At 65.8% G+C, this 57,671-nt stretch carries 41 protein-coding genes and 1 pseudogene (1 of these 42 cut by a window edge); 28 read left to right on the top strand and 14 right to left on the bottom strand.

Annotation, left to right across the window (positions count from 1 at the left end; translation table 11 throughout):
• Positions 1-159: 159 nt before the first annotated feature.
• Positions 160-495: a hypothetical protein gene (locus F622_RS0110500; RefSeq protein ID WP_019571905.1), complete on the bottom strand. Its 336-nt coding sequence runs from the start codon at positions 493-495 to the stop codon at positions 160-162.
• Between the two features lie 851 nt (positions 496-1,346).
• Between F622_RS0110500 and F622_RS0110495 the strand changes: the two genes are divergently transcribed.
• The 7 genes from F622_RS0110495 to F622_RS0110460 all read left to right on the top strand — a co-directional run bounded on the left by F622_RS0110495 (position 1,347) and on the right by F622_RS0110460 (position 16,413).
• On the top strand, positions 1,347-4,850 hold the full coding sequence (locus tag F622_RS0110495; RefSeq protein ID WP_019571904.1) for a DNA methyltransferase: 3,504 nt from the start codon (positions 1,347-1,349) through the stop codon (positions 4,848-4,850).
• Positions 4,851-5,106: 256 nt separating this feature from the next.
• On the top strand, positions 5,107-6,543 hold the full coding sequence (locus F622_RS14065) for a P-loop ATPase, Sll1717 family (protein WP_155997132.1): 1,437 nt from the start codon (positions 5,107-5,109) through the stop codon (positions 6,541-6,543).
• Positions 6,544-7,064: 521 nt separating this feature from the next.
• Complete coding sequence (locus tag F622_RS0110475; protein WP_019571901.1) at positions 7,065-8,093, top strand: nuclease-related domain-containing protein; 1,029 nt, start codon at positions 7,065-7,067, stop codon at positions 8,091-8,093.
• A gap of 936 nt (positions 8,094-9,029) precedes the next feature.
• On the top strand, positions 9,030-9,671 hold the full coding sequence (locus F622_RS13900) for a hypothetical protein (RefSeq protein WP_231365749.1): 642 nt from the start codon (positions 9,030-9,032) through the stop codon (positions 9,669-9,671).
• Positions 9,672-10,124: 453 nt separating this feature from the next.
• Positions 10,125-11,318: a diguanylate cyclase domain-containing protein gene (locus F622_RS0110470; RefSeq protein ID WP_019571900.1), complete on the top strand. Its 1,194-nt coding sequence runs from the start codon at positions 10,125-10,127 to the stop codon at positions 11,316-11,318.
• A 238-nt stretch (positions 11,319-11,556) separates the two neighbouring features.
• The gene (locus F622_RS0110465) at positions 11,557-13,518 is read left to right on the top strand and encodes an HD domain-containing phosphohydrolase (RefSeq protein ID WP_019571899.1); all 1,962 of its coding nucleotides are present in this window, start codon (positions 11,557-11,559) and stop codon (positions 13,516-13,518) included.
• Between the two features lie 537 nt (positions 13,519-14,055).
• Complete coding sequence (locus F622_RS0110460; RefSeq protein ID WP_019571898.1) at positions 14,056-16,413, top strand: PAS domain S-box protein; 2,358 nt, start codon at positions 14,056-14,058, stop codon at positions 16,411-16,413.
• A gap of 411 nt (positions 16,414-16,824) precedes the next feature.
• Here F622_RS0110460 and F622_RS14135 read toward each other — a convergent pair.
• Positions 16,825-16,917: pseudogene (locus F622_RS14135) on the bottom strand (Txe/YoeB family addiction module toxin); the annotation flags it as partial.
• 359 nt (positions 16,918-17,276) lie between these two features.
• Positions 17,277-17,882, bottom strand: coding sequence for a PEP-CTERM sorting domain-containing protein (locus tag F622_RS0110455; protein ID WP_018168024.1), 606 nt, complete (start codon positions 17,880-17,882; stop codon positions 17,277-17,279).
• A gap of 898 nt (positions 17,883-18,780) precedes the next feature.
• Here F622_RS0110455 and F622_RS0110445 point away from each other — a divergent pair.
• The 3 genes from F622_RS0110445 (at position 18,781) to F622_RS0110435 (ending at position 22,106) form a co-directional block, all read left to right on the top strand.
• On the top strand, positions 18,781-20,148 hold the full coding sequence (locus tag F622_RS0110445; RefSeq protein ID WP_019571897.1) for a DUF2254 domain-containing protein: 1,368 nt from the start codon (positions 18,781-18,783) through the stop codon (positions 20,146-20,148).
• Positions 20,149-20,306: 158 nt separating this feature from the next.
• Positions 20,307-20,639, top strand: a complete 333-nt coding sequence (locus F622_RS0110440) for a DUF3634 family protein (protein WP_019571896.1) — start codon at positions 20,307-20,309, stop codon at positions 20,637-20,639.
• A gap of 267 nt (positions 20,640-20,906) precedes the next feature.
• Positions 20,907-22,106 (top strand): NnrS family protein, encoded by a 1,200-nt coding sequence (locus tag F622_RS0110435; protein WP_018176553.1) that lies wholly within the window; start codon positions 20,907-20,909, stop codon positions 22,104-22,106.
• A gap of 361 nt (positions 22,107-22,467) precedes the next feature.
• Here the strand turns inward: F622_RS0110435 and katG are convergent, their stop codons facing one another.
• Together katG and F622_RS0110425 are read right to left on the bottom strand one after the other, a co-directional pair.
• Positions 22,468-24,660 (bottom strand): catalase/peroxidase HPI, encoded by a 2,193-nt coding sequence (gene katG / locus F622_RS0110430; protein WP_018176554.1) that lies wholly within the window; start codon positions 24,658-24,660, stop codon positions 22,468-22,470.
• 235 nt (positions 24,661-24,895) lie between these two features.
• Positions 24,896-25,444, bottom strand: coding sequence for a glutathione peroxidase (locus F622_RS0110425; RefSeq protein ID WP_018168029.1), 549 nt, complete (start codon positions 25,442-25,444; stop codon positions 24,896-24,898).
• Positions 25,445-25,643: 199 nt separating this feature from the next.
• Between F622_RS0110425 and F622_RS0110420 the strand changes: the two genes are divergently transcribed.
• Complete coding sequence (locus tag F622_RS0110420; RefSeq protein ID WP_018168030.1) at positions 25,644-25,847, top strand: hypothetical protein; 204 nt, start codon at positions 25,644-25,646, stop codon at positions 25,845-25,847.
• Between the two features lie 199 nt (positions 25,848-26,046).
• Here F622_RS0110420 and F622_RS0110415 read toward each other — a convergent pair whose 3' ends face one another.
• Complete coding sequence (locus F622_RS0110415) at positions 26,047-26,415, bottom strand: rhodanese-like domain-containing protein (protein WP_018168031.1); 369 nt, start codon at positions 26,413-26,415, stop codon at positions 26,047-26,049.
• A 136-nt stretch (positions 26,416-26,551) separates the two neighbouring features.
• Between F622_RS0110415 and F622_RS0110410 the strand changes: the two genes are divergently transcribed.
• A complete protein-coding gene (locus F622_RS0110410) occupies positions 26,552-26,908 on the top strand; it encodes a rhodanese-like domain-containing protein (protein WP_019571895.1) in 357 nt (118 codons plus the stop codon).
• 486 nt (positions 26,909-27,394) lie between these two features.
• Here F622_RS0110410 and F622_RS0110405 read toward each other — a convergent pair whose 3' ends face one another.
• On the bottom strand, positions 27,395-27,877 hold the full coding sequence (locus F622_RS0110405) for a hypothetical protein (protein ID WP_196799398.1): 483 nt from the start codon (positions 27,875-27,877) through the stop codon (positions 27,395-27,397).
• Between the two features lie 462 nt (positions 27,878-28,339).
• On the opposite strand from F622_RS0110405, the gene F622_RS0110400 reads away from it, so the two are divergent.
• The 3 genes from F622_RS0110400 (at position 28,340) to F622_RS0110390 (ending at position 31,535) form a co-directional block, all read left to right on the top strand.
• Positions 28,340-29,125, top strand: coding sequence for a matrixin family metalloprotease (locus tag F622_RS0110400; RefSeq protein ID WP_019571894.1), 786 nt, complete (start codon positions 28,340-28,342; stop codon positions 29,123-29,125).
• A gap of 519 nt (positions 29,126-29,644) precedes the next feature.
• Positions 29,645-30,592, top strand: coding sequence for a hypothetical protein (locus F622_RS0110395; RefSeq protein WP_019571893.1), 948 nt, complete (start codon positions 29,645-29,647; stop codon positions 30,590-30,592).
• Positions 30,593-31,067: 475 nt separating this feature from the next.
• Entirely contained in the window at positions 31,068-31,535 is a 468-nt protein-coding gene (locus F622_RS0110390) for a HEAT repeat domain-containing protein (protein WP_019571892.1), read from the top strand.
• Positions 31,536-31,661: 126 nt separating this feature from the next.
• Here the strand turns inward: F622_RS0110390 and F622_RS0110385 are convergent, their stop codons facing one another.
• Positions 31,662-33,317: a tetratricopeptide repeat protein gene (locus F622_RS0110385; RefSeq protein ID WP_231365748.1), complete on the bottom strand. Its 1,656-nt coding sequence runs from the start codon at positions 33,315-33,317 to the stop codon at positions 31,662-31,664.
• A 370-nt stretch (positions 33,318-33,687) separates the two neighbouring features.
• On the opposite strand from F622_RS0110385, the gene F622_RS0110380 reads away from it, so the two are divergent.
• The 4 genes from F622_RS0110380 to F622_RS0110365 all read left to right on the top strand — a co-directional run bounded on the left by F622_RS0110380 (position 33,688) and on the right by F622_RS0110365 (position 39,157).
• Positions 33,688-34,071, top strand: coding sequence for a DUF6394 family protein (locus tag F622_RS0110380; RefSeq protein ID WP_018146378.1), 384 nt, complete (start codon positions 33,688-33,690; stop codon positions 34,069-34,071).
• A 33-nt stretch (positions 34,072-34,104) separates the two neighbouring features.
• A complete protein-coding gene (locus F622_RS0110375; protein ID WP_018650488.1) occupies positions 34,105-35,823 on the top strand; it encodes a TrkA family potassium uptake protein in 1,719 nt (572 codons plus the stop codon).
• Positions 35,824-36,206: 383 nt separating this feature from the next.
• Complete coding sequence (locus F622_RS0110370; RefSeq protein ID WP_019571890.1) at positions 36,207-38,318, top strand: molybdopterin-dependent oxidoreductase; 2,112 nt, start codon at positions 36,207-36,209, stop codon at positions 38,316-38,318.
• Complete coding sequence (locus F622_RS0110365) at positions 38,318-39,157, top strand: hypothetical protein (protein ID WP_019571889.1); 840 nt, start codon at positions 38,318-38,320, stop codon at positions 39,155-39,157. Before F622_RS0110370 ends, F622_RS0110365 begins: the two co-directional genes overlap by 1 nt.
• A gap of 229 nt (positions 39,158-39,386) precedes the next feature.
• On the opposite strand, the gene F622_RS0110360 is transcribed toward F622_RS0110365, so the two are convergent.
• The 3 genes from F622_RS0110360 to F622_RS0110350 form a co-directional block, all read right to left on the bottom strand.
• Positions 39,387-40,298: a D-hexose-6-phosphate mutarotase gene (locus tag F622_RS0110360; RefSeq protein WP_018168041.1), complete on the bottom strand. Its 912-nt coding sequence runs from the start codon at positions 40,296-40,298 to the stop codon at positions 39,387-39,389.
• 199 nt (positions 40,299-40,497) lie between these two features.
• Positions 40,498-41,244, bottom strand: a complete 747-nt coding sequence (locus F622_RS0110355) for an RES family NAD+ phosphorylase (RefSeq protein ID WP_019571888.1) — start codon at positions 41,242-41,244, stop codon at positions 40,498-40,500.
• Positions 41,245-41,256: 12 nt separating this feature from the next.
• On the bottom strand, positions 41,257-41,616 hold the full coding sequence (locus F622_RS0110350) for an MbcA/ParS/Xre antitoxin family protein (protein ID WP_018938814.1): 360 nt from the start codon (positions 41,614-41,616) through the stop codon (positions 41,257-41,259).
• Positions 41,617-41,836: 220 nt separating this feature from the next.
• Between F622_RS0110350 and F622_RS0110345 the strand changes: the two genes are divergently transcribed.
• Positions 41,837-42,163 (top strand): DUF3634 family protein, encoded by a 327-nt coding sequence (locus F622_RS0110345; protein ID WP_019571887.1) that lies wholly within the window; start codon positions 41,837-41,839, stop codon positions 42,161-42,163.
• A 43-nt stretch (positions 42,164-42,206) separates the two neighbouring features.
• On the opposite strand, the gene putA is transcribed toward F622_RS0110345, so the two are convergent.
• From putA to F622_RS0110330, 3 genes are all read right to left on the bottom strand, one after another.
• The gene (putA, locus tag F622_RS0110340; protein WP_019571886.1) at positions 42,207-45,884 is read right to left on the bottom strand and encodes a bifunctional proline dehydrogenase/L-glutamate gamma-semialdehyde dehydrogenase PutA; all 3,678 of its coding nucleotides are present in this window, start codon (positions 45,882-45,884) and stop codon (positions 42,207-42,209) included.
• 92 nt (positions 45,885-45,976) lie between these two features.
• A complete protein-coding gene (locus F622_RS0110335; protein ID WP_018176558.1) occupies positions 45,977-46,630 on the bottom strand; it encodes a cupin domain-containing protein in 654 nt (217 codons plus the stop codon).
• 73 nt (positions 46,631-46,703) lie between these two features.
• Entirely contained in the window at positions 46,704-47,273 is a 570-nt protein-coding gene (locus F622_RS0110330) for a Spy/CpxP family protein refolding chaperone (RefSeq protein WP_018176559.1), read from the bottom strand.
• Between the two features lie 124 nt (positions 47,274-47,397).
• On the opposite strand from F622_RS0110330, the gene F622_RS0110325 reads away from it, so the two are divergent.
• The 8 genes from F622_RS0110325 to F622_RS0110290 form a co-directional block, all read left to right on the top strand.
• On the top strand, positions 47,398-48,759 hold the full coding sequence (locus F622_RS0110325; protein ID WP_019571885.1) for a GntP family permease: 1,362 nt from the start codon (positions 47,398-47,400) through the stop codon (positions 48,757-48,759).
• A gap of 4 nt (positions 48,760-48,763) precedes the next feature.
• Positions 48,764-49,906 carry a glycerate kinase gene (locus F622_RS0110320; RefSeq protein WP_081620989.1) on the top strand — a complete coding sequence of 381 codons (1,143 nt, stop codon included), beginning with the start codon at positions 48,764-48,766 and terminating at the stop codon, positions 49,904-49,906.
• 92 nt (positions 49,907-49,998) lie between these two features.
• Positions 49,999-51,105 (top strand): alkene reductase, encoded by a 1,107-nt coding sequence (locus tag F622_RS0110315; RefSeq protein ID WP_019571883.1) that lies wholly within the window; start codon positions 49,999-50,001, stop codon positions 51,103-51,105.
• Positions 51,106-51,190: 85 nt separating this feature from the next.
• Complete coding sequence (locus F622_RS0110310) at positions 51,191-51,559, top strand: hypothetical protein (RefSeq protein WP_018650492.1); 369 nt, start codon at positions 51,191-51,193, stop codon at positions 51,557-51,559.
• Between the two features lie 77 nt (positions 51,560-51,636).
• The gene (locus tag F622_RS0110305; protein ID WP_038096341.1) at positions 51,637-52,896 is read left to right on the top strand and encodes a TolC family protein; all 1,260 of its coding nucleotides are present in this window, start codon (positions 51,637-51,639) and stop codon (positions 52,894-52,896) included.
• A gap of 8 nt (positions 52,897-52,904) precedes the next feature.
• Entirely contained in the window at positions 52,905-54,479 is a 1,575-nt protein-coding gene (locus F622_RS0110300; RefSeq protein ID WP_026313089.1) for an efflux RND transporter periplasmic adaptor subunit, read from the top strand.
• A 12-nt stretch (positions 54,480-54,491) separates the two neighbouring features.
• Entirely contained in the window at positions 54,492-57,572 is a 3,081-nt protein-coding gene (locus F622_RS0110295; protein WP_018650495.1) for an efflux RND transporter permease subunit, read from the top strand.
• Positions 57,573-57,653: 81 nt separating this feature from the next.
• Positions 57,654-57,671, top strand: the beginning of a protein-coding gene (locus tag F622_RS0110290; protein WP_018650496.1) for a hypothetical protein. Its footprint extends 216 nt past the window's final position; 18 of the gene's 234 nt are visible here — the first part of the coding sequence; it begins with the start codon at positions 57,654-57,656; its stop codon lies off the right edge, out of view.

Below are 57,671 nucleotides of genomic sequence, written 5' to 3'. Positions count from 1 at the left end.
ACAAAGCCAACGACCGACCGGGAACAACGGCAGGGTCGGACCGCGATAACGGGTTTGAGGCCTCGCCCGTCCGGGCTATAGGGAGGAAGCACCGGGGCGATGGGAGACAATCAAAAAAGCCGGGCGGGGAGCCCGGCTTGTTGAGGGGACTGGGGCTTGTTACCAGTCAGGGGCCCCTTCGTCATCGTCATCGTCGTCGTCTTCTTCGTCGTGGTCACCCATGGAGCCGCCGGCCGCACCACCTTCGGCACCACCGCCGCCCATGGTGCCGCCGCCACCGGCGCCACCAGCACCCCCTTCCGGAGCACCCGCGCCGCCACCGGCAGCGCCTTCGGGAGCGCCAGCGCCTCCTTCAGCACCGGCACCGGCCTCCGGGGCACCGGTATCTGCGCCGGCGTCGCCGCCCACCTGGGCGTGCGCCGCGCCAAGGCCGCCCAGCGCAAACATGGAACCCAGCACCATCGCGATCGCAGTTTTCTGGAAAGTCGACATCATGGTTCTCTCCTTCAAGTTGGAATCGAGTCACAGCCAACCGAATCGGGCCAGTCAGGCTTTCAATTGACTGCGCCAGAGAAGGAGCAAGGGGGATGCCAAACATGACCCCTGCTGACGAAGATCTCATCATCGAAACAAAGTGTGATCGATTCCGCTGGCTCACACCGCAACACTCCACTCCGGAATGATGCAAAACGACACATGGGTTATCGCGACCGGGTCAGAACGCCACACCGCCCACGCGGAAAACAAGATCATGCGCCCGCCAGGGCGAACCGCGCGCCCGAGCTTCGTGCCAGAACCAGAATGCATTCACAGGAAGACACGCAGACCGGAAGCTTCAGGATCGGCGAGTGCCCAGGGCACCGGACCGGACGCCGCGGCGCTTCGCGCCTCACGATGACGGGACAGATGCCCCACATTTGGCAGGCACCAACGCCAAACCCGAAACCCCGGCCGCGGCGCCCCACCCTGTCATCCCGGCCGCAGCGCAGCGAAGAGCCGGGATCTCCCACGCCAGCTACCCACCCGCATCATCCAAACCCCACAAACCCCGTCATCGCGAGGCCGCAACGCGGCCGCGCCCCGCTGCCACACGACTACCGCCCCACCGTCTTCCCCGGCCTCGCCAAACACCCCCGCCGCAGCCCCACACCCCGTCATCCCGGCCGCAGCGCAGCGAAGAGCCGGGATCTCCCACGCTAGCCACCCCACCCGCACCATCCAAACCCCACAAACCCCGTCATCGCGCGGCCGCAATGCGGCCGCGGCGATCTCCAACCGAAGCCACAGACGACAACACCGCCACGGATCGGTAAGGTAGCCCCCAAACGAAACCGGACCCGCATCACATGGAAGTCACCCCGGGCAACCCGGCCCACGCCGCGTTCTTCGATCACGACACCACAACGCCCCTGGCCGCCCCCGAGCAGGTCGAGGCGTTCATCGAGCGCTGGCGTGACACCGGCGGCTCCGAGCGCGCCAACTACCAGCTCTTCCTCACCGAGCTGTGCAAGCTGCTGGAGCTGCCCCACCCCGACCCGGCCAGCGACGACACCGCCGACAACGCCTACGTGTTCGAACGCCGCGTCACCATCCGCAACCCGGATGGCAGCGAGAACCGCGGCTACATCGACCTCTACCGCCGCGGCTGCTTCGTGCTCGAGGCCAAGCAGACCGGCAAGGGCCTGCACACCCAGGGCTGGGACAAGGCCATGCTCGCCGCGCAGAACCAGGCCGACCAGTACGTGCGCGCCCTCCCGCAAGACGAAGGCCGCCCGCCGTTCATCGTCGTCACCGATGTCGGCCGCAGCCTGGAGCTCTACTCCGAGTTCTCCCGCTCCGGCGGCACCTACGTCCCCTACCCGGACCCGAGCCGCCACCGCATCCGCCTGGAAGACCTGCGCGACCCCGAGATCCAGCAGCGCCTGCACCACCTGTGGCTCGCGCCGGACCAGCTCGACGCCAGCAAACACGCCGCCCGCGTCACCCGCGAGGTCAGCGCGCGCCTGGCCGAGCTCGCCAAATCCCTGGAACAGCACGGCTACGAGGTGGAGCGCGTCGCGCACTTCCTCAAGCGCTGCCTGTTCACCATGTTCAGCGAGGACGTCGAACTCCTGCCCAAGGGCAGCTTCACCGCCCTGCTGGAACGCCTGCAGCAGAACCCCGAGCACTTCCCCGACGCCATGCGCTCCCTGTGGGAGACGATGAACACCGGCGGCTATGAAGGCCAGCTGATGCACAAGGTGCAGCGCTTCAACGGCGGCCTGTTCCAGAACATCGACCCCATCCCGCTCAACGCCGACCAGATCGGCCTGCTCATCCAGGCCGGCAAGGCCGACTGGCGCTTCGTCGAACCCGCCATCTTCGGCACCCTGCTGGAACGCGCGCTGGACCCGCGCGAACGCCACAAGCTCGGCGCCCACTACACCCCGCGCGCCTACGTGGAACGCCTGGTGATGCCCACGCTCATCGAGCCCCTGCGCGCCGAATGGAACACCGTGCAGGTCGCCGCCGAAGCCTGGCTGCAACAGAACAAGCCCGACAAGGCCCTGGACGAGCTGCACCGCTTCCACCACCGGCTGTGCGAGACGCGCGTGCTCGACCCCGCCTGCGGCTCCGGCAACTTCCTCTACGTCGCGCTGGAACACCTCAAGCGCCTCGAAGGCGAAGTGCTCAACCTCATCCGCGACCTAAGCGCCGGCCAGGCCACCTTCGACACCGAAGGCCTCACCGTCGACCCGCACCAGTTCCTCGGGCTGGAGATCAACCCGCGCGCCGCCGCCATCGCCGAAATCGTGCTGTGGATCGGCTACCTGCAATGGCACTACCGCCTGCACGGCCGCCTCAGCCTGCCCGAACCCATCCTGCGCGACTTCCACAACATCGAATGCCGCGACGCGCTGATCGACTTTGATGCCCGCGAACCCATGACCGACGAGCACGGCGAACCCGTCACCATCTGGGACGGCATCAGCTACAAGAAAAGCCCCGTCACCGGCGAACTCATCCCCGACGAAAGCGGCCGCACCCCCGTCTACCACTACAGCAACCCGCGCCGTGCCGAATGGCCCGAAGCCGACTTCATCGTCGGCAACCCGCCGTTTATTGGCGCCGCCACCATGCGCCGCGCCCTGGGCGACGGCTACGTGGACGCCGTGCGCAAGGTCTTCAAGGGCATCGTCCCGGACTCCGCCGACTTCGTCATGTACTGGTGGCACATCGCCGCCGAGAAGGTGCGCAAGGGCGAGGCCCCGCGGTTCGGCTTCATCACCACCAACAGCCTTCGCCAGACCTTCAACCGCCGCGTACTCGAACCGCACCTGAACGACAGCAAGAAACCCCTGTCGCTCGCCTTCGCCATCCCCGACCACCCCTGGGTGGACAGCGCCGACGGTGCCGCCGTGCGCATTGCCATGACCGTCGGCGTACCCGGAGACCAGCCCGGCACCCTGCGCCATGTCGTCAACGAACGTGATACCGGAGACGACGCACGCAACGTGGAGCTGAGCCAAAGGCCGGGAAAGCTGTTTGCAGATATCACGGTTGGAGCCAACGTAGCCGGAAGCGCACTTCTGAAGGCCAACGCCAAGCTCGCATCACGCGGCGTACAGCTCATCGGCTCTGGTTTTATCGTGACGGTCGAGCAGGCCATTGAGCTCGGTTGGGCGTCGGATTCCCCGAGCTCTCGGATCATCCGGCAATACCGGAATGGACGGGACCTGACCCAGACGCCGCGCGACGTCATGGTCATTGATCTTTTTGGCCACTCCATCGACGAGGCAAAGGACCAGTTTCCAGCGATCTACCAGTGGATTCTAGAGCGTGTAAAACCCGAGAGGGACCAGAATAATCGGGCTGGTTATCGCGACAACTGGTGGATGTTTGGCGAACCCCGAAGAGACTGGCGGACCATGGCTGCCGGACTGCCACGCTACATCGCCACCGTCGAAACCACGAAGCATCGCGTCTTCCAGTTTCTCGACGCGGACATCCTTCCCGACAACATGCTGGTGAACATCGCCATCGACCGGCCCGCCGCCCTGGGTGTCCTATCCAGCCGCATCCATCTCACCTGGGCGCTTGCCATGGGCGGCACCCTGGAAGACCGCCCCCGCTACAACAAGACCCGCTGCTTCGAGACCTTCCCCTTCCCGGAACTCGACGACCAGCAGGCCGCCACCATCGGCGACCTCGCCGAACGCATCGACGCCCACCGCAAGGCACGCCAGGCCAAACACCCGGACCTCACCCTCACCGGCATGTACAACGTGCTGGAAAAACTGCGCGCCGAAGAACCGCTGAGCGCCAAGGAACGCACCATCCACGCACAGGGCCTCGTCTCCCTGTTGCGCGAACTGCACGACGACCTCGACCGCGCCGTCTTCGACGCCTACGGCTGGAACGACCTCGCCGACCGCCTCGTCGGCCGCCCCGGCGCCACCACCCCGCTGCCGAACAAGCCCGCCGACCAGGCCGAAGCCGAAGAAGAACTCCTCACCCGCCTCGTCGCGCTCAACACTGAACGCGCCGCCGACGAAGCCCAGGGCCACATCCACTGGCTACGCCCCGACTACCAGGCCCCCGAAGCCACCCAGACCACCGCCACGCTGGAAGCCAAACCCGAGGCCGCCGCCGAGACCACGACCGAACCGGCCAAAAAGCCCACCTGGCCCAAGTCCATGCCCGACCAGGTCGAAGCCGTCCGCCGCCTCCTCGCCATCGGCCCCCAAACCCCGGACGCCCTGGCCAGCCACTTCAAGCGCAAACCGACAAAGTCCATCACCCAGGTCCTCGCCGCCCTCCAAATCCTCGGCCAGGCCACCACCGACAACGACCACTGGCGCCTGACATGACCATCGACCAGCAGCATCAACGCTTCATTGCCCGTCCGACGCCCCTAACCGCGTCGACACCGGTACGACATAACCCGGCGCTCAAAACATGCTCGGCCACGCACCCCACTGACTCCCGGCCCCTTTCCAAAGCCCCTCGGCCGGTACAATATCGAATTAAACACGCGCGCACGTTGATCCAACATCCATGCATGCTACCCAATCACTGTTCGGCGTCTATGGTAGCGTTCGCAAAACTTCCCCGAGGTACGGCTTCATGCAACTGAATCGAATAGATTGGGGCGACGACAGTGCTGAGAAGGATGAGCACCTTCTCGAGTATTTCGTAAGTTCTGACGCGTTTCAAAGGCTCGCTGAGCGCCGGCGGTCAATTGTCATTGGCCGCAAGGGCTCGGGAAAAAGCGCTCTTCTAAAGAAGCTCGATGAGCATTTTTCGGGTGAGACCAATACCCATGTTGTAAGAATCACACCAAAATTCAATACCCTGCGCACTGTTCTCAATGATACCGATTTGCGCACAGGTTTTGGCGAAGAAATCTTCTTTCAGCATACTTGGCTCAGACAAATACTGACCGATTGCCTTTGCGAAATTGGTCACCGAAGCAAAGGCAACTACTGCTCTGGAAGCTTGGACTATGCCCGCTCCGTTGCTCAATCACTGAATCGAACGTCGAAAGATTTTGTCGAAAACATCACTGACATCCTCAATCAGCTAAAGTTAAAGGCTGGATGCCTTGGGGAATTCGGGTTATCCGTCGAGAAGGAGCTTCGAGATACGTCAGGGATTGAAGAACTTCAGCACCATGTCACCGAACTGCGCCAAGGTGGGGCACGTTTCGTTGCCCTGGTTGATGATCTTGACCTCGGGTGGGACAACTCTGAAACGGCAAACAATCTTCTTCTGGGGTTGCTGTCGGCGTCCAACTATTTGTCCGGTCTTAATGCTGCAATACATACAGTCATCTTTTTACGTGAGGACGTGTATACGATTCTTCTTGGCCAGACCCAACATGCAGACAAATATCGCGATGTCGAACGAATTCGCTGGACGCAAGAGCAGTTAGTCGCAATTCTCAGCGAGCGTATAAACTTCAATCGGCGTCGCGATGGCGAAGGCGAGTTAAATGACCCATTTTATTCGGTTTTTCCTCGCACGATTGGAACTTCGAACACTGATAATTGGCTAGTGGAAAGAACACTTTCCAGACCTCGCGAACTCATTCAGCTTGCCCGGTACTACACCGAGGATATCGAATCTGAAGATCCATCTGATGAGAGACTGAAGCGTTCTGAGCCGGAATATTCCAACTGGAAGCTTGACGATCTTTGCGCGGAGTATTCAAACCAATATCCTGGGCTGAATGCTGTCATGCACTATTGGAAGACAAAGTTCTTTCGGCGCAAGTACCACCTTAAGCATGAAGAAGCTGAAGAGATGGTGCTGGAAGTCATGCTCAATGTTGCTGTTAACGAGCAGTGGTTCAATCGACTCGTAGACGATACAGATATTACGGGATTCCTTTCGGTGCTGTACGAAATCGGTTTTATTGGAGATTTCGTCCTTGGCGGGGGAGGTGGAAGTCAAACCTTTTATTCCTATCAGGAGTATCACGAACCACTCTTTGAGGAAATTCAGGTTCACCCTTGCTTCCGGCGCGCTGTTAATACTGTTGAGCGCATCCGGAACCGTTAGAACGCCAAAGGCCGAATAAAAACGGGGACAGATTTATGTTCGCATGGCTGACGTGACGGCGGACGGCCAGGACGCCGCAGCGTCAACCACTGGAGCTCATGACGGGGTCGGACCACGGTAACCGACGGACTTTAAAACGATTATGGAATCTGAAGGGCTATTTCAGGGCCTTAAACGGCACATTCCGGCCCATAAATGGGCTCTTGAGAATATGAAGGGGTCGGGCCACGGTAACAAGCTGTATTAACACGGATTTCCGGATTTGAAGGGATGATTCAGGGCCTTAAACGGCGCATTTTGGGCCCTGAAACTGCCTTTGGCGCCAAGGTCGTATGATCCGAACGAGACGAGACGGCACCGGTTCAGCGGGGACCACGCAAAACAGAGGGGTCAACCCCCTGCCTTTTGCTTCATGGCAGCCGCTCGACGCCCAGGGGGGCTTCGGATGTCTGATCTTACGTGCGATTAATAGCCTGCGCCGCCCAGGCGGTGAGACCGAGTAATTCAGTTCAGGAGCTTCGATGATTCTTAAGGAGAAGGATGGGCCAAGCGGTCAGGATGAACGCTCAAAGGCCGGGCACCAGCAGGAACAGGACGTGGCGTTCTACCTGCGTCGCGAGTTTGGCGACGACGAGAGCGTCCGGATCATCAACGACCTGCGCGTCGAGCAAAACGGGGAACGCGCGCAGATCGACCACCTGGTTGTGCACCCGTACGGGCTCGTGGTGATCGAGTCGAAGAGCATCTACGGCGAGGTGAAAGTGAATAGCCACGGGGAGTGGTCGCGCAGCTACCGCGGCGACTGGTACGGGATCCCTTCGCCCGTGCGCCAGGCGGAGCTGCAAGAGGCGCTGGTGAAGGAGCTCCTGAAGGAAAACGTGGAGAAGTTCCTCGGCCGACTGCTGGGCGTCCAAACGCAGATTAGCTTGCGGGACTGGAGGACGCTTTGCGCAGTATCCAGCAGCGCGATCCTTCACCGCGACGACATGCCTCGTGCGATCGCGAATCAAGTGGTGAAGAGCGAGTTTGTCGCGGAGAAGGTGCGCGAACTGGTCGGCTCGCGGGCGAAGGGACTGGTGACCGGAAGGCCGCGCTTCAGCCAGAAGGAGATCGAAGGGATCGGAGACTTCCTGCTGCAAAGCCACCTCCGGCAGGGTGCAAAGGCGTCGGCCGTGGCCGAGCCGGCCCCGCAGGTACAGGCGCCACCGGCTTCGCCCGAGCCAGCACCCAAGGCACAGCGACCGCCCGCGCCAGAGCCCCAACCGGCCCAGGCCGCGCCCACGCCAGTGACGAAACCAAGCCAGGCATCCAAGCTGGCCTGCAAGAACTGCGGCGAGCAAAACAAGCTGACAGGCATGTATGGCAAGTACGGCTACTACGCGCACTGCGACTCTTGCGGCACCAACACCTCAATGAAAGTGCCCTGCCCGGCCTGCCAGTCACGCAAGGTCCGAGTGACCAAATCCGGCCCAACGTACACCAGCGCCTGCCAAGACTGCCCCCACGAGTGGGTGGTATTCGAACAGCCTGATAGTCCGGGCGGGGGTTAGACACCTGAATTCCGCTAATACCGCGAGTCTGAGAAAAGGGACCAGAATTACTTTGGGGCCGAAGCTCATATGCTCGAATGCACGAGCCACCGCGTCCGCTTCTCAAGCCGGGGATCGGTGACAACTTCATTGGAATCAGACATGTTTCCACTCCGTGAGCGCCCTGAATGTTACAGATAAAACCGATCAGGTGCTGTTGGATTGGACGTTGACACACAGGGGGGCACCGGCCCAGATCCTGCTGGAAGACACTCCGCGATGACGCCGACTCCTCCACTCCGCGTGCTCCACTTTCTCAATCCGTACCTCCGGGCAAAAGGCAAGGTTTGACCCCGTAGCCCCGCGCCCTCACGTTGGAACTTTTCTGTCTCACAACAAATTAACCAACCACCCGCAGGAGAAATACCAATGTCGCTATCAAGAGTAGTATGCGAAATGACGGAAAACCAGGACTACGACTCAGACCCACAATCAAAAATCGTGTTACAGGTCGTACTCACTTCGGAGAACCGAATAAACACCGAAATACAATCCTTTGGATACAACACTTGCTGGACAGGGCATGGAACAACATACAAGAAATATCCGTTCATCCTTCAAGTCGACACAGACGCGCTTGCCCCATTCCGCCTAGACTACGGCGGCCATGATGAGAAATCGGAAGACCGCTTGAACCTCCAGTCAAAGACCATTAAAGCAGGCGAAATGTTTACCTACTACGAATGTCGAGATGGTGAACGTTCGGAATACATATACCAGATCACAGGAGTAACCCCAATCGACACAGGTGAGAAAAGCGGGCGCGGATAAACCATTTTTTTGACTGGAAATCCGGCCCTATGTTTTGTGGCCCAGTGAAAACAGACACCCATCTTAGCGGTAGCCCCAAGGCCATTTCGAGCTTATAACGCACCCACCACCCACCGGGGAGATGAAATGGAACTGGAAGATTACGAGAGCCAAATCGTTGCGGACAATGAAACACAATGGACGCAATGGATCGGGATTCCGGGTTTCGATCCATTCCCCGCTATTCGGTGCCGTACCGGCAGTTTGAGAAGTGAGCATCCACCGGTCGAACCTGACGGATCTGTCGGTTTGGAGATGTGGCTTCACGATCGAGATGGCGTGGCTGGTGGAGCGATCGCGGAGGTGTACCTCGGCGGGGAGGAGAGCGGGGGCAGACAAATACGTTTCCCGGGCGCTCACTCGTCGGAAGTGGCCGGGTTGTTCCAGCGTGCTGTTGCGCCGGGAATGGTAGGGCTTGATGTCACCGATGTGTTGTGGGTGCTCCCTAAAGCCGGCGGGCTTGGCAGGGTGACCGAATACCCAATCCCCACGGTGCGAAGTCACACGAATGAAATGGAAGCGCGGCTCACTGCACAGCTGATGGAATACGGGGAGCCTTATTCGGCGCTTGTGGTATTGCCAGTCGATCAGTCCGTCACGCCGGACACATTAGATCTCGTTGCGTCTTCAATGAAACGATACCTGTCTAGCGAAGCAAGGTTTGTTCTGTCAGCACCTCTTTCGGAAACGGACGGGGAACGATTACGTGTTTGCCTGTTCTGGCCGTGACGGTTCCGGGAGGGTAAGGATGGAGCCGGAAGAAGGTAACTGCCTGACTTAAAATATCGCTTCGGATCCGAAGGAGCAAGACACCCCGACGGGGTCGGACCACGGTAACGGACTGACTTAACGAGAATTTCCGAACCTTAAGGGCTGATTCAAGGCCTTAAACGGCGCATTCCGGCCCATAAATGGGCTCTTGCTCTGGGATTAGATCCCACTCCGGCACCGCAAAGGGGATCGGTAGAGTCTCGGGCCGCTCCGACGGATTGCCGCGGCCTCTTCGAGGCCTCGCAATGACGGCGGGGAATGACGGGGCAGATGTTGCTTTGGCCCTCCGCCTCATATTCGAGTAAGAAATCACGGCTTGATCCGATACTATCCGGAATCCGCGCGACAGTGCGGGGCGCTTGGCCCATGGGAGGGTGGCTCCCCATGCTCGCCCCTTGGAAGGAGTAGTCGATGCAGTTCTCGCAAAAGGTGCAGCGGATCAGCGGGCGGTTGTTGAACGCCATCACGGTCGCTTTCGTGGTCCTGCTGGCGGGCATGATTGTGATTGTGGGCAACAGCCTGTGGCAGAACCAGCGCCTGCTGGACGAGCTGCGTCACATCACGGAGGAGCGAGGACAGCGCATCCAGCTGGCGTCCGATCTGCTGGAGGCCGCCTACAATCGCCACCAGACCATGGTGAATCAGGTCATCACCGACGACCCCTTCGAGCGTGATGACCTGATGATGGCGTACCACCGCTGGGGGAACCGGGTCGGCGAGGTGCGCGCGGCCCTCAATGAGCGCGTGACCGAGGATGCGGCGCGGGCAAGACTCGAGGAACAGGATGCCCTGATCCCGGAGATCGTGAGGCTGCAGGACCAGGTGGTGGACCTGGCGGCCCGCGAGGAGATCGCGCCGGCAATGGCGATCCTGAGCGAGCGTCTGTTTGATCTGGATCGGGAGTTCGACAGCTCCATCGAGGCGTTGCGAGCACATGAACGCGCACAGATGGAAGCGGCAGCCGAGCGCGCAGGCGAAGTCGGGGCGCACACGCAGCGCTTCATGCTGGTGTTCGGTGGGGGCGGCGTGGTGTTCGCGTTGGCTCTGATTCTGCTCACCCGGCGGACCCTGGTGACCATGCACCATGACTTGCGCGAGCAGGCGTCACAGCTCGACGAGGCCGGACGCCAGCTGCAGCACGAGGCTAGCCACGACCCGCTGACCGGTCTACCCAACCGGCGTGCTTTCTATAAGCGCCTGCAGGACGCAATCGCCTGGTCCCAACGGACCGGCGAAGCGTTCTCCGTAGGCTTCATCGATCTCGACCAGTTCAAGCCGGTGAACGATCGGTTCGGACACGCGGCGGGTGACGAGCTGCTGGGAGTCGTCGCACGCCGGCTGGAGGAGGCACTTAGCGAACCGGCGTGTGTGGCCCGGGTCGGGGGTGACGAGTTTGCGGTACTGCTGTTTGGCGAGCACTCAACCGAAGCCGAGGGGAAGCGGCTGCAGGCGGCGGTGTCCCGGCCGGTCCGGCTTGCTGCGGGCGAGGTCACGCTGGCGATGACTCTGGGCTGGGCCTCCGGCCCGGGAGACGGCGATCCGGACGAACTGCTGGGGCGAGCCGACCGCGCGATGTATGGTCTCAAGGCGGGGCGCGGGACGTAGCCGGAGAAAGAGGACACCACCTTTCCGATCCGATCCGGCACCGCAGAGGCTATCGACAAGCTCTCGGGCCGATCCGGCCGATTGCCACGGCCTCTGCGAGGCCTCGCAATGACGGGGCAGTGACAACACAAAGAGGACACGCACCTTTCCGGGCGCGATTTCGACAGGCTGCTAGCATGGCTTTTTCTATACCGTACCGGGTTCTTCCTGATCCGGTCTTGTTGCAAGGATCTCGAGCATGCGCAACTCGTATTTCGAAAGGACGGCGGATTTCACTCGGCTACTATTCGAATGCCCCCGGATCGAACAGGCCCATCAACAGTGGCTCCAGGCGCTGGACGCCATTCCGGACCCCATCCTGCTGCACGACAACGACGGGCGGATCCTGCGCGTCAACCAGGCCTACGCCGAAAAGGCGGGCGCGTCCTATAGCGAGCTGATCGGATCACCCTACTGGCACTTCTTCCCGCGTCAGGACGACCCCCTGCCCGAGTGCCGCGCAATCGCCGAAGGGGCGGATTACCGCAGCCGGGAACTGCATCTGGCCACGGGAGAGGCTTACCAGCTTTTCGCGTATGCCGTCCGGGATCCGGAAGCGGATCAGCGCTTCGCATTCAACGTCTTCCGTGATATCACCGACGAGGTCCGCCATCAGCAACAGCGGCAGGAACAGGAGGCCTTCTTTACCACCCTGGCAGAGACTGCCCGGGACGCCGTCGTGGTCATGGACCCGGAAGGCAAGGTGGCGTACTGGAACCGGGCGGCCGAGGAGGTTTTCGGCTATTCCTCCGGGGAGGTGCTGGGGAAGCCCCTGCATCCGCTGATTGCCGCACCCCGGCACCAAAGGAAATTCGAGGCGGGCCTGCGCCACTTTGTCGAGACCGGAGAGGGGCCCGTCGTCGGGGACACCCTGGAGCTGGAGGCTCAGCACAAGGACGGAACGGTCTTCCTGGTGGAACTGTCGGTTTCGGCTGTTCAGTTCGAGGGGGGCTGGCACGCCCTCGGGATCCTGCGCGATATCACCCGGCGCAAGACCCGCGAACGCCGGCTCGCACGCACGACCGAGTACCTGCGAGCCCTGATCCAGGCCCATTCCGCCCTGGTCACGGCCGAAGACGAGGGCCAGTTGTTCCAGGATGTCTGCCAGGCCCTGGCCGATGCCCGGGAGTACCCCCTGGTCTGGGTGGGGATGGCTCGTGAAGGAGCCGACCGCCCGGTAGAAGTAGTGGGGTCGGCAGGCCCTCGCACGGATTATCTGGACACCGTGGTGGTGACCTGGGACAGCAGCGAGTCCACGGGGCAGGGCCCTACGGGCCGGGCAATCCGGGAGGGCAAGCCCCAAATGACCCGCAACATGGCCACCGACCCCAGCTTTACGCCCTGGCGGGAGCCCGCCAGGGAACGAGGATTCGCCTCTTCCATTGCCCTGCCTCTCCAGGTGGACGGCGAGACCATCGGGGCCCTCAATCTGTATGCCACCGAGCCGGAGGCCTTTGACGACGAGGAACAGTCCCTGCTGGAAGGATTGGCAAGGGACCTCTCGCGCGGTCTCAAGGCCCTGCGGACGCAAAAGGAACGCGACGAAAGCCAGACCGCCCTGCAGGAGGCTCTGGTCGATACCGTCGAGGCCATCGCCCGCCTGGTGGACAAGCGCGACCCCTACACGGCCGGCCACCAGAAGCGCGTGGCCGAACTGAGCCAGGCGATCGGCCGCAAGCTCGGATTGCCCGAGGACCGGATCAAGGGTCTCTACCTGGCCGGCCTGATCCACGACCTGGGCAAGATCAGCATTCCCGCCGAGATCCTGAACCGCCCAGGTACGCTGTCGCCCAAGGAGTTCGAGCTCATCAAGGACCATGCCCGGGCCGGTTACGACATCATCCGGGATATCGCCTTCCCGTGGCCGGTGGCGGACGCCGTCCTTCAGCACCACGAGCGACTGGATGGATCCGGCTACCCAGACGGGCTGAACGGTGACGAGATCCTTCTCGAGGGACAAATCCTGGCCGTAGCGGATGTGGTGGAGGCCGTGTGTTCACACCGCCCCTACCGACCGGCTTTCGGCATCGAGGCGGCCCTGGACGTCATCCAGAACGGGCGCGGGACCCAGTTCAGCCCCGAGATCGTGGATACCTGCCTGGCACTGTTCCGGGACGATGGTTTCCTGTGGGAGGATACCGAAGCAAGGTCGGCCCCCTGAGTTCCATTCGGCAGGGCCAACGCAAGGCGCACGCGCTACCGGGAGCGGGCCTGCCCCCTCCTCCCCGGCACGAATGCCCTGCCGGCAGGGGGCGTCACGTTGACGGTCTGGCGGATCCACCGGCGTCTTCGCCTGCATGGCAGGCTCCCACAAGGGCAAGGACCTGCCGGACCGAACCTTGCGCGCGAAGCGAGCACCTGCGGAACAATCGTGCCGTTCAGCAAGCAGCCGCCCTTCGGGCGTCGACCGACAAGGGGTCAGGGCCGACCTGGAAACGCCAACTAGTAGACACTTGACCAGGCGTCCGGATGGGCTCGTTGTATGGTCCGAGGGCGCGACACGGCCTGCCCAAAGTGATCGGCGAACAAGGCTGAAAGACAGGGAGAGAACCCAGGATGAAAGAAGCAGCGGACGGGGAAAGCTCACCACGGGAGGCCAATCGGCCGTACTGGAAATATCAGCTGGCCTTCGAGCAGTCCCGCGACGCAATCATGTTTCTCAACGGCGATCGCTTCGAGCGATTGCAATCCGGCCACATTGGCGCTGTTCCGGGTTCCCGATGTTGCGACCTTTGCGACGCTCCATCCCGGCGAGCTCTCACCGCCGTTCCAGCCCGACGGCTGCCCCAGCCGGCCGGCGGCAGCCGATTATATCGACCGGGCCCTGCGCGAGGGCCAGGCCTTCTTCGAGTGGCGCCACACCACGTGGGATGGAACCGAATTCCCCGCCGAGGTCCTGCTAAGCCGTATCGATCTGGAACAGGGTCCCCTCCTCCAGGCGGTAGTGCGCGATATCAGTGATCGCAAGCAGGCCGAGCTCGCCTTGCAAGAGCGCGAGAAGGACCTGGCCGAGGCACAAAATATCGCCCAGGTAGGGAGCTGGGTCTCGGATTTCCACACCAACGAGATACGCTGGTCCGACGAGGTTTACCGCATCTTTGGTATGGCCCGCGAGGAATGGGGTGCCAGCCACGAGTCGTTCATGGCAGCGGTCCACCCAGCGGATCGGAGCAAGGTGCAGTCGGCGCTGGAGGCTTCGTTTCAGGGCGATCCCTACGACGTGGTCCACCGGGTCATCCACCCTGACGGTGAGGTGCGCACCGTCCGCGAGCGGGGTTATACGGAGTTCGACACCGACGGTAACCCCGTACGCATGGTCGGCACGGTCCAGGACATCACTCCGCAGTACCAGCTGGAGGACAACCTGCGCCGCATGGTAGCGATCCTGGACGGCACGCCCGACATCGTCAGCATGCACGGCCCCGACGGCATGCTGCTTTACCTTAACGCCCCCGGGCGGCGCCACATGGGGCTTCCCGAACGCTCCAGTGGGGAGGTCTGGCAGCCGGAAACGGGCTGGGACCGATCGGACTTCCCTCCGGAGACAGAGGACCTGGAATCAACGCTGCGGTGGGCCCACCCGCCCTGGGCGCTCAAGAAGGTGCTCGACGAAGGGCTTCCGACAGCCTGCAAGGAGGGGGCCTGGCAGGGGGAAACAGCCCTTCTGGACAGCTCGGGGAACGAGATACCGGTCTCACAGGCGATCATCATCCACCGGGACGACTCTGGCGGGATCCTTCAGATCTCCACGATTTTCCGCGATATCGCCAAGCGACGCGCCCTTGAGTCTCAACTGCGCAAGGAGAAGGCGCTCTCGGAATCCATTCTGGCGAGCCTGCCGGGGGTCTTCTACATGCTCGACGAGCAAGGTCGATTGACCCAGTGGAATGATCGGCTGGCCGCGGTGACGGGACACCCCGCCGAGGAGCTGCAGGGGGCCGATGCCCGGACGTTTGTCCCGGAGGAGGAACAGGACCGGATTGCCGAGGCCATCGCCGAAACCTTTGCGGTCGGTAGCACCCTGGTGGAGAGCAGGCTGCGCACCGCGGAGGGGGACCGGCCCCATCTGTTTCACGGTTATCGAGTCGAGCTGGAGGGAGTCCCTTACATTCTGGGCGTCGCGTTGGACATATCCAAACGCCATGCCCTCGAAGACCAGCTCCGACGAGAGAAGGCGGTCTCCGAATCCATCCTTGACGGCCTGCCCGGTGTCTTCTACATGCTCGACCGGGAAGGTCGCCTCGTTCAATGGAACGAACGGATGGAAACGGTGACGGGCCGCACCCCGGAGGAGCTGGACGGGATTGACGCCCTGGCGCTCATTCCGACTGCCGAGCAGGAGCGGATTGTCGAAAGCATCCGCGAAACCTTCTCCCGTGGCAGTACGCTGGTCGAAAGCAAACTGTTGACCGTCGAGGGCGAGACCCCTTACCTGTTCAATGGGCTGCGAATCAAGGTCGATGGCCAGCGTTACCTGTTGGGTGTGGGGCTGGACATAACCAGGCAAAAGCGCCTGGAGGCCGCCCTGGAACACGAGGCCTCGACGGACCCCCTTACCGGGGTCGCGAACCGCCAGCGCTTCGATTCGGAGCTGGAGCGCGCGTTGGCTCGCTACAATCGCTACGGCAGCCCCCTGGCTCTGGCAATGGTCGACCTGGACCATTTCAAACGCGTCAATGACGTCTACGGACACGACATCGGCGACCGCGTCCTGGTGGAGCTGACCGAACGGCTGGCCGGAGAGATTCGAGAACCCGATTTTCTGGCCCGCTGGGGTGGCGAGGAATTCGTGGTGCTATTGCAGGAAACCGGGGCCTCCGACGCCTACTCGATGGCGGAGCGATTGCGCCAACGCGTCGCGGTCGAACCATTCCCCGATGTGGGACCCATTACCGTCAGCGCGGGCCTTGCCAGCGTCCGTGCCGGAGACAACGCGGACACACTGCTGAAACGAGCGGACGACGCACTCTACGAAGCCAAGCGCAACGGTCGTAATCAGGTGGTGGTCCATGCTAATGCCCCGGAATCCGAGGAAGCCGGGGCCAGGTCCTACTAACGAACTGACTTCGACTTTCGAATCGTAAGGGCCGCAAGGGCTCGAAAGAGGACACCCACCTTTCCGAGCGGCTCCCGTATAACAGGCGTGACCGGCAAGCTCTCGGACCGAGCCGGCCGATCGCCACGGCCTCTCCGCGGCCTCGCAATGACGAGGCAGTGTCGACAAAGGGACACCCACGTTTCTGCGGACATCCGGGCTCAGGTCTTGCCTGTTGCCCCGCTCCACGGCGGGCTGGCCACATTCCATAGGGTCGGCCAAGGACAGGGTCGGACCACGGTAACCGATTGGAATAAAGATACTTTAAGGTGCTGGAACGCTGGATTAGGGCCTGATATGGCCATTTTTGGGCTCGATATGGCCTTTCGCGGCAGCGACCGTACGGCTCCCACGATACGGGACGTCAGAGGTTCAGAGCCTGTCGTAGTGGCCGCCGATGGCGAAGATGTAGATCGCGTGATCGTCGAAGCAGTAGATCAGGCGGTCCCTGGCGGAGGGGTGCCTCGGGGATCAAACCTTACCTTCATGTGGCCATGACAGTCGATCGGCAACCGTGCCGCTCCAGCCGATTGCCACGGCATCGATGACCAGACAGTGTCATCCATGATGGGGCGGACGACAGTGATGGAATCCTGGCATTTGCAGCGCACGCTGCACTGCACCGGTTTGATTGCCTTTGCGATAGCAAGGGGGCTTTGCAGCCTGCATCAGGCTCAACCCCCAGCGGCGAGCGGATCTGGCGGCACAACCTTGTGCCGCGGGGAAACCGGCACCCCTCCCGCCGGAGGCGAATGCGCGCCGGGCGCAGAGGAAAGGCCCCGGAATCGCTTCCGGGGCCCGTTGGGACAGGATGCTGCGGTGGCTTACGCCGTCGAGGCCGGGGCGGGATCCTTGCGCCGGCGCAGGGCCCAGCCGAGCATCACGAGGCCGATACCGACCAGGAGCAGCGAGCCGGGGGTCGGTACTTCGTTATTTCCGTTACCGCGGTAGTACACCGAAATGTGCGAGATGTCGCGATCCTCGCCCGCGCCCGACAAATCGAACGGGGGGGCGGTCAACGGGGTGGCGTAGGTCCCGCCCAGGGCGCCGTTCAGCATGTCGTAGGCCACGATGTTGGTGTCGGCGCCATCCTTGAACGCGAACATCAGGTTCTCGAAATTGCTCCAGAAGTCGAGAACCACCAGCTCCCAGGTCCCGCTCTGGGCATCGCCGCTGAAGCTCACGATGGTTGCCGGATCATTGGGGTCGTTGATCAGGTTGCCGTTGGTGTCCTCGTACTTGCCGTCGAACAGCCAGTCCGAGTAGCCGAAGAACTCGGCATTGTTGACGACTGTGAGGCTGGTATTCACGTTGCCGTCAAGCGGCTCCAGGACCTGGCAGCCCTGGTTGGGCGTGACCTTGTCGCCCAGGTTGCCGTCGAGATCGGAGCAGTTGATGACGCTGGCGGAGGCCGAGCCGGCGGCAATCATGCCTCCCGCGAGCAGAAGGGCGAGGGTTCCGCCCCGTACAGTCTTTGTAGTCATGGTTGTTACCTCGTGGGTCTGCGCAGGCAGGTTGTGGTTTGGGGTCTGCGCTCGCCCACGAATTTGCAACATCCATGCCCGCTGGATTCCGCTCTATATTGACGTTGGAAAACCGTAGGTTACGCGCACCCGACGGGGGGCGGTCGCAAACGCGATCATCGGGTGTAAAGGGTTCTGACGCGTGCACGGGTGAAGGACCTCGACCAGGTCACATCGACGGGGTTGGGCCACGGTAACTAGGCGTGTTAACGGGGCTTTCTGAACCCAAAGGGCTGTTTGAGGGCGTTAAACGGCGCATTGCGGCCCATAAATGGGCTCTTACTCTGAGAGAGGATCCCGCTCCGGCACCGCGAAGGCGACCGGTAAGGCCTCGGGCTGCCTCGACGGATTGCGCGGCCTCTGCGAGGCCGCGCAATGAAGCCATCTCAACCTTTTCCCCCGCCCCTTCCGGTCCTGACGACACGCAGCGTACTCTGCTGTAGAAACGGAGTAGCACAAAAAAGGGGACAGAGATGGGGCTTTACGATCGCGACTATGTCCAGGAGAAACAAACGCCCCATACCAAGAAAGCGAGGGGTGATCGAACCGGGGGAACATCCAACCCAGGTGCTGACGCCCGCCGGACTCGCCCGGCTCAGACGTCGCACTCGACAACCGGGGCCCCACCCAGTCCAGACTGGAAGACGATCGTCCTATGGGCATCCCTCGCCGCGAACGTGATGCTTCTAACGGCCTTGGTCATCCTCCACGGAAGATAGGATCTCCCGGGGTCGGGAGAATCGAGGAAGACGGGGCCGGACCACGGTAAGCCGGCGGACAGCATGTGAGTGAATGAGGCGTCATAGTGAAAACACTGACTTTCAGGTATTGGGACCGCATTCGATCCAGCTTATGGTTCATCCCCACCATGATGGCCCTGGGCGCGGTGTTTTTGGCCTTCATAAGCGTCGCCCTGGATAGGCCGGTGACGAACTGGTTGTTGCGTTCGTGGGGCTGGACATTCACCGGTGGAGCCGAGGGGGCCAGCGCCGTGCTGGGGGTCATCGCCGGATCGATGATCACCATCGCTGGAGTTGTGTTTTCGATGACGCTGGTCGCCCTGTCGCTGGCGACGTCGCAGTTGGGGCCGCGCTTGCTCCGCAATTTCCTGCGCGATACGACGACTCAGGTCGTGCTGGGCACGTTCGTTGCCACCTTCCTGTATTGCTTGCTGGTCCTCCTTACCATCCGGCGCGCGGAGGAGGTTGCTTTCGTTCCTCATATATCAATCACGCTCGGCGTGCTCTTTGCGGTCGCGAGCGTGGGGGTGCTGATCTATTTCATTCACCACGTGTCTGTTTCGATGCAGGCCAACGAAATCGTGGCGCGCGTGAGCGACGAGTTGATCGCCGGGGTGGACCGCCTGTTTCCGGAACACATCGGGCGGGGGACGCCACGGACGTCGGCAACACCACCCGAGTCGGCATTTCTGGACGTATTTGACCGGGAGGCTCGTCCCATTCGAGCGAGCGCGGACGGATACATTCAGTTCATCGACACGGACGCCTTGATCGAGTTGGCGATGCAAAAGGATGTGGTCATTCGACTGGAGCGAGTACCCGGTGACTATGTGGTCTCCGGTGGCCCCCTGATGCTGGTCTGGCCGGGAGAAAGGGCCGCCGACGTGCCTGCGGATCAGGTCAACAACACCTTCGCCCTGGGTAACCAGCGGACTTCGGGCCAGGACATCGAGTTCGCGGTTACCCAACTCGTGGAGGTCGCTCTGCGTGCCCTCTCCTCGGGAGTGAATGACCCGTTCACGGCAATTACGTGCGTAGACCACCTGGCGTCCGCGTTGAGTCGTTTGGCTACGCGAGACATGCCATCGCCCTATCGTTATGACAGTACGGATCAGCTGAGGGTGATTGCTCCAGGGTCTACTTTTGTGGACGTCACAGATGCGGCCTTCAACCAGATCCGACAAGTGTCCCGCTCGAACACCGCGGTTACTGTCCGCCTGCTGGAAACGATCGCCGAGGTCGCGAGATTCGTACAGCGGCCAGAGGATCGCGCTGCGCTGTTACGGCACGCTGAAATGATTGCCCGTGGGGCTAGTGAGGGACAGCCCGAAGTTGAGGACCGCCAGAAGGTAGAGGAACGCTTTGAATATGCGAAACAATTGTTGAGCGTGTCGCCAAGGACAGGGTCGGACCACGGTAACGGACTGAGTTAACGCGGCTTTGCGAATGTGAAGGGCTATTTCCAGGGCTTGTAACGGGGCTTTTGGGCCCTTAAATGGGCTATTGCGGTGACGAGTCGCCGACGAGCGGAGGCGAAGAACTGCGGATGGGGTGCGCTACACTGGGGCGCACCCTTGTCCCGCCATCCATCATGCTGCTCACGTTCCTGATCATGTTCGCCCTGCTGGGGCTTGGCGTCGCGCTGATGCTCTGGCATGCCCGGCTGGTGTTTTCGGTGGAGCTGCGCGATGGCGCTGCCCGCGTGCGGCGCGGCAAGCCGCCGTCCGGGTTCGTGAGGGGCTGCGAGGACGTCGCTCGACAATACGGGCTGAAGCAGGGCCGGATCCAGGCCGTGCGCACCGACCGGGGTGTCGAGTTGCGCTTCTCCCGCCACCTCCCACCGAAGACGCATCAGGCCTTTCGCAACGTCTGGACACCCCCGCCCGGCGGAGGGGGAGGCGGCGGCATGCGCGCGACGGGATAGCGAGGCGCGGGGCTCGGGGCTCGGGGCTCGGGGCTCGGGGCTCGGGGCTCGGGGTCAGTGTCTGGCTTTTGGTCCCGTGGCAATCGAGCGGCATCCAGGCCACTCCGACCGATTGCCACGGCCTCTGCGAGGCCTCGCAATGACGAAGGGGCCAAGTTCGCAAAAAGCTTCACACCGCATGCATTATATGAGTGGGTGCGAACCGGTCGTCCGGGTGGTTCGCGACGAGATGGCGAGTACGAGCCCGGCGGAGCCAAGGGGGCGCTGTTGAAGCTGACTATCGAAGAGCCGGGACCGTATCGGTTTGCCCTGAGCCATCTGGGCTTTCGCCCGTTCTTCTTGCTGGCAGGGCTGTACGCCGTGCTGGTCGTGGGTCTGTGGACCTGGCTCTACCAATTCGACATGGCGGCGCTGCCCACGGCCGCCTTTGGCGGGCCCTTCGCCTGGCACGGCCATACCCTGATCTTCGGCTACGCCATGGCGGTCGTCGCCGGGTTCCTGCTCACGGCTGTGCGCAACTGGACCGGGGTACAGACAACCCACGGGCCCGCGCTGCTGGTGCTGGCCGGGCTCTGGCTCGGCGGCCGGGTGGCGGCGTTGTTCGGGGATCCCGGGCTGGTGGCCATGGCGCTGTTCGATCTCGGCTTCACCCTGTGGCTGCTGGCCGCCCTGGCCCGCCCGGTATGGCAGACGCGCCAATGGGCCCAGCTCGCCGTGATCGGCAAGATCGCGCTGCTGGGGGCGAGCAACGGCCTGTTCTACCTGGGCGCCTTCGATCTGCTCGATGGCGGCCAGCGCCTGGGGCTCTACTCCGGGGTCTATCTGGTGCTGTCGCTGATCCTGATGATGGGGCGCCGGGTCATCCCGTTCTTTATCGAGCGCGGGCTGGATGGTGCCTTTACGCCGGTGAACCGGGACTGGCTGGACCGTCTCGCCCTGGTGCTGTTGCTCGCTTTCTGGCTGGTGGAGGTGTTCCTGCCATGGGCACCGGTCGCGGCGGGGCTGGCGGCTGGGCTGGCCGTGGCGCATGGCATGCGCTGGACGGGCTGGCATACGCCGGCGCTGTGGCGCAAGCCACTGCTGTGGGTGCTGATGATGGCCTACGGCTGGATCGTGATCGGCTTTGCCCTGCGGGCCGTGGCCGAATTCACGCCCCTCAGCCCGATGGCCGCGCTGCACGCCTTCACCTACGGGGGTATCGGCATGATGACCCTGGGGATGATGACGCGCGTCGCCCTGGGCCATACCGGACGTAACGTGTTTGACCCGCCGCGGGTCCTCGGGCTGCTCTTCGGCCTGCTGGCCATCGGGGCGCTGGTACGGGTGGCCGGCCCCCTGCTCTGGCCGGCCTTGACCGCCAGCTGGATGAGCGCCTCGCAACTCCTGTGGATCGCGGCCTTCGCCGGGTTTCTCTGGGTTTATGCCCCGATGCTGGTCAAACCACGCATCGACGGGCGTTACGGCTAGCTACCGAACTGTCGAGGCCGGACTGCGGCAACCGATTGGCTTGACGAGCTTGTCCGGGCTGGAAGGGCTCGTTGAAGGTCCTGGACGGCCCGACCTGGGCGTCGAAACCGGCGTTGGGTGAAGGCCGGACGACGTTTACCACCCGGAGGCCGAGTGGTTGCGGGCTCGCAGGGGCCAGACAGGCCTGGAGGATCAGGCGCGGGCGGTTGCCCTCCGGCGGTCGCGGGAGCCGAAGGACGGGGGCGACCGGGAATTCGCGCACCGGGCAGCAGTAGCCGAACCCTCGGCACAAAAAAACGCCCGGGATGGTCCCGGGCGTCCTGGTCTGCATGCCGGGCAAACCGCCCGGTTCAGACCGCGCTTACTGCTGGTACTGCTCCAGATCGAAGCGGTCGGCGTTCATCACCTTGGTCCAGGCCCTGACGAAGTCGTTCACGAACTTCTCCTCGTTGTCGTCCTGGGCGTACACCTCGGCGTAGCTGCGCAGGATGGAGTTGGAGCCGAACACCAGGTCGATGCGGCTGGCGGTCCACTTCACCTGGTCGCTCTTGCGGTCACGGACCTCGTAGATGCCGCTGTCCGCAGACTTCCAGGCATTGGCCATGTCGGTCAGGTTGACGAAGAAGTCGTTGGTCAACTGGCCTTCACGGCCGGTGAACACGCCATGCTTGCTGCCGCCATGGTTGGTGCCGAGCACGCGCATCCCGCCGATCAGCACGGTCATCTCCGGCGCGGTCAGGCCCATCAGCTGGGCACGATCGAGCAGCATCTCCTCCGGCTTGACCACGTAGTCCTTCTTCAGCCAGTTGCGGAAGCCATCCGCCAGCGGCTCCAGCGGCGCGAAGGAGTCGGCATCGACCATCTCGGCGCTGGCATCGCCACGCCCCGGAATGAACGGCACCAGGACATCGTATCCGGCCGCCCGGGCGGCCTGCTCGATGCCCACGCTGCCACCCAGCACGATCAGGTCGGCCACGCTGGCGCCGGTCTCGGCGGAGAGCTGCTCGTAGACCTTGAGCACCCGGTCCAGGCGCTGCGGCTCGTTGCCCTCCCAGTCCTTCTGCGGGGCCAGGCGGATATGGGCACCGTTGGCGCCGCCGCGCATGTCGGAGCCGCGGAAGGTGCGGGCGCTGTCCCAGGCCGTGCTGACCATCTCGGCGATGCTGAGGCCGCTCTCGGCGATCTTCTTCTTGGTCGCCTCGACGCAGTAGTCGGTGTTGCCGGCCGGCACCGGGTCCTGCCAGATCAGGTCTTCCTGCGGCGCTTCCGGACCGATGTAGCGGGTCTTCGGGCCCAGGTCACGGTGGGTCAGCTTGAACCAGGCGCGGGCGAAGCAGTCCTGGAAGTACGCGGGATCGGCCATGAACTTCTCGCAGATGGCCCGGTACTTCGGATCCATCTTCATCGCCATGTCGGCGTCGGTCATGATCGGGTTGTGGCGGATGGAGGGATCGCTGGCATCTACCGGCTTGTCCTCCTCCTTCATCTCGATCGGCTCCCACTGCCAGGCGCCGGCGGGGCTCTTCTTCAGCTCCCACTCATGGCCGAACAGCAGGTCGAAGTACCCCATGTCGAACTTCGTCGGATGGGTGGTCCAGGCACCCTCGATGCCCGAGGAGACGGCGTTGGCGGCCTTGCCCTGCATGTTGGGATTCTTCCAGCCGAAGCCCTGTTCCTCGACATCGGCCCCTTCGGGATCCGGACCCAGCGCACCGGCATCGCCATTGCCGTGGCACTTGCCCACGGTGTGGCCGCCGGCGGTCAGCGCCGCGGTCTCTTCATCGTTCATGGCCATGCGGGCGAAGGTCTCGCGGACCTGCTCGCCGGTCTTGAGGGGGTCGGGCTTGCCGTTGACCCCTTCCGGGTTCACATAGATCAGGCCCATCTGGACGGCTGCCAGGGGGTTCTCCATGGTGTCGGGCTTGTCGACGTCGCCGTAGCGCTCGTCGGAGGGTGCCAGCCATTCCTTCTCCGCGCCCCAGTACGTGTCCTTCTCGGGATGCCAGATGTCCTCGCGCCCGAAGGAGAAGCCGAAGGTCTTCAGACCCATGTTCTCGTAGGCCACGGTACCGGCCAGGATGATCAGATCCGCCCAGCTGATCTTGTTGCCGTATTTCTTCTTGATCGGCCACAGCAGGCGGCGCGCCTTGTCCAGGCTGACGTTATCCGGCCAGCTGTTGATCGGCGCGAAACGCTGGTTGCCGGTGCCGCCGCCACCGCGGCCATCGGCAATACGGTAGGTGCCGGCCGCGTGCCAGGACATGCGGATCATCAGCCCGCCGTAATGGCCCCAGTCGGCCGGCCACCACGCCTGGCTCTCGGTCATCAGCGCGTGCATATCCTTCTTCAGGGCGTCGAAGTCGAGCTTCTTGACCTCTTCCCGGTAGTCGAAGTCCTCGCCCATCGGGTTGGTCTTGCGGTCATGCTGATGGAGGATGTCCAGGTTCAGCGCTTCCGGCCACCAGTCCATGACCGAGTGGCCGGCGGCGGTCTCGCCGCCATGCATGACCGGGCATTTGCCCATGTTCTGATGCTCACCCATATCGTTCTCCATTTTTTCGCTGCGTTCAGCTGGTTCGTGTTTCGGAAGCCGTCATCCATGTGTCATCGATGACTTTCCTCAGGGACCGCAAGCCGTTCCGACCCTGGGCCACCTTCGGCCAGGGTGGGCTTCACTGTCCACCTGCCCTTGAAGCTAGGCCCCACGAACCATTAGTTCCAGTTGATATTCACCATGATCGAGATAGTCTCCCGCTATTTTTCCGTGAGCGCCTCTATAGCGCGATGGGCTACAAGATGCTCTCGATCGCGCGGCGCAGCTTGGCGGACCCGGGGCCAGCCTGGCTGGGGAAGTGCGCCACCACCCGACCCTCTCGGTCCACCACGTACTTGTAGAAGTTCCAGCGCGGGGCGGCGGCCTGGCGCGCCAGTTCGCGGAAGATCGGGTGGGCGTCCGCGCCGCGCACACTGATCGGCCTGAACATGTCGAAGGTGACGCCGAAGTTCTCGAAGCACACCCGGGCGGTCTCGGCCTCGTCGTCGGCCTCCTGATTGAAGTCGTGGGAGGGGAAGCCCACCACCTTCAGCCCCTGGTCCCGGTAGTCCTGATGCAACTGTTCCAGCCCACCGAACTGGTCGGTGTAACCACAATGGCTGGCGGTATTGATGATCAGCAGCGGATGGCCCTGGAAGCGTTCCTGCAGGCTGACAATCTCGGACGCGTGCAGCCGGCCCAGCTCGTGCTGGAACAAGGCCTCGGTATCGGGCTCCGTGGCGGTTGCGCAGGCCATCGGCAGCACCAGCAACAGGGAAGCGAACAGGGGCGCAAAACGGGACATCGCAAGTCTCCACAGGGGCTCGACCTTCAGACCAGCGGCGCACCTGCGGGTTCTGTGGAGGGCTGGTTCGTGACCGCCAGCCCGGGGCCACGATGGCGCCGAACATCCTCCATTTCGGTGCTCCCTTTTGGACATGCCATGGCCTCACGGGCATGACGGGCGTACCCTTGATCGCAGACATCAACGAAGTCTCTAGCCGATGATTGCCTACACCCGCCCGCTCCTGCTGCTCGCCATCATCCTGCCGCTGACCACGGGCTGCACGGCCGTGAAGGTCGCCGGTGCCACGGGAAGCGCCGCCGTCAGCGTCACCACCGGCGCCGCAAAGGCGACCGGCAAGACCGCCGGAGCGGTGGGACGTGCCATCACTCCGGGCAGCAAGCAGGACAAGGACGACGACTGAGATACCGGCCGGCCGGCCGGGGACGGACGCAAGCCGCGAACTGCGTTTACTCGGCGCGCCTGAGCGCAACGGCCGCTCCAAGGGCTCGCACGCTGGGCCCTGGGCCGGAAACGGCGCCCTTGCACTCCGAGAGCATGCGGCCGAGGGGGATGGCCGCCCCGTTTCTGGGCTTGCCGGGCCCGCGTAACGGTCGCAGGTCTTATCCACCGACGCCTTCACCTCCCCGCTCGCATGGCAGCCCTGCCCGCCACCAGGCGAGCATGCCGCCGCGAAGCTGGCGGGCCTCGTAGCCGCGGGCCCGCAGCTTGCGCACGGCAGGGATGCTGCGGTGTGCACTGAGGCAGATGGCCACCACGGGACGATCGGGATCGAGTTCCAGGTCCGCCAGGCGTTGCCTGGAAAACTGCGTGATCGGGAGGTGACGCGCGCCCGGGATACGACTCCGACGATGCTCGACACCGGTGCGCACATCCAGCACTTGCACCTGGGCATTCTCCATCGCCTGCGCCAGTTCCTCGGGGCTCATTTCCGGCACGCGGCCGAACGGCCACCACTGGCTCAAACCCATCGTGATCACCTCCTGTCCACAGGCAAGAACGCGGTCGAACTTTGTCTTGTGCCCCGTACCTAATTCGCGACGCGGCGAGGATGGGCTGTTCTCAGCACTGACCGCGCGAAAAACCATCGCCGAAAGGAAAATCATTATGGATCATCACGACGAAGAGTTTCTCCGTCGGGCGCAAGCCGCGCGCGCTCGCATCAAGGAGATCGAGCCGCAACAGGTAGACGCCAGCCTGGCATCCGGTGCGGTGGCCATCGATGTGCGCGAACCCGGGGAGTACCAGAAAGGCAGCCTGCCGAGCGCCCGCAATGTAGCGCTGGATTCCATCACGCGTCAGATCGAGGGAGTCGCACCAGACAAGGACGCGCCCATGGTCTGTTTCTGCAATGGTGGAAACCGCGGGGCATTGGCGACGGCCCAGCTGGTGGATCTGGGCTATACCAATGTCCAGTCCATCGCCGGGGGACTGCGCGCCTACCAGAAGGCAAACGACACCTAAGAGAGCTCCGCCTGACGACCGGGCGGCCTGGGGGTCCAGCTTCGGATTTTCCGACCTTGCCCGTTGCCCCATCTTAAAGAAACGCTGATTCGCCACGAGGGTCAGCCAGGTCCAAGGACCGTGCGGGCCCGGGTGTGTCCAGCACCCGGTGGCCGAAGGTGGCCCTGGAGCGCAGCGGTACGCGCCCAGCGGCTCCACGCGCCTCCTTCTTCGTCATCCCGGAAACCGCGTAGCGGTTATCCGGGATCTCGGCGGCGGCTGGGGTTGCCCCGACGGGGGAGATCCCGGATAACCGCTACGCTCCGGCCGGGATGACAGTGCAGGGGCAAGGGCCCCGGGGGGAGTGACATTCCCAAAAGGCCCGGATTAAAGCACCCTGCGACGGGCCATTGTCGTCCCCGGATGATCCCCGTGACTGGCTGACTCTCGTTGTTAGTCAGGAAAGGGGAAGACGGGGCAGATCTCGGTCTGCGCCCGCGCGAGGGCTCACAGTCGTTGGCAGGTGTACTGTTCGCCGGACGCGTGCTCGACCACGAGGCGCGTGGGCGATTCGGTGACGATCCGTGTGACCTCCGTATGCGGGAGTTCCGGTAGCCGCGTAGTGATCTGCCGGATCAGCTGGCGCTGGAGTTCGACACCTGATGGGGAGCCGGGCGACAGGTCCAGGGCTTCCACGGTGAGCGTGAGCTGCTGCTCCTCGCGCTGCCACTGCCCCTCGCTGGTCGCGATCAGCGTGAGCGGCCACAGGCCGAACTGGGCCACGGCATCGCCCTCGCTCTTGTACCGCCCGTCCGGATGCAGACGGGAGCGCGTATCGAGCTGCAGATTCAGCTGGCTCGAGCCAATGGCGGCCAGTTGCATTACGGCAGGACAGGCCCAGTCGCCGTCCAGCTCCGTGGTGTCCGCCCAGGCTGCGCCGGCGAAAACCAGAGAGATGCAAAGGCCCAGCACGGGCCACGATCGATTCATCAAACGTGTCTCTCCAATCCAGTCTGGCTTTCCGGCACGGGCCGTAGGCGCGGGCAAAGGGCAAGGTTTGACCCCGTAGGGCTTCGGTTATGCGCCTGCTCCCCTCCAGCGCCCCGAATTCGTGGGGCTTCAACCGATTGCCACGGCCTCTTCGAGGCCCGCAATCACACGGCACTGCGGGGTTATTGGTTCGGCTTTGGATACGCGCCCCACCCTCGCCTGCGCGGGTCCACGCCGCAGATTGAGCCGAGTACGGTGCGCTGATCGCAGGACGCCCCGTGCGGACTCTGGGTGTGACCGACTGCTTCGTCGGTTCGATGTCACACATAAGCGTTAGTCGTCCGTTATGTTACGCTGCGCGGGAGCCTCGCGCGCCCTGAAGGCGCTCTTGACGGGGCCCGACCAGGAGAGACTGCGGTGCGATCAGTCACGCATGCACACCTTCCCGCGCTGGCCTTGGTAATGGCCGGCTTTCTGCCCTTGGCACTCCCGCTGCCGGCCCTTGCCGACGACGGTGGGTATCGGCTGCTCAAGCTGGATGGCTACAAGGTGAAGTGGGGAGACCAGCAGTTAGGGGTGGGGGCCAGCATCAGCTATGCCTTTGCCGGGGAGGCGCTACGGTTCGATGATGCGCACAACTGCCGCGATCTCGCACCGATTGACGAGCTTCTGGGCGAAGCCCTCTCCATGGAGACGCTGGATCGCGAGGCCGCGGCGGCGTTTCGGGTTTGGGAGCGCGCGGCCGGTCTGTCATTCCACAAGGTGAGCGATACCCGGGAGGCGGATATCATCCTCGGTGCCCAGGGGCAGCCGCGTGGACGGGCATTCGCCAACGTAGCCTACGCACCCGATGCGGAAGTGGATGTGCGCACCATCGAACAGTCGCTGGTGTGCCTGAATCCAGCACACGAGTGGAAGGTCGGATTCGACGGCAACAAGGATGTCTACGACATCCGCTATACGCTGACTCACGAGATCGGTCACGCCATCGGCCTGGACCATCCCGGGCCATCCGGGCAGGTGATGGGATTCAGGTACACCGAGGACTTCGCCGACCTGCAGCCCGGCGATCTGCGCGGAGTCCAGCGGCTCTACGGGCGCCCCGCCGATACCCTCGACACCCAACTGGCCGAGATGCCGACCGAGGACGGGGAAAGCGCATTCACCAGCGACCTCTTCCTTGACCCGAACGGCCGCATCGTGCCCGTGACCGGTGTCGATAGCGGCCTTGGCATCGGCGAGAAATAGCCCCGAGTCAATTCCGGGGCAGGTCTTTCCCATGCCCCTGCTCCACCACGAGCGGCCCCCACCCGTGGCACGTCAACCGATTGCCGCGGCCCCTGCGGGGCCCCGCAATGACGGGGTTTCGGAAATTCGGGGCAGGTCTTGCCCCCTTGCCCCCGCTCCACCGTAATTCGCCCACCCCCTTGGTACTTCAACCGATTGCCGCGGCCTCTGCGAGGCCTCGCAATGACGCGGTTTGTTCAGGCGGTCCGCCCTCTGACCGCTGGCGTGCTGTGGATACCGCAATCGCCCGGAGGCCGGGGCGCCACAGCGGGTTGCCTGGCAGCGCCGGAGATCAACCGGTCTTACCGCTGCGGGCATGGCCCCGCACCTCGCGACCCGCGCCGTGAAAACCTGAAAACGGCGCGGAAACTCGAGCAGATGGAAAGGAGCCGGGACGCCAAGGTGTGGCAACGCACAGAACCCCGGAGCGACTGCACCGCAGCATGCAGTCTCATCCACTTGTCACGAAGGAAAGTCGCCATGGCATCTGTCGAGCCCACTCTGGCGGGGCGTTCCGCCACATCGGGAATGCATGACCCATTCACCACGGACATCGGTAACGAGGCACGGCGCTCCGGCGTTTCCTGGGGCGCGGTGATCGCAGGCGCCGTGGTCGCTACGGCGCTGTCGCTCAGTTTCCTGCTCCTGGGCACGGGCCTGGGATTCTCGGCGGTCTCGCCGTGGGCCGGAGAGGGCGTGTCGGCCGAGGGCATCGGGTTCGCAAGCATCGTCTGGCTGATACTCGTGCACATCATCGCCGGCGCCATGGGCGGCTACCTGGCCGGCCGACTGCGCACCCAGTGGACCGATCTGCATACCGACGAAGTATTCTTCCGGGATACCGCACACGGCTTCCTCGTCTGGGCGCTTAGCGTGGTCGTCACGGCGGCTCTGCTCGTTTCCGCCTCCACGGCGATCATCGGCAGCACCGCCCAGGCCGGTGCTTCGGCTGTCGGGGCGGCGGCTACGACTGGCGGCGCTGCCATGATGGCAGGCGCTAATGGGCAGACCGAAGGAGACGCCACCGGCCCGCTCGACTATTTCGCGGATATCTTGTTTCGCCCAGAGCGTGCCAGGGCGGCTCCCGACGCCGGCGCAACCGACTCCGACAGAACCGCCATGCGCACCGAGGCGGTACGTATTCTCGCCCGCGGGTGGGACGATATGTCGGATGGCGACAGGGCGTATCTCGCGCAACTGATCGCGCAGAACACCGACGTCAGCCAGTCCCAGGCGGAGAACCGGATCCGCGAAGTCCAGGCGCAGATGGAGGAACTGGAAATGCAGGCGCGACAGGTGGCCGATGAGGCCCGAAGCGCGATGGCGAAACTTTCTCTGTGGACGTTCCTGGGACTGCTGATCGGGGCGTTCAGCGCCAGCTTCGCCGCCACGATCGGCGGTCGGCAGCGCGACAGCGTCCACTATTGAACCGTACAGATTGCTGCCAATCAGCGAGGTAGATCAAGATGAAATTCATACTGCTTTGGTTTCTGGGCATCCCGATTCCCGTCCTCATCCTGCTAGCCATCCTGCTTTAACGGCTGCGCGAGGCCCCCTGCTACAGGGGGCCTCGCCTTTTGCGAACCCCCGAAGCAATGATCACTCTTCGAGGGATCCCCTTGGCGCAGCGCGCCCCAGGCCTGCACCGGTCTTGCACCTGAAGACCACCCGCGGCCCGCGGGACAGGACGCCGCATACGTGGCCGGTTACCGTAGAGTGACCGTACCGATGGGCCAAGGCGGGGCCGGCTCCCGGCAAGGGGCTCATTACCGGAGACAGGACCCCGAAAATTGAGTGCGGATAAACCCTCGGCAATACGTGGATCGGAAGGCATTTGAAAGACAAACCCCTGCCGTTTTGCCCCTCTTCTGCCTGGTGGCTGACCGCATGGCTGGCCGGCGGGATGCTGCTTGCTGGCTGCGCCGGCGGGCCGCCATCGGCGGAGTCACCCGCCGCCACGGGTGCCGCGCCGCAGGAGCAGCCCGCCGCCGCGGCAGACGGACCCGCGGAGGGGTTCGCCAGCCTCCGGGACGAGATCCACTACTACCTCGAACGCCTGTCGGATCGCGCGTTCACCGAGACCTACGGGGGCGAGGAGCATCCGCGTACCTGGTACACCGCGGCCGAGGCGCTCGGCCGGATCGGTGCGCCGGCGGTCCCGCATCTCGTGCCCTATCTCGATTCCGATGACCCGTGGGAACTGAAACTGGCGCTGTACGCCCTGATGCTGGCTTCGCAGGACCCGGTGGTGACCTCGCAAACCGGCGGCGAGTACATCCGCCTGGGGACCGTCCTCGACGAGCGCGAGAACGTGGCCAACCGCGCTATCGCCCGCGACTGGTGGGAACGCTGGGGCCACCTCTGGGATTAGCAAGCGCATCCGCGCTCGAACGAGCAACACGGCACGGGTGACGAAGCGCTTACTGGATAGACGATACGGGACCGACATGGCAACGCCCCCGCCAGGGTCAGCGCGACGCGGTGTCCGACACACGCATCAACGCACAACACGCGTTCGGCAAGCGCAGGAGGCCCGAATGGGAATATCGGCGCGGGCAGTGGCAAGGTCCAGGCGCTGCTTGATGATGGTGGCCTCCTCGTTGCGTCCGAGGCGCATCAGGCACTCGTGGTAGCCGTGCAGCGCCCAGACATTATCCAGATGCTGGTACGGCCGCGGTAGCGCGGGGTCAAAGCCGAGGTCCTCACGGTATAGCTGCGCTGCCGCCGCGACCTCGCCCTGTTCCAGAAGCAACGCGCCACAGGCGTGGCGAGTCGGCTGCATCCACCCCCAGGGTTCGTCAAAGGGAAGCCCATCGTCCTGCTTGATGGCCTGGCGCAGGAAGGCGAAGGCCTCGTCGTAGTTGGCCTTGCGGTACTCCAGCTCTCCGTTCAGCATCGCACGGGCGATCGCGAGAATATCGCGGCAGCGATTGTTGAACAGGTAGCGAGTGTCGGGCATGCATGCCGCGGCGGCCTCGAAGCGCACGCGCTGTTCCTCACCCTCCTCGATGCGACCGGTGGCGGCGTTGGCCACGCCCTTCGCGTAGTGGGTCAGCGCGGTGCTGAACGCATACAGCTCGGGGTCGGCAGGCAGCGGGGTGTCGATCAGTTCCTGCCAGCGCCCGAACCGCACCATTACGTGCAGGTGCATCGGCACGAAGGACTCCAGCCAGTCGGCCATTGGTGGCGATTCGATCCGCAGAAGGGCCTCCGGAATGGTGGCGCGCAACCCCTCCGCTGCCTCGCACGCGTCGGTATATCGGCCTTGGAACATCGCGCCGTACAGCTTGAAGTGGTAGTTGTGAGAGCGGTAAAGGGTGTAGAAATTGATGGCGCCTTCGCGCTCCAGATACTTGCTGTCGGCCGCGATTGCCTCATTGTTGATCCGCACCACGTTGTCGTACTGACCGCACAGCACGTCGATGTGCGAGGCCATGTGTTGGAGGTGGCCCGCGTCCGGCACCAACCCACGCAGCCGGTCGCAAACCCGCAGGGCGCGCTCCGGGTGCGGCGACATCTCCATCAGGTGTACGTAGTAGTGGAGGATGCCGGGGTGCCTGCGCGCCTCTTCGCGATAGAGCGCAGTCTCCAGCACCTCGGTGGCCTCGACCGTGCTGGCACCTTCCGCCGGGGCGTTGGCCTTCAGGTCCCACAACTGCCAGGGAGTGCGGTTCAGCAGGGCCTCGGCAAACAGGGCCACCACATCGAGGTCTTCGCCGTGTTCGCGGTACACCGCGCGCATGGCATCGGCGTAGTCGTCACTCCAGCGCTCGAGTGCGCCCACAGCTGGCGGCTCTGCCGTCTGGCAGCGTACCTGCAGCGCGTTGATCAGCGCCTGCTCCACCGGACTGCTGGTGGCAGCCTGCTGCGCCCGGGCCAGTGCCGTCGATCCGCGTGACAGGGAGTCTGCCAGCTCCGAATCGGCGAACGCCTCCCACGGCTTGTTGTAGTTCGGGCCAAGCGCCCAGGCGATGCCCCACCACGCCATCGCGCACTCGGGGTCATGCTCAATGGCCGTTTCGAAGCAACGGATGGCCTCCTCGTGGTTGAATCCATAGCCCCACAAGAGCCCGCGATTGAACCAGAGCCGAGCCTCCGGCGACGGTGAAGAAATACCCCGACGGTAGGGCCCAAGGTCGTAATAGCGTTTCATGATCCGCCTCCAACATCGTTCCGGATCATTACTTCAGATCATAGGCCGAAGAGACCCGAGCTGCTGCCGGTAGACGCCGGGCCGGAAGAAGGCGAATGCCACGGGTGGCTCCCGGATCGAATCTTGGCCGTTGCCTCTCCCTGCGCGACCGTAAGGAGACCAACTTCGTGGCACTTCGGCCGATTGCCACGACCTCTGCGAGGCCTCGCAATGACGTTGCCCTGGCGTTTCGGCACGTGGGGAGATGAGCGCCCTGCCCTCGCCATCCGGGGCTTGTTGGGCCATGCTCCATGCTGCGGGCAGATGAAGACGGGGCCCGTGTCGCGGCGCCGGGCAGGAGCCGTTACCTCGAACGACAAGGAGCATGCGCATGAACCTGGAGAAGGTGATCTTCGGCTTTTTCATCATCCTGGCGTTCACGCTGAACTTCGGGTTCTTTCTCGGCGAGATCGATGATCCGGCGCACCACAATGTGTACGAGCTGTTCGCAGCCATCGTGGTAAACGTCATCGCGACGGCCCTGAAGCTGGGGGACCGGACGCAGACCGGGGCGTTGCTGCTGGCCAGTTCGCTGGTCGCGGTGCTGCAGTTGATCGCGGCCGCGGCGGTATGGGCCTATGCGAGCCACGTGCATGCCGGGGGCATGGATGCGATGTTCATGGCCAGCATCGTCTCCCTGGCGGGCGGGGCCATGGTGGCCAACCTGATCTCCGTGCTGCTGCTGATCGCGGATACGGTGGCGCTGCGCCGCTGACGGCGGCCGCGAGCGCTACAGACACCACGAGCCGTGGGGCCCACGATCAACAAGGTGCTGTTCCTGTTCCTGCGGCGCATGCGGGCACCCCTGCTTGCGCTGACGGCGGCCTACGCGATCTCCGTTCTCGGCCTGGTGCTGATACCCGGCGTGGACGATCAGGGGGAGCCCTGGCGCATGGATTTCTTCCATGCGTTCTACTTCGTGACCTACATGGCCACCACCATCGGCTTCGGCGAGATCCCCCACGCCTTCACCGAGGCGCAGAGGATGTGGACGGTGTTTGCCGTTTACCTGTCGGTGGTGGCCTGGCTGTATGCGATCGGCAAGATCCTTGCACTGATCCAGGACCCGGCCTTCCGCCTGGCCGTCAGCCAGCATGCGTTCGACCGCACGATCCGCAAGCTGCAGCGACCGTTCCATATCGTGTGCGGTTATGGCGACACCGGGGCCCTGGTGGTGCGTTCCCTGCTCGGGCGCAATGGCTTTGCCGTGGTGATCGACCAGAACCCGGACCGCATCAACGAGCTGGTCCTGGAGGATTACCCGCTGCAGATCCCCGGTCTGTGCGCGGATGCCAGCATCGCCAATCGCCTGCTCGATGCCGGGCTCCTCAACCCACACTGCCAGGGTGTGGTGGCGCTGACCAGCGACGATGCGGTGAACCTGCGGATCGCCATTGCCGCCAAACTTCTCAACCCGGAGCGCCCCGTGATCTGCCGTGCCGAGAGCCACGACACAGAGAAGAACATGGCCTCGTTCGGGACTGACCAGATCATCAACCCGTTCGACATCTTCGGCCAGCGCCTCGCCCTCGCGCTGCATTCCCCCGCGCATCACCTGTTGCACGAGTGGCTTGGGAGTATCCCCGGGAGCCCGCTGCCGATGCCGATCGACCCGCCCTGCGGTCGCTGGATCCTGTGCGGCTTCGGGCGCTTCGGCAAGGCCGTGCATGCCGGGCTGATCCAGGAGGGCGTGGAGGTAACCCTGGTGGAAACGGACCCCGAGGGCGCGGACTGTCCGCCCGACTGCATCAAGGGCCGCGGCACCGAGGCGGACACCCTGCACGAGGCCGGCATCGAGAGCGCCTCCGGGATCGTGGCCGGAACCGGCCGCGACGACTACAACCTGTCCATCGTGATGACCGCGCGCGAGCTGAACCCGGAGCTGTTCATGGTCGGACGCCAGAACCGCGAGTGCGATTCGCTCCTGTTCGCGGCGGCCGACCTGCCGCTGGTGATGCGCCACGACCGGGTGATCGCCGAGGCGATCCTGGCCCATCTGACCTCGCCGCTCCTGCCGCGCTTCCTGGAACTGAGCCGCAACCAGACAACCGACTGGGCGAACGAGCGAGTCAGCTCCATCACGGCCGTGGTCGGCGACCGTGTGCCGGCCATCTGGACCGAGCAACTGGATGAGGGGACAGCCCCGGCCCTCCTTGCCCATCTGGAGCAGGAGCCGGTGACCCTGGGCCAGTTGCTACGCGCCGACCATCCCGTGCGCCAGCGACACGCCTGCATTGTGCTGCTACTACGGCGCGAAGCCGGAGGCGAGGATATCCTCGCGCCCGACGACAACACGCCCCTGCAACCCGGCGACCACCTGCTGTTCTGCGGCCGCTTCGCGAGCGCCCTCACGATCTCCCACACCCTGCGCGACCCCCACGCCCTGCGCTACCTGCTGACCGGCGAAGATACCCCCGAAGGCTGGATCTGCCGTGCCCTCCGCGCGGCCCGCAGACAACCGGCCTGAGGCACGCAAGGCAGACCCGCCAACACGCAAGTCCGTAAACGCGCATCGACAGAGGCAAACGATTGGGGACCGATACCGTTCCGCCCCCACACCCGGTCATCCCGGACACCGCAAAGCGGTGAGCCGGGACCTCCCCGCCCGGGCTCTTCAACCCGGAGATCCCGGCTCTGCGCTGCGCTCTGGCCTGGATGACGGGATGTGTTTTGTCACGAGTGACCGTGCCAGGTGTTGCCTTACCCCCAACGAAGCTAATCGGCGCCCAGGCCACGAGTGAAAAAGAGGTGGCCCCGCGGTTCCAGGCGTTGTTCGTGGCGGACCGAAGGCTCCCGGCATAATGCCCGCGCAGCAATCAGGAACGACCGCTGAACAAGGTAGACCGTCCGATGGCGACCGTGAAAAGTACCTGTTACGAGTGCGATGCCAACTGTGCCATCGACGTCACCCTGGACGCCGTCGGCGAGCCGGTCGCCATTGACGGCCCCGACTGCCCGCGCTGCTACGTCCAGCTCGACCGGCGCAACCATCCGGAGCGCTTGCTGTACCCGCTGCGGCGAACGGGCCCGCGCGGCAGCGGCCAGTTCGAGCGCATCTCCTGGGACGAGGCACTGGACACCATCGCCGAGCGCCTGCGCGCCACCCGCGAGGAACACGGGGCCCCGGCGGCGGCCTTCTTCGCCGGCTATACCAAGGAGGCCCGGCCGCAGCTCCAGCGCCTGGCACATGCCTTCGGCTCGCCCAACTACCTGACCGAGAGTGGCTGCTGCTTCTCCTCCACCAAGGTGGCGGAGGAGGTGACCTTCGGCACCAAGATCAAGACCTCCTCCACCGTCGCCTCGGATGCCACCCGCTGCCTGCTGGTGTGGTCCACCAACCCGCGCGGTTCCATCCCGCCGTTCCACCAGCACCCCCTGGCTGAGGCCCGCCCGGGCTGCGCGACCGTGGTGGTCGACCCGCGGGTGACCCCGCTGGCGGAGCAGGCCGAGGTGCACCTGCAGATCCGCCCGGGTACCGATGGCGCGCTGGCGCTGGGCATGCATTACCTGATCTTCGAAAACGGCTGGCAGGACCAGGCCTTCCTCGACGAATGGGGCAGCGGCGTGCAGGCCTTCCGCGACTACGTGGGCGAATTCCCGCCGGAGCGTGTCGCACAGATCTGCGGCATCGACGCGGCCGATCTGCGCCGCGCCGCCGAGCTCTATGCCGCCAACGCGCCGGCGCAGATCATGCTTTCGCCCACCGCCACCGTGCAGCATTCCAACGGCTTCCAGAACCACCGCGCGGTGATCCTGCTGGCCGCGGTGACCGGCAACATCGACCGCGAGGGCGGCAACCGCTTCTTCAACGACAAGGTCACACCCAGGCCCATCGACCTGTTCGACCACTGCAAGCAGAACCTCCCGCCGCGCATCGGCGACGAGACCTTTCCGGTGTGGACGGCCCACTGGCCGGCGGCACAGAGCATGCTGCTGCCGGATGCCATCCTCGAGGGGCAGCCACAGCCGGTCCGCGCCCTGCTGGCGATGGGCATCAACACCGCGATGTGGCCGAACTCCAGGCGCATGGAGCAGGCACTGGGCGCGCTGGATTTCTTCGCCGCCTCCGACTTCTTCCACAACCCGGCCACGCGCATGGCCGACATCGTGCTGCCGGCCGCCACCAGCCTGGAGCGGGCGGCGCTGATCGCCTACCCCGGCTGCAACTTCCGCGGCGAGCTGCGCTACCGCCACGCCGCCGTTGCCCCGCGCGGCGAGGCGCGCCCGGATGGCGAGGTGTTCCTGGAGCTGGGCGTGCGCCTGGGGATGGCAGAGCAGTTCTGGAACGGCGACCTGGAGGCCAGCTGGGCCGAGGCCGCCGAGGGCATACCGGAGACCATCCGCGAACAGGTCTATAACGACCCGGACGGCGTCACCGTGTTCGCCAGGGCACTGGACGACATGCTTGCGCAGGGCTTCGAGGAAGGCGACCGCCAGTACCGGATCGACGGGTTTCGCACGGTCAGCGGCAAGGTGGAGTTCGACGCCGCGGAACTGCGCGCGGCCGGGCACGACGGCCTGCCGGTCTACCGTGAACCGGCGGAGAGCCCGGTTTCCACGCCGGAGCTCGCCCGCGACTATCCGCTGGTGCTGACCAGCGGCGCCCGCCACAAGCACGCCACCCACTCGCAGCACCAGCAGCTGGAGCGCATGCGCCGGGCGATGCCGGAGCCGCTGGTGGAGTTGCACCCGATGGATGCCGCCGCGCGCGGGATCGTCAACGGCGACACGGTAGAGGTGCGCTCGCCACGTGGGCGCGTGGCGTTCGTGGCCAAGGTCACGGACCGCATCAAGCCCGGCGTGGCGCACTGCCAGCACGGCTGGAACCACGCCAACGTGAACGAGCTCACCGACGACCGCTCGCTGGACCCGATCAGCGGGTTTCCCGCGTTCAAGTCGCTACTGTGCGAAGTGGAGCGCCTGGCGGCGGGCCACGCAAAACGCCAAGCGGAGGCCGGGTAGTGCCGTTTGTCGGTGTCCTCCCCGAACGCGAGCATATCTTCCGGCCCGAGCCGTGCCGGGAGGTGGCCGTGTCCGACGCCGCCGCCTGGCGGCTCAATCCGGACCACCGGCCTGTCTATGACAAACTGCATCTGGCCCTGGATGCCGGACTGACCGCCGCGCCCTGCGGCGTGGCACCCACGGACCTCGGCATCGCGGCGGACGCCGAGGTGTTCGTCAAGCCGATCACCAACCTGGCCGGCATGGGGCTGAACGCACGCACCATGCCGGCCGGCGACGTGCCGGCAGAGCCCGGCAGCTTCTGGTGCCAGCGCCTGCAAGGTACCCACACCAGCACCGACTGCCTGGTGGAGAACGGCGCGGCCCGCTGGTTTGCCCACACCCGCGGTTCGGAGGCGAAGGACGCCGCCCGCCCGATCTACTGGGAGATCGGCGCCGCCGCGCCCGAGATCGAGCCCCGGATCACCGACTGGGTACGCCGCAACCTGGCCGGCTACAGCGGCCTCTGCAACATCGAACTGATCGGCGGCCGGCCGATCGAGGCCCACCTGCGCGGCTCCAACGGCTTCTTCGACTTCTACGGCCCGGAGTTCATTTCAGCCTGGGTCGCGCTGGCCGACGGCGAGGCGTTCACCCCGCCACCGCCCATCCCCGGCGGCTTCGTGATCTCGGTGTTCGGCGAGGCCGACCTGCGCGATGACGACTTCCGGGCCGCCGAGGCGGCCGGCGTGAACCTGCAGCCCGATCCCTCCACCCCGGGCCGCGCCGCCATCCTGCGCTGCCGTGACCGCGAGGCCGGCTTCGCCATCTACCGACGACTCACCGGGCACACGCTGTAGCCAAGGCGCACCGCTTCCGGGGCTGGCGCAATACCAGGATCAGGCGTGACAGGTCGAGACAGGGCAAAGGGTTGGGACCGTCCCCATTCCGCGCCCCCACCTGCGTCATCCCGGACACCGCAACGCGGTGAGCCGGGATCTCCGCCGCCTCTCCAGCCCGAAGATCCCGGCTCTGCGCTCCGGGCCGGCGAGGCTGGCGGCCACGCCGGGGCGTTGCCCGACGGCTCGCTCAGCGCACGGAGAGCCGCATGGTCATGGCGTGGGTTGCGCCCGCGGCAAGCGGGTAGGCGTCGTCGAGGGCGTTGGCGACTTCGACGCAGACCGTCTTGCGGTACTGGTCGTCGGGCATGTCCGCGAACGACTGGACACCTTCCGGGCCGGGGTTCCAGAGCACGCTGCTGGCGCTGTTCTCGCGTTCGATGACGATCTCGCGCGCGTTGTCCCGGTCCTCGATCACGAGTGTGCCCGGTTGGCCGACGAACACCTGCTCCATCGGGGTCGTCATGGCGACGTCGCCGGACTGCGTCCCGCGTTCACCGTCCGCCAGCTTGTCGATCCGCGTGGTCCCATCCAGCCCGCGCACCACCAGGCCCTCGGCCTCGCCCACGCCGAAGTAGGTGTGGAAGGCCTCCGACACGCGCCACTCGCGATCGCTGCGGTTCTCGCCCTCCAGCGTCATCTCCAGGGCCTCGCCCAGGGTGACGTGCAGGCGCAGCGAGAACTCCAGCGGCCAGGCCTTGCGGATGTCGTCGTCCGGGGTCAGCACGAACACGACGTGCGTGGCATCGCCGACCGATTCCACGGACTCGACATCCCAGAACGCATAGCGGGCGATCCCGTGGCCCTTCTTGTATTCGTCGCTCGGGTCGGGCCCCAGCGCGGCCGGATCGTACGGGCCGAACCATGGCCAGCAGACGGGGACCCCGCCGCGCACCGGTTTCTTGCCGTCGTACAACGCGGTATCGCTCACCCACAGCACGTCGGCACCACCCTTCGGGCGATAGCTCAGCAGCGTCGCGCCGAAGGTCGTCAGGGTCGCGCTGCCGTGCGCGTTCTCGATATCGACCATCACCAGCGCATCCTGCTGACGAAATCGCACTTCGGGATGCGGAAACTGTTCCGTGAGCGCTGCAACCGTCATCTGATCTCTCCTGTCCGACAAGGGCCGAAGCGTAGCAGACCCCGTGGCGCACCGAGTGCCTGCACGGGCGCCGGGATCAAGGGCGCCGGATCAGGTCGGGCCTTCTGCCCCGGCATTGCCACCGACCGGCGGCCAGCACGCTCCGACCGATTGCCACGGCCTCTGCGAGGCCTCGCAATGACGGGTGTGGGTACGGCTGTCAGGCGGGTAGCGGCAGCCGGCCCTGGTAGTGGAACTGGGTCAGGGGAAAGTCGTGCAGGGCGCCGTCGCGGGGCTTGAGGAAACGGACGTGGTCGGCGGTGAGCTGGCACAGCCAGGGATCCTGGCGCGTGGGTTTGTTGCGGGTAAACGGGCGCGCATTGAAGAGCCCGAGGTTCAGGCCGGCCTCGTGATCGCGGACGGACGGGTATTCGAACAGGTCGATGCCGGCCTCGCGCAGCGCGGCGCCCAGGGCCTGGGTGGCCTGATAGTCGGCGGGATGACGCAACAGGTCCGCGTGTTCAGCGAACGGGGGCTGATGGAGCTGCAAGCCATTGGGGCTCTGGTAGCGTGCGGCGAACAACGTGTGCTGGGTATCGAGCTTTCGCGGTGGCGGGGTCGCCATGCCATGCCAGAACACAAACCGGTAGTAGGCCGCCTCGGCGAGGACCGTGCGCTCGCGCAGGGCGCCGTAGAACAGGCTGGGCTCGTGGCGACGACCGAAGCGCGATCCGTGACGTAGCGGCGGATAGCGAAACGGCGTCGCCAGCAGGTAGTGCAGCCGTTCCGTACCCGGACGCCGGGGCGGCTTGGTGGCCTCCAGCATCTCTTCCAGAACGGCCTGGCGGTCGAGCGAGCTGACGATCTGGTTGGTGGCGACCTGCTCCTGGCTCTCGACCAGGCGCAGGACCTCCCCCCTCAGCGTGACACGCGGCGCCGCTTCGACCAGGGCATCCCAGTCCGGCATGTCAGGTTGCCCTCATAGCTTGCCGCGGATCGCGTCGAGATATTCCAGAACGCCCACCAAACCCTGAACCGTGCGGATCTGCTCGGCGGGCACCCCTCCGGTGTGGTGGTTGTGCGTCTGCATCCAGTGTTTCATCGCACCGACATCCCCGCCGGTGAGGACATAGAGCGCGCGATAGCAGCGAATCAGCAACAGCGCCAACTCACCCGGCTTGCTGGCCGGGTCGATGTTGCCCCGACTGATATCCGTGCGCCCGCGCCCGACCACCTCGCCCAGCTCCGCCTGGGTCAGGCCCAGCGCCTTGCCGGCATTGACCAGCGCCTCGCGCAGGACCTCGGAACGTTCCGGGGCCAGAAGCTCTGCAGTGCTCATGGCTCACCTCCAGACAAACAGCATTAAGCACATAATAGCACTCCATGTGCATGCTGCACATTCAAACCCTGCGCGACCTTTGGCCATCCGGCACCGCACGCGCCCATCGGTCCGGCCGCGCGAGACGCAACCGCGTGTTCGAGTGCTACGATCGGCGCGACGGATTCATTACGCCCTGACCCAGACTCATGCAGGTCGGGGCACCACCGGAGAGGACGCCATGCTGATCACGCTGCTGTTGATGATTGTGTTGCTGCTGGTGGCGGGCGCCTTGCTGATCTGGCAGGCGAGCATCATCTTCAGCCTGGAGATCGCGGACGGAACGCTACGGGTGCGGCGCGGCGACCCGCCGATGCACTTCGAACATGCGGCGCGGGATATCGTCCGCCGCTACGGCATCGAGAACGGCCGCCTGACGGCCGTTCGCACCGGCAAGGGTCTGCGCCTGCGCAGCTCGTCCTCCATCCCGAAGGAGGCGCACGGTGAACTGCAGGCCGCACTCCAGCGTGTAAAGGTGGGCCAGAAGCGCCGCAAGAAGCGCCGGTAACGCGACCGGGCCGGACCGACGCCACCGCAAAACGTGGCCGGCATCAGTCAGCGGCTGCTAGCAGACTGGCGTTGCCGCCAGCGGCGGTGGTGTCGATGCACAGGTGGCGCTCCACCACATAGCGCTCCGGCGCGATCAGGGCGGTCTCCAGTGCAATGATGGGCCCGTCGCGCAGTGCCAGCGCCTTGCGCAACTGGCGGGTCCACTCGCTGCTACCGACCGCGGCGACCGCTACCAAACCGTTGAGTACAGCCAGCGTTTCCGGCTCGACGACGCCGTCGATCCCCTGCAGCGGGACGTCGGCCTTTCGCAGCGCCCGCGCAGCGCGTTCGGCACCCGGGGCCACCATGACCACCGGACACCCCGCCCCCAGCGCCTGCACCGCCTGCGCCAGTGAAACCTCTGCACCCGGCCCCAGGCACAGCACCGGACCGCGGGGATAGAGACGCAGGCGATTACTCTCGCCGGTCGGCCCCGGCAGCGTCTGCGGACTCGTGTCGAGCGCCGCGGTCTCCGCCAGGGTCTGGCGCAACAGCCCCGCGCGCTCCGGCAGCGCCTTGCGCAGCACCTCCATCCGGTCGGTGCGCGCGGCCCAGTCACCGGCATCCAGCGCGTCCAGGGCCCGCTGCAGGACCGTGCGCGCGACGCCTTCGCCCCCCGGCTCCGGCGCGGCGGGTGCCTCCGCAGGTGTGCCGGGCCGGCGCCCGAAACGGGTCAGGTACAGCGGCCCGCCGGCCTTCGGGCCGGTGCCGGAGAGCCCCTCGCCGCCGAACGGCTGAGAGCCGACGATGGCACCGATCTGGTTGCGGTTCACGTACTGGTTGCCCACGCGCAGACGCTCGACCACCTGCTGCACGCGATCGTCAATGCGGGTATGCAGGCCGAAGGTCAGGCCGTAGCCGCGGGCATTGATGGCATCCACCACGGCGTCCAGGTCCCGCGCGCGAAAGCGCGCGACGTGCAGCACGGGGCCGAATACCTCGCGCTCCAGGGCCTCGATCCCCGGGAGCCGGACGATAGTGGGGGCGACAAAGCGTCCGGTCTCCGGCACCGGCAGCGACTTCACCAGCCGTCCCTGCTCCTCCTGCGCCTTCAGGTAGTCGCGGATATCCGCCTGTGCCTCGGCATCGATCACCGGCGAGACGTCGGTCGCCAGTTGCCAGGGATCGCCGATGGTCAGCGCGTCCATCGCGCCCTGCAGCATCTCCAGCAACCGGTCATGGGCCTCGTCCTGTACGTAGAGCATGCGCAGCGCGGAGCAGCGCTGCCCGGCGGACTGGAAGGCGGAGGCAAGGATGTCGCGCACCGCCTGTTCGGTCAGCGCGGAGCTGTCGACGATCATCGCGTTCAACCCGCCGGTCTCGGCGATCAGGACGGCGTCCGGCCCGGCGTTGTCCGCCAGGCTGCGATGGATCCGCTGCGCCACCTCGGTGGAGCCGGTGAAGCAGACCCCACTGATGCGCGGATCGGCGGTGAGCGGCCCGCCGACGGACGGGCCGTCACCCGGCAACAGCTGCAGGGCGGTCTCCGGCAGGCCGGCCTTGCGCATCAGCTCCACCGCGCGGGTGGCGATCAGCGGGGTCTGCTCGGCCGGCTTGGCCAGCACGGTATTGCCCATCGCCAGGGCCGCGGCGACCTGCCCGGTGAAGATCGCCAGCGGGAAGTTCCACGGGCTGATGCAAACGAACACCCCGCGCGGCTCCAGCTCCGCCTCCTGTTCCAGCCGTTCGGCCTCGCCGGCGTAGTAGCGCAGGAAGTCGACCGCCTCGCGCACCTCGGCGATGCCGTCCCATACGGTCTTGCCGGCCTCGCGGTTGGCCAGCGCGATCAGTTCGGGGGCGTGCGCCTCGTAACGCTCCGCGATGGCGCGCAGCAGGTCCGCCCGTGCCGCGACCGGGTGCGCCGACCAGTCGACAAACCCCATCAATGCGGCGCGCAGGGCGTGCTCGATCTCCGCCGCCGTGGTCTCGCGCACCTCCCCCACCAGGTTCTCGGGATCAGCGGGTGAAACCGCGGCGCGGGGTTCGCCCTGTGGCGCATGCCCCGCGGCCAGCATCGGCGCCGCCTGCCAGCGCGTCCGCGCGAAGGACTCGCGCGCCTCGAGCAGCGGCAGGATGGAGGCGGGCTCGTTAACGCAGTAGCCACGCGAGTTCTGCCGCTGCGGCTGGTAGAGATCGGCCGGGTCGCGGATGGCCGGGTTGGCGATGGTGTCGCCGAGGGCATCCAGCTCGGCGAGCGGGTCGCGGGCGATCTCCGCCGGCGCGATGGCGCTGTCCACCACCTGGTTGACGAAAGAGCTGTTGGCGCCGTTTTCCAGCAGGCGACGCACGAGATAAGCCAGCAGGTCACGATGCGCGCCCACCGGGGCGTAGATGCGGCAGCGGGTGCCGGCCGTTGCCTTGACGATGGCGTGCACCGACTCGCCCATGCCGTGCAGGCGCTGGAACTCGAAGCCGTCGCGATCGTCTCCGGCCATGGCCAACACCACCGCACAGGTATGCGCGTTGTGGGTGGCGAACTGTGGGTAGATGCGGTCGCGCCGGTCCAGCAGCATCTGCGCGCAGGCGATGTAGCTGACATCGGTATTCACCTTGCGCGTGAACACCGGGAAGTGTTCCACACCCCGTTCCTGCGCCAGCTTGATCTCGGTATCCCAGTAGGCGCCCTTGACCAGGCGCACCATGATCCGCCGCTCCAGGTGCTCCGCCAGCGCGTAAAGCGCCTCGATCACCGGCGCCGCGCGGCGGCCGTAGGCCTGCACGACCACGCCGAAGCCGTCCCAGCCGGCCAGTTCCGGATCCGCCAGCAGGGCCTCGATCACGTCCAGCGACAACTCCAGGCGATCCTGCTCCTCGGCGTCGATGTTGAAACCGATTCCGGCCCGCGCCGCCTGCCGTGCCAGTTCCCGCGCCCGCGGCACGAGTTCCGCCATCACCGTCGCGCGGTGGGTGTACTCGTAACGGGGATGCAGCGCGGAAAGCTTGACCGAGACGCCGGGACTGGAACGCACGTCGCCCTGCGCCTGCTTCGCGATCTCCGCGATAGCCGTGGCATAGGCCTCGTGATAGCGCCGGGCGTCGGCATCGGTACGCGCCGCCTCGCCGAGCATGTCGTAGGAATAGGTGTAGCCCTCGCGCTCCATCTCGCGCGCGTTGCGCATCCCCTGGGCAATCGTCTCGCCGAGCACGAACTGGCGCCCCAGCAGCTTCATCGACTGCGCCACGGCAGTACGCACCAGCGGCTCGCCGACCCGCCGGATCAGCTCGCGCAATGCGGCGGCCGGGCGCTGCGGGTCGTCGCTCAGCACCTTGCCGGTCAGCATCAGGGCCCAGGTGGAGGTATTCACCAGCGACGACGAGGAATGCCCGAGGTGGGCGCCCCAGTCGGAGGGCTCGATCTTGTCCTGGATCAGCTCGTCGATGGTCTCGGCGTCCGGCACCCGCAGCAGGGCCTCCGCCAGACACATCAGACCGACACCCTCCTCGGTGGACAGGCCGTACTCGGCGAGAAAGCTCTCCAGCATCGACGGCGATGTGTCGGCGCGCACCCGCTCGACGATGCGCGCGCCCTCGGCCGCGATACGGGCGCGGGCCTCGGCATCCAGCCGGATGGCGGCCCGCAGGTCGCGCAACACGGCCGCCTCGTCGGCCCCGTATGCCGCCCGGATGCGGGCACGATACGGGTCGAGGACAGTGTCCTGCTGGGATTCGGGCTGCTGCATCGGCCTGCTCCCGTGTAAAGGGGGTCCCTGTACCCGGCCCGGGCGCCTTCGGTCACCTTACCCGGTGAAAGCGCAGGCCCGGGCGCAGGGCATCACAGGTGACCGGTCTTCACGTAGATCAGCGTCTCCTCCTCCACCCAGGGGTCGTGCTGACTCGAATGCGGGCTGCGGATCCACGTGCCGGCGGGATAGCGCCCGTGCTCGTCGATGAATTCGCCGGACAGCACCAGGATCTCCTCCCCGCCCCAGTGCCGGTGGGGCTGGAAATGCTCCCCCGCCGGCCAGTGCACCAGTGCGGTGTGTTCGGCACCGAAGCTGTGCAGATGCAGGACGCGCAAGCCGCCGATGCCCGGCTGGAAGGGCGCCGAGTGGGTATCCACCACCACCTTCTCGCGGTCCTCGGGCGCGAACTGCTCCAGCTTCACGAACAGCGTGCAGCCGGGATCCGAGTGCGGCGTGTGGCGGGAACCCGGCGGATTGCGCAGGTAGGTGCCGGCGGGATAGTCACCGGTTTCGTCGGAGAACACGCCGTCCAGTACCAGGATCTCCTCGCCCAGCGCATGCGTGTGCGGCGGGAAGCGGGCTCCGGGCTGGAACTGCACGATGCTGGTGGCGCGGCCCGCTTCCGCCTGCTCGCGTTCCAGCGGCTTGCGCACCACGCCGTCGGCACGGCTGCCGCTCCAGGGCTGCGCCGCCGTCTCCACGACCACCGGCCGGTTCAGATCCAGGTTCAGGGCTCCCGTCATGCGCGCTCCGACCGTCTTTTCAATCGAACACAGCCCCGGCCGGTTAGTTCCTTTCCGGCAAGGGCACGGGCGTTCAGTGGTGGTGACCTTCGTGGCCGTGATGCTCAGGCCCCGGACGATCTTCCGCCTCGCCGTGATAACCGCGGGCCTGCCGATAGCGCGCCTTCTGCTCGTCGCTGAGCAATGCGTCCATCTTCAGGTGGTAGGACAGGTGCAGGTGGCGCAGGCGACCGCGCAGCTCGCCGATCTCGACCGTGAGCGTCTCGATGGTCTCGCTGGAGATCCCGCCCTCCGCAAAGCGCGCGTCCAGTTCCCTTTCACCCTCCACGATGCGCCGGCCCAGTTCGCGCGCCTGCTCCCGCATGGTCTCGAACAGCCGCTCGGTCTCGCGGTGTTGTTCGGCCGTCAAGTTCAGTTCCTCGGCCACCTCCAGCACATGCAGCGGGCCCGGGTAGCCGTGCAGCTCGGCCGGCAGCGCCATCCCCATGCCGCGCCCTTCCAGGAGGTCTTCGGTCTCCTGCGCGGAGAGTGCCTTGATCTCGCGCTCCTGCAACCCGGAATACGGATTGGCCGCGGCCGATGCGGACATCACCAGCGCAAGGCTCGCGCCCATCAACCCCGAAAAAGCGATAACACGATGCATGCAGGAATCCCCTGGCAAGAAATGGCGTCTGGATTGTAGCGCCCAGACCAATCACGGGACACCGAACCGCTCACGGACGTCTAGACTCCGGATCGATACTCATAAAAAGGCAAAAGGACGCGACATGCTGATTATCGGATTGATTGTGGTCGTCGCCGCGCTGGTGTTCGCCACCGCGAAACTGCGCGTACATCCGTTCCTCGCCCTGCTGATCGCCGCCTTCGCGATGGCACTCATCGGCGGTATCGCGCCGCGCGAGGCGATCAGTGTCATCAACGACGGTTTCGGCAGCACCCTGGGCTACATCGGCATCGTGATCGCCCTGGGCACGATCATCGGGGTCATCCTCGACCGCACCGGAGCGGCCGTGGTGATGGCGGAGGCGATCATCCGCACGCTGTCCGACCGCTTCCCCACCCTGACGGTCTCGATCATCGGCTACATCGTATCCATCCCGGTGTTCTGCGACTCCGGCTACGTCATCCTGAACTCGCTGAAGAACGCGCTGGCCAAGACCGCCGGCATCTCGGTGGTGGCCATGAGTGTCGCGCTGGCGACCGGGCTGTTCGCCACGCACAACTTCGTGCCGCCCACCCCCGGCCCGATTGCGGCCGCCAGCAACATCGGCATCGCCGATGCCCTGGGCCTGGTGATCCTGGTGGGGCTGTTCGTCTCCGCTGTCGCGGCCGCGGTGGGCTGGCTGTGGGCCAGCCGCTACGCGCATGCCAATGACGAAGAGCTGCTGGAACCGGACCCGATCAGCGAGGCCACCGGGCAGGAGGTCGAGAGGGAAGAGATCAAGCTGGAGCACCGCCCGACGACCCTGGGCGCGTTCATGCCGATCCTGGCGCCGATCGTGCTGATCTCCATCGGCTCCGTCGCCTTGCTGGCCACCCGCGACACCGAGGCCGGGATATTCGCCAACGCACTGATCTTCCTCGGCACCCCGGTCGTGGCGCTGGCCATCGGCGTGATCTTCGCGCTACTGCTGATCAAGGGCGCCGGCATCAAGGACCGCTTCCACCAGATGACGGTCGACGCCATCCTGCTGGCGGCCCCGATCATCCTGATCACCGGGGCCGGGGGCGCGTTTGGCAACGTGCTGCGCGAGACGCCGATCGGCGACCAGCTGGGTGACCTGCTGAGCGGTCTGGGCCTGGGCCTGCTGGTGCCGTTCCTGATCGCGGCGGCGCTGAAGTCCGCCCAGGGCTCGTCCACCGTGGCCCTGGTCACCGCCTCCAGCATGATCGCGCCGATGCTGGCCTCGCTGGGGCTGGATTCGACCATGGGCATGGTCCTGGCCGTGATGGCGGTGGGTGCCGGTGCGATGACCGTCTCGCACGCCAACGACAGCTTCTTCTGGGTGGTCACCCAGTTCAGCCGCATGAAGGTGTCCACCGCGTACAAGGTGTTCACCACCGCCACGCTGCTACAGGGCATCAGCGCGATGATCACCATCTACATCCTGGGCCTGATCTTTGTCTGAACGACTGCGGGTCGTCGTTTGCCCGGACAGCTACAAGGGCAGCCTGGAGGCCGAGGACGTGGCCGCCGCCATGGCCCGCGGGGTGCACGCCGCCCGACCGGATGCCCGGGTACGCTCCCTGCCCATGGCGGATGGCGGCGAGGGGACGGCGCGGCTGGTCAGCCACACCCTTGGCTGGGCCTGGCACCTGTCGGATGTGACCGGCCCCACCGGCGCCCACCTGAGCGCTGGCTGGGGCTGCGATCACCGCGAGCAGCGGGCCGTGATCGATGTCGCCTCCGCCTGCGGGCTGGACCGGATCCCCGACGACCGGCACGACCCCTGGCAGCTCCATAGCTTCGGCGTCGGCGAGCTAATGCGGGCGGCCCTGGACGCCGGCGCCGAACACCTGATGATCGGCCTCGGCGGCAGCGGCACGGTGGATGGCGGCGCGGGCATGCTGGCCGCCCTGGGCGTGTGCTTCCTGGATGCCGAGGGACACGCGCTTGCGCCCCACCCGGCGGGCCTGGCCGATCTCGCGCGGGTCGACTTCGACGCACTGGACCCGCGCCTGGGCCGCATCGACATCACCGTGCTGAACGATGTCGACAACCCGCTGACCGGGCCGCATGGCGCGGCGGCGGTATTCGGCCCGCAAAAAGGCCTGAAGGCGGCCGACATCCCGGCGATGGATGGGCACATGGAGCACCTGGCCCGTTGCATTGATGCCGCCGGGCACCTCCATCGTCCCACCGACACCCCGGGCGCCGGCGCCGCCGGCGGACTGGGCTTCGCACTGGACTGCGTCCTCGGCGGTAGCGCGCGCATGGGCGCGGGCTACCTGGCCGAACTGATCGGGCTGGATGCCGCGATCCGCGAGGCCGACCTGGTCATCACCGGCGAGGGCCAGCTGGACGGCCAGACCTCGCACGGCAAGGTGGTAGCAGAAGTCGTGCGCCGCGCCCGGGAACTGCAGGTCCCCGTGGTGGCGATCGCCGGCTCCATCGCCTGCGACGAGGCCGAGATCGCCGACTTCGGCCTGAGCGACGCCCGCGCCCTGTGCGACGGCAGCATCACCCTGGACCAGGCCCTGGCCCGCCCCGCACACTACATCGCCGAGCGCACCCGTGCCCTGATCGAGGCGGCCGAACCGGGTGTCCGACCGTGAATCAGCGGAATGCTCCCGCCTGAAAGGAACGTGTTCGGTTGATCCGGGTCCGATTCGCGGCACGGAGCGATACGAACCCAAAGGAAGACCCCATGACCGAGCTGGATGACGCACTTTTTCGCCCCTACCGCCTGGGCCCGCTGGAGCTGCCGAACCGGGTGCTGATGTCCCCGCTGACGCGCTCGCGCGCCGGGCAGCCAGGCGACGTGCCCACTGATCTGAACGCCGAGTACTACGCGCAGCGTGCCGGTGCCGGCCTGATCATCAGCGAGGCGACGCAGGTCTCGCCGCAGGGCAAGGGGTATGCGTTCACCCCGGGCATCCACTCGCAGGAGCAGGTGGACGGATGGCGCAAGGTCACCGAGGCCGTGCATGGCGCCGGGGGACGCATCCAGGCGCAGCTGTGGCACGTCGGCCGCATCTCGCGCCCGGAGCTACAACCCGACGGTCAGAAGCCAGTCGCCCCTTCCGCGATCCAGCCGGAGGGCGCCTATACCTTCATCAGTGCCGAATCCGGCATGGTTGAAGTACTGGAGCCGCGCGCGCTGGAACTCGACGAGCTGCCGGGCATCGTGGAGCAGTATCGCCAGGGCGCGCAGAATGCCAAGGCGGCGGGTTTCGACGGGGTGCAGATCCACGCCGCCAACGGCTACCTGCTGGACCAGTTCATCCGCAGTGGCAGCAACCACCGCACCGACGCCTACGGGGGCTCGGTGGAGAACCGCATCCGTCTGCCGCTGGAGGTGGTGCGCGCGGTGATCGAGATCTGGGGGCCGGAGCGCGTGGGCATCCGCGTGAGCCCGACCGGCAGTTTCAACGGCATGCACGATGATGATCCGCTGGCGACCTACAGCGCCTTCGCCGAGGCCCTGGACGCCACCGGCATCGCCTACATCGAGGTGGTGGAGGACTCCTTCCAGGGCAACCACGAAACCGGCCGCCCGGAATCCATCATCGACGCCATCCGCTCGCGCTTCAGCCGGACCTACATCGGCAACGGCGCCTACAGCGCCGACGAGGCCCGCGAACGCATCGCTGCCGGCCGCTGTGACCTGGTCACCTTCGGCCGCCCGTTCATCGCCAACCCGGACCTGCCCGAGCGCTTCCGCCAGGGCGCCCCGCTCAACGAGTGGGACGAAGCCACCTTCTACGGCGGCGACGAACACGGCTACACCGACTACCCGGCGATGTCCGGCTGAAACTGGCCCCCAGCGCGCCGTTTGCGCAACCCATGCACGCGTGGCGTCTTGCCCTCGTCCGGGTCCCGGCGTAGATTGCGGCGCGATGCGCACTGCCAACCGTCATACGTGGCTGCACGCCCTGCTGGTCCTGAGCCTGGTGCTGTCCGTGCCCCTGCTGCAGGGGGCGGGGCTGCACCTGCACGTGGGCGACGCGCACGACGCATCGCCGCATGCGGCGCACGATTCCGGGCACGCCCACCATCACGACGAGTCGGCCGAGGTCGACCTGACTCCGCAGGCCACTGGCAAGCCGGTAACCGTTATCGATCTGCCCGGCGCGGCGCTGCCAACAACGGCCGGCGACCGGTCCGTGGCGACCCCGCGCGCACCTCCTCGCATCGCGGACCTTACCCACCCCCTTCGCGCATCCCCTCCCTGGCTCGCACCACCCCTGCGCGGGCCGCCCGCCTGACCCATTGATTCGAACGTAGCGCGCTGACGCCTCCCCGGGGGCGCAGCCTGGATTGTCATCAATGGGGAGTGCTTCCCATGCCGTATTCGGTTTTTGCCTGGTCGGTCGCTGGACTGATCGGACTGCTTTGCATACCCGCTGCGCTCGCGGACACGGGACGCTGGACCCTGGACCGGGCGGTCACTCACGGATTGTCCGTGGCCCCCGAGGCCGAGGCCTTCGAACACCGCATTGACGCCCAGCGCGGCGCGCGGGATCAGGCGGGGCGCTGGCCCAACCCGACACTGGAGGCCGAGGCATCGGACCGCATGGGGCTGGAAGACCAGCGCGGCGGTTACGCGCTGAGCGCGATTGCCGTCACCCAGCCGCTCCCGCTATGGGGGCAGATCGGACATCGGCGTGATGCCGCCGCCGCCCGACTCGCCGCGACCGAGGGGCAGGCCCACGCCGAGCGCCTGGAGCTGGAAGGCTACATCGGCGCGGCATTTCATGCCTGGCAACAGGCGGAGACGGCGCTTGAACGGGCGCGCGAGCGTCTGGACGAGGCCCAGCGCCTGGAGCGCATTGCCCGACTGCGACAGGAACGCGGCGACCTGTCCGAGCGCGAGCGTCTGCGCATCGACCTGTTCCGCTCCGAGGCCGTGCGCCAGCTGGAGGCCGCCGAGGGCGAGCGGACCGAGGCCCGCGCCACCCTGGCCGCCTGGCTCGACCGGCGCCCCACCGAGCTGGGCACCGCCCCCGCCTTCGACGACCCGCCCCCGGCACCCGCCAGGATCGAACCACAGACGGTAGTGGACCAGCACCCCGCCCTGCGGGCCGCGTCCGAACAGCAACAGGCCGCGCAATTGGAGATTGCCCGCGCACGTGCCGAAGGGCGCCCGGATATCGGCATCCGGCTGTTTCAGGAGCGCGACGTGATCGACGGCCGCCGGGAGACCTCCACCGGCGTGGCGCTGCAGCTCGAGCTGCCGCTATGGGACCGCAACCAGGGACGCGTCCGCGAATCCGTGGCGGACCATTACACGCGCCAGACCGAGGTCCGGGCCCTGCGCCGCGACCTGACCCGACAGGTCGAGGTCGGCCGCGTGCACCTGGCGCACCTGCTGGACGAACTCGATCGCCACCGCAACCAGACGCTGGCGCCCGCCCGGCGGGTACGCGACCTGACCTACCGAGGCTACGAGAGCGGCGAAGCCTCTTTGCTGGAAGTGCTCGAGGCCTACAACACCCATTTCAACGCGATCGAGCAGGAACAGGATCTGCTCGCCCAGAGTTGGGCGGAGTGGCGCGAACTGCGCATCGCAGCGGGGCTCGGCCTCGTGGAGGACACCCGATGACACACCCGATGACACACCCGATCACCCACCGGATCGCACGTCTCGTCACCCTGCTGGTCCTGGGCTTGGCGACCGGCCCCATCCTGGCCGAGGACCTCGAGATCACCCACTGGGATGCGGGACTGGAATGGTTCGTGGAGGCCGGGCCCCTGGAGCCCGGGGCCTCGGAGACCTTCCTGGTCCACGCCACCTGGCTGGACGACTTCCGTCCAGTCACCACCGGGGAACTGACCCTGCAGATGCATAACCGCTACGGGGAGGTATTCAGCGAAGCCACTGCCCATCTCGACCGCGAGGGCATCTTCGCCGTCACCCTGCAACTGCCGGAAGCCGGGCGCTATTACCTGACCGGCGTGCACGAAGATGCCGACGGCCTCCGCGAAAGCACCCTTGGGCAGGTGACGGTCCCCGGCGGGCACCGCCATGACCACCAGGATGACCATGCGCACCCCGGCGACGAGGGGCACGCCCACGACGAGGATGACCACGGGCACGCGCACGACGACGAGGGACACGCACACGATGCCGACGACACCATTACCTTCCTCAAGGAGACGCAGTGGCGTATGCGGTTTGCCACGGCCCCAGCCCGTTACGAGCCGTTCGCCGAACGCATCGAGGTCCCCGGGACGATCCGCGAGGTACCCAGCCAACGCACCCGACTGGTCGCACCAGCCGATGGGATCATTACGGCGGACGGGGACTGGCCGGCGCCCGGGCGCGAGGTGCACGCTGGCGACAGCCTGATGCGCCTGGCGGTGTTGCCGGACAGCGGCACCTCCAGCGGCCTGGCCCTGGAACTCGCCCGGGCACAGGAACGCCTGACCGCGGCCGAGGCCGACCTGGAACGTCTGACGGGTCTTGCCGAGGAGGGCGTGATCGCCGACAGCCGGGTAGTGGAAGCCCGTCGCGAGCGCAACACCGCGCGGGCCGAGCTGGACGACGCCCGCGATCGCCAGGAACGGCTCGACGGCAGCGCCGTTTCCGGGACGCTTGCCCTGCGCGCCCCGGCTGGCGGCCGGGTGGAATCCCTGGATATCAGCCCCGGGGAGATCGTACAGGCCGGCCAACGCCTGGCCAGCCTGCTGGACGGCGAACATCTGTGGCTGGTGGCGCACCTCTATCCGGCGGATCTTGCGCGGGTCACGTCGCTGGCCGATCCAGCCGTGCGCCAACCGGGCAGTCGCGAGTGGCGGGCCGTCGGGGGTGAACCGGTGTGGGAAGGCGGGGCCTTCGATGGCCCGGGGCAAACGCTTCCGGTCGCCTTCGCCCTGGAAGCCGCAGACGCCCGGTACCGTCCCGGCATGCCGGTGACGATCTCGCTCGCGGCCGGGACGCCCCGCCATCGCGTCACGCTCCCGGTCGGGGCGTTGATCGACGACGACGGTGTGCCGATCGTAATCGTGCAAACCGGGGGCGAATCGTTCGAACGACGCCCGGTCCATACCGGGGCCCGCTCCGCCGGACGAGTGGAGATCCTCTCCGGCATCGAGGCGGATGAGCGCGTGGTGACCCGGGGCGCCTATGCGGTCCTGCTGGCGGGCCGGGATTCCGATGGGATTGGCCACGGCCACGCGCACTAAGGGGACGGCGACATGCTGGATCGACTGATTCGATGGTCCCTCGCCAACCGTCTGCTGGTGATGGCCGGGGCCCTGGGCATCCTGCTGCTGGGGGCCTGGCAGGCAAGCCAGGCCCCCATCGACGTGTTCCCCGATCTGACCGCGCCCACCGTGACCGTGATGACCGAGGCTCCCGGCCTGGCCGCGGAGGAGGTGGAACAACAGGTCAGCTACCTGATCGAGTCCGCGGTGAGCGGCGCGGCCGGGGTGCGCCGTGTGCGATCGCAGTCCGTGGCCGGATTCTCGCTGGTGTGGGTGGAGTTCGAGTGGGGCGAGGCGATCTACCAGGCCCGGCAGGTGGTCAACGAACGCCTGGGCCGCGTGCAAACGCAACTGCCCGCAGGGGTCGCCGCCCCGCAGCTGGGGCCGATCAGTTCGGTCATGGGCGAGATCGCCTATCTGGGCGTACGCGACGAGGCGCGCGAGGACGGCATGCGCGCCCGCGAGGTCGCGGACTGGGTAGTGGCGCGCCAGCTGGAGGCCATCCCCGGTGTGGCCCAGGTGACCACCCTGGGCGGCCAGGTCCGCCAGTACCAGGTGCAGGTATCCCCCGAGCGCCTCGCGGCGTTCAACCTGAATCTCGTGGAGGTCCGCGACGCTGTGGAGCAGGCCAGCCGCAATGCGGGCGGCGACCGGCTGAGCGACGGCGGGCAGGACTACCTGATCCGTTTTCTCGGTCGCGCCGAACGCCTGGATGAGATCGAGCAGGCCGTGGTCGCCGTACGCGACGACATGCCGATCCTGGTGCGACATGTCGCGGAGGTCGCGATGGGTCCGGGCATCCCGGTCGGTGATGGCGGCGTGAATGGGCACCCCGGCGTGGTCGTGGCCGTCTCCAAGCAACCGGATGCCGACACCCTCGAACTGACCCGGTCGATCAACGAAACACTTGCGCGGCTGGAAGCGGGGCTGCCAAAGGGCATCACCCTCGAACCCAACCTGTTCCGTCAGGCCGATTTCATCCAGACGGCCGTGTCCAACGTCGCCGAGGCCCTGCGCGACGGCGCGATCTTCGTGGTGCTGATCCTGCTGGTGTTCCTGCTGAGCGTACGGATCACGCTGATCTCGGTCCTCGCCATTCCATTGTCGCTGACCATCGCCCTGCTGGCCCTGCAGGCACTGGGCATCACGATCAACACCATGACCCTGGGGGGCATGACCATCGCCATCGGCGCGCTGGTCGACGACGCCATCATCTTCGTGGAGAACATCTATCGCCGCCTGCGCGAGAATGGCGGCGACCGCGATCCCGCCAGCCTGGACGAGACCGTGCGCCAGGCCTGCTCGGAGATGCGCTATCCGGTGGTCTTCTCCACCGTCATCATCATGCTGGTGTTCGCCCCGCTGTTCTTCCTGAGCGGGGTAGAGGGTCGCCTGTTGCAGCCGCTGGGGGTGGCCTACCTGATCGCGATCGCCGCATCGCTGATGGTGGCCCTGACCGTGACGCCGGTGCTCGCCCGCTGGCTGCTGCCCGCGATCGCGCGCCGCAATGCCGGGCGCGAACCGCCGGTGGCCGCCCTGCTGCAACGCGGCTACCGCCCGCTGCTGCGCGCCACGCTCCGTTTCCGGCGCAGCATCCTCGCGCTCTCCACCATCCTCGCCGTGGCCACGCTGGCGGCCACGCTGCTGCTGGGGCGATCGTTCCTGCCCGACTTCAACGAGGGCAGCCTGACCATCGAGATGGCCACGCCGCCCGGAACCAGCCTGGAAACCTCGGCGGAGATGGCCGGCCAGGTCGAGCGCTGGCTGTTGGAGCAGGATGCGATCCTGTCCGCCGCCCGCCGCACCGGACGTGCCGAGGGGGCCGAGCATACCCAACCACCCCACCTCAGCGAACTGGATGTCCGTCTGGGCCCTCTGTCGCAGGGGAAGGAGGCGTTCCTCGAAGAGCTGCGCGCGGGACTGGCCGCCTTCCCCGGGCAGTTCAACATCGGCCAGCCGATCTCGCACCGCATCGACCATATGCTCACCGGCGTGCGCGCAAACCTGTCGGTGAAGGTCTTCGGCCCCGGGCTGGGCGAGTTGCAACGCCTGGCGAAGCAGGTCGAGGCGACCCTGGACGGGATCGACGGCATCGTCGACCTGGCGGTCGAGCCCGTCGCGGCGGTTCCCCAGGTCCGGCTGCATGCCGACCGCACCGCCCTCGCCCGCTACGGCCTGACCGTGGCGGACGCCGCCGAGACCGTCGAGACCGCCTGGCGTGGCGCGCGCGTCGCGCAGATCTTCGAGGGCGAACGACGCTTCGACCTGGTCGTGCGCCTGCCGGCGGAACAGCGGGTGATCGACGGCCTGGCGGACATCCCGATCCGCACGCCGACCGGACACCACATCCGTCTGGGTGAGGTCGCCGAACCCCGGATCGAACGCGGCCCCAACCAGATCAACCGGGAGAATGCCGAACGCCGCCTGGTGGTCAGTGCGAACGTGGCGGGCCGCGACCTGCATGGCGCCGCCCGCGAGGTTCGCACCGCCATCGACGAGCGGGTGGCGCTGCCCGAGGGGTATCGCGTGGAGCTGGGCGGCCAGTTCGAGGCCGAGGCACAGGCCACCCGGACCATCGCCATCGTATCCGCCGGCGTCCTGGTCGCCATGCTGCTGGTGCTGCAGCTGGCCCTGCGCTCGCTGACCCTGGTGCTGCTGGTGATGGTCAACATCCCGCTGGCCCTGATCGGCGGGGTGATCGCGGTGTTCGCGATGGGCGGCGTGATGACCATCGCGGCCCTGGTCGGCTTCATCACCCTGTTCGGCATCGCCGTGCGCAACGGGCTGCTGCTGATCAGCCGCTATCAGAGCCTGGCGGCCGAAGGCGTGCCGCTGGACGAGGCCGTGGAACGCGGGGCGCTGGAGCGGCTGACCCCGATCCTGATGACCGCGCTGACCGCCGCGCTGGCGCTGATCCCGCTGGCCCTGGGCCTGGGCGAGACCGGCACCGAGATCCAGGCCCCGATGGCCATCGTAATCCTCGGCGGCCTGCTCAGCTCCACCGCCCTCAACATGCTGGTGCTGCCTGCCCTGTACCACTGGCTGCGCTCGCGCCCGTCGGCGCGGGCCTGACGCCGTTTCGGACCAATCGCTGTGACGTCATGACGTCACAGCATTATGATGGCCATGGTAGCAAGCATCACGGAGGCCCCGATGAACGAGCCAAACAAA

Origin of the sequence: Thioalkalivibrio sp. ALMg3, from assembly GCF_000381225.1 — a bacterium.
Taxonomy (GTDB): domain Bacteria; phylum Pseudomonadota; class Gammaproteobacteria; order Ectothiorhodospirales; family Ectothiorhodospiraceae; genus Thioalkalivibrio; species Thioalkalivibrio versutus.
This window is presented reverse-complemented; position numbering and strand designations above follow the sequence as displayed.

Bases quoted from the DNA above. Each gene is read 5' to 3' on its own strand.
- F622_RS0110500 (WP_019571905.1), bottom strand. From the start codon at position 495: ATGATGTCGACTTTCCAGAAAACTGCGATCGCGATGGTGCTGGGTTCC.
- F622_RS0110495 (WP_019571904.1), top strand. From the start codon at position 1,347: ATGGAAGTCACCCCGGGCAACCCGGCCCACGCCGCGTTCTTCGATCAC.
- F622_RS14065 (WP_155997132.1), top strand. From the start codon at position 5,107: ATGCAACTGAATCGAATAGATTGGGGCGACGACAGTGCTGAGAAGGAT.
- F622_RS0110475 (WP_019571901.1), top strand. From the start codon at position 7,065: ATGATTCTTAAGGAGAAGGATGGGCCAAGCGGTCAGGATGAACGCTCA.
- F622_RS13900 (WP_231365749.1), top strand. From the start codon at position 9,030: ATGGAACTGGAAGATTACGAGAGCCAAATCGTTGCGGACAATGAAACA.
- F622_RS0110470 (WP_019571900.1), top strand. From the start codon at position 10,125: ATGCAGTTCTCGCAAAAGGTGCAGCGGATCAGCGGGCGGTTGTTGAAC.
- F622_RS0110465 (WP_019571899.1), top strand. From the start codon at position 11,557: ATGCGCAACTCGTATTTCGAAAGGACGGCGGATTTCACTCGGCTACTA.
- F622_RS0110455 (WP_018168024.1), bottom strand. From the start codon at position 17,882: ATGATTGCCGCCGGCTCGGCCTCCGCCAGCGTCATCAACTGCTCCGAT.
- F622_RS0110440 (WP_019571896.1), top strand. From the start codon at position 20,307: ATGCTGCTCACGTTCCTGATCATGTTCGCCCTGCTGGGGCTTGGCGTC.
- katG (WP_018176554.1), bottom strand. From the start codon at position 24,660: ATGGAGAACGATATGGGTGAGCATCAGAACATGGGCAAATGCCCGGTC.
- F622_RS0110425 (WP_018168029.1), bottom strand. From the start codon at position 25,444: ATGTCCCGTTTTGCGCCCCTGTTCGCTTCCCTGTTGCTGGTGCTGCCG.
- F622_RS0110420 (WP_018168030.1), top strand. From the start codon at position 25,644: ATGATTGCCTACACCCGCCCGCTCCTGCTGCTCGCCATCATCCTGCCG.
- F622_RS0110415 (WP_018168031.1), bottom strand. From the start codon at position 26,415: ATGGGTTTGAGCCAGTGGTGGCCGTTCGGCCGCGTGCCGGAAATGAGC.
- F622_RS0110410 (WP_019571895.1), top strand. From the start codon at position 26,552: ATGGATCATCACGACGAAGAGTTTCTCCGTCGGGCGCAAGCCGCGCGC.
- F622_RS0110405 (WP_196799398.1), bottom strand. From the start codon at position 27,877: ATGAATCGATCGTGGCCCGTGCTGGGCCTTTGCATCTCTCTGGTTTTC.
- F622_RS0110400 (WP_019571894.1), top strand. From the start codon at position 28,340: ATGGCCGGCTTTCTGCCCTTGGCACTCCCGCTGCCGGCCCTTGCCGAC.
- F622_RS0110395 (WP_019571893.1), top strand. From the start codon at position 29,645: ATGGCATCTGTCGAGCCCACTCTGGCGGGGCGTTCCGCCACATCGGGA.
- F622_RS0110390 (WP_019571892.1), top strand. From the start codon at position 31,068: ATGCTGCTTGCTGGCTGCGCCGGCGGGCCGCCATCGGCGGAGTCACCC.
- F622_RS0110385 (WP_231365748.1), bottom strand. From the start codon at position 33,317: ATGAAACGCTATTACGACCTTGGGCCCTACCGTCGGGGTATTTCTTCA.
- F622_RS0110380 (WP_018146378.1), top strand. From the start codon at position 33,688: ATGAACCTGGAGAAGGTGATCTTCGGCTTTTTCATCATCCTGGCGTTC.
- F622_RS0110370 (WP_019571890.1), top strand. From the start codon at position 36,207: ATGGCGACCGTGAAAAGTACCTGTTACGAGTGCGATGCCAACTGTGCC.
- F622_RS0110360 (WP_018168041.1), bottom strand. From the start codon at position 40,298: ATGACGGTTGCAGCGCTCACGGAACAGTTTCCGCATCCCGAAGTGCGA.
- F622_RS0110355 (WP_019571888.1), bottom strand. From the start codon at position 41,244: ATGCCGGACTGGGATGCCCTGGTCGAAGCGGCGCCGCGTGTCACGCTG.
- F622_RS0110350 (WP_018938814.1), bottom strand. From the start codon at position 41,616: ATGAGCACTGCAGAGCTTCTGGCCCCGGAACGTTCCGAGGTCCTGCGC.
- F622_RS0110345 (WP_019571887.1), top strand. From the start codon at position 41,837: ATGCTGATCACGCTGCTGTTGATGATTGTGTTGCTGCTGGTGGCGGGC.
- putA (WP_019571886.1), bottom strand. From the start codon at position 45,884: ATGCAGCAGCCCGAATCCCAGCAGGACACTGTCCTCGACCCGTATCGT.
- F622_RS0110335 (WP_018176558.1), bottom strand. From the start codon at position 46,630: ATGACGGGAGCCCTGAACCTGGATCTGAACCGGCCGGTGGTCGTGGAG.
- F622_RS0110330 (WP_018176559.1), bottom strand. From the start codon at position 47,273: ATGCATCGTGTTATCGCTTTTTCGGGGTTGATGGGCGCGAGCCTTGCG.
- F622_RS0110325 (WP_019571885.1), top strand. From the start codon at position 47,398: ATGCTGATTATCGGATTGATTGTGGTCGTCGCCGCGCTGGTGTTCGCC.
- F622_RS0110315 (WP_019571883.1), top strand. From the start codon at position 49,999: ATGACCGAGCTGGATGACGCACTTTTTCGCCCCTACCGCCTGGGCCCG.
- F622_RS0110310 (WP_018650492.1), top strand. From the start codon at position 51,191: ATGCGCACTGCCAACCGTCATACGTGGCTGCACGCCCTGCTGGTCCTG.
- F622_RS0110305 (WP_038096341.1), top strand. From the start codon at position 51,637: ATGCCGTATTCGGTTTTTGCCTGGTCGGTCGCTGGACTGATCGGACTG.
- F622_RS0110300 (WP_026313089.1), top strand. From the start codon at position 52,905: ATGACACACCCGATCACCCACCGGATCGCACGTCTCGTCACCCTGCTG.
- F622_RS0110295 (WP_018650495.1), top strand. From the start codon at position 54,492: ATGCTGGATCGACTGATTCGATGGTCCCTCGCCAACCGTCTGCTGGTG.